This window comes from Microcoleus sp. BR0-C5, from assembly GCF_036705045.1.
Lineage (GTDB): Bacteria > Cyanobacteriota > Cyanobacteriia > Cyanobacteriales > Microcoleaceae > Microcoleus.
In genome coordinates this window covers 1-57,671 of sequence record NZ_JAUBTR010000040.1, presented here as the reverse complement: position 1 = coordinate 57,671, position 57,671 = coordinate 1, and the positions used below count along the sequence as shown (strand labels likewise).

Sequence of the window (57,671 nt, the reverse complement as noted above, 5' to 3'; positions counted from 1 at the left end):
CAGTCACGAGAGGAGGCATTTCTTGGTATTTCAAACTCGGATGATGAAATAATGCCCGAATAGCTTCCATATCGTCCCGGTGTGTTAGCACATATTTCCTGAGTTCAGGAACGCTCATTTCTTTAAAATTAGGTTTCATCTAAAAAACTCCAGTTGCCTGATGGGAAGACCATGATTTGCAATTCGTCGCTTACAAAAATGTAAACCTCGCGACTTTCTGGGTCAAAGCGGAATAGCTGAATATCCTTATAGTAGTTAGAGAACATCTGGCAAACGCGCAGACAGGCTTGGGCTTGTTCGTCAGTGGGATTAATCGTTCGTTCCTCAATTGTGGCACAAACTTTAGAATATAATGGAATTCTCCCATTTGTACTGCTAATTCCAAGCAACCTATCCTAACCAGCAATATGGAATAGTCGATTACGCAACCTCTTCTAATTCAGGAACATATTTAGCTAAACCTCTGTTTCTTCAGATTGTGTGCTGAATTCTTTAATAATTTGGCGAATCTCCCCTACTTCAATATCTTGCTGGTCAGACTTTGAGTAAATATCTAATAAAACAATCAATTCGGGCGATAAAATCCAGTAAATCAGGCGATAACCGCCACTTTTACCTTTTTGAATATTGCTATTCTTAAGCCGCACTTTCATAACGATAGAGCCAATACCAGGGATTTGATATCCAAGAAATGCTCCTAATTGCAACTGCTCAAGGATAGGATGAAGATCGGCTTGGACTTGGCGATATTTCTTTGCTAGGGTTCTCAGTTTGCGCTGAAACTCAGGGGTTAACCGAATTTCTACCAAAGGCGTGTCAGTCAACGTCGATGCCCTCCCAAAGTTCAGAAAGGGGTAGAGTTTGTCCGGTTACAGCTTGTCGCCAGGAGGTGCGAAAGCTTTCTCCTGAAAAATCTGTGTCTGCTTCGGGCGTGATTTGGTTTTCTAGAGAATGGGTTTGTTGAATGATTGTGGATAGTGTTTTTAGGAGTTCAAGCTGCTCTGTGAATGAAAGTGACCGAGCCAGATTGATAGTTTGTTGAAGTTGCGATGTCATGGTGTATCCTCCATCTTTAATTTTTCATTTTGCATTTTTAAGCGTGAGCAACCATTCCAACATACTGAAAATCTCAGAAGTGACTAAACGTTACTCTAAGTTTATCAAAATTCCGAAAAAAAGGGAGAAATTCTCACTCTCCCCTCCTCCTCTGCGCCTTTACGATTCCTTCTCTACCTCATCTCATATCCAAACAAATTTGGATCGACTTCTCCCAAATTCAAATCGGCCAAACCATACTCAGCCCAACGCCTTTCTACCATCGCCGCCACATCCGGATCGGACTCCAAAACTTCCCCCCATTCGTGATCGGTTTCCGGCGGCATCTTCGTAGTAGCATCAATCCCCATTCTGCCTCCCAAACCAATCTTTTCACTGGCAAAATCTAACGTATCAAAAGGCGTATTTGGCAGAATAAATACATCCCGAACTGGATCGACTTTAGAACTAATTGCCCACACCACTTGACGCGGGTCGCGAATGTTGATACTTTTATCGACAACAATCACAAACTTAGTGTAAGTAAACTGCGGTAATGCACTCCAAAATGCTAAAGCAGCCCTGCGCGCTTGACCGGGATATGCTTTATCAATGGAGATAATTGCGGCTTTATAACTAAGCGCTTCCATCGGTAAGAAGAAATCGACAATTTCCGATACTTGCTGCCGCAAAATAGGGGTATAAATACGGTTAAGCGCGATCGCCATCATTGCTTCTTCTTTCGGCGGCCGCCCGCTAAATGTGGTCAGATAAATCGGGTCTTTGCGGTGCGTCATGCAGTGGAACCGCACCAACGGCGAATCTTCCACGCCGCCGTAATAACCCATGTGATCGCCGAAGGGCCCGTCGGGCAGAACTTCACCGGGGGTAATCGTTCCTTCTAACACAATTTCCGAGTCCGCCGGTACTTCCAAATCTACCGTTTTGCACTTCGCCAATTGCACGCCGGAACCGCCGTAAAGTCCGGCAAATAACCATTCCGATAAATCTACAGGAATTGGGGTTGCTGCGGCGAGAATAATCAGGGGATCGACTCCAAGGGCGATCGCAACTTCCAACTTTTTACCAGCCTGCGCCGCTTTCCGCAAGTGCCGCGCCCCGCCCCGCACCGATAACCAGTGTACAGTCATCGTGTTTTTTGACTGCAGCTGCAACCGATAAACCCCCACATTCGGCGTACCCGTTTCGCAATCTTTGGTAATTACCAAACCCAGGGTGATAATTTTGCCCGCATCTCCCGGATAAGGGCGAATCATCGGGATTTTGTTCAAATCCAGCCCTTCTCCCTCAAGTACCACTTGCTGACAAGCTGGGAAAAAGTCGCGGCCGGGTTTGGCTTTCACTACGTCGAACAGCACTTTGCCGAATTCTATGGCTTGGGAAATCTTTTTCGGCGGTTTTGGCTGTTGCAGCATTCCCAGTTTTTTGCCGAGCTCTTCTAGTTCGATCGGCTTTTCCATGTTCATCGCCCAGCAAACGCGCTCTTCCGTGCCCAATAGGTTGATTGCGACGGGGAATTCGGCCCCTTTGACGTTTTCAAACAGCAGTCCAGGGCCGCCTTTTTGCAGCATTTGGTTGGAAATTTCGGCAATTTCGAGGTCGGAATCGACTAAAGCGCTAATCCGGCGCAGTTGTCCGCGTTCTTCGAGTAGTTTTAGGAATCCCCGCAAGTCTCTAGCCATTTTTTTTAAGAATTGTTAACGTTCTTTTGTTATTATGAGCCGATCGACTGCCACAAGTTACTCCTGAACCGCTTAAAGAATATCTATTTAACGAACCGCGAAGACGCAAAGGGCGCGTTCGGCGAAGCCGTTCCCGTTCCCCGCAGGGGTTCGGTGAAGGGTAGGGTAGGAAGAGGAAGAAGAAGATAGGTAATACCTTGTTGGGTTCGGGAGTAGGCTGCATAATGGGTTAATGAAATGTCCTCGATGCGAATCTGACCAAGTTCGTAAAAACGGCCGTCCCAACGGTCGCCAGCGGTATCTTTGCAAAGCTTGCCGCAAACAATTTTTTGATCCCGCCGGCCCGCAGTCTTTAAGTCGCCAATGCACGGAAACACGGTTAAGCGAAGCTATCCCGCATGAAATCGCCCCTGCAACCACCACAGAGTCAGGCGGGATTGCGATTTTGCTGTTAGATGCCGAAAATCTGAAACTTAAGCTTAATACAGAACAATTTTTAGCGGGTTTGTGCGACTATCCCCTGCAAGTTAAAATTGCTTTTGCTAACTGGAAAAATCCGAGTACGGGGAAGTTGGATGCTGAACTTTACGAGCGCGGTTATGAACTGATTCACGTTCCGGGCGGTGCTAATAGTGCTGATGGTAAAATGATTGCTTTTGGCGCTGCTATTTTATATCGATATCGGGATGTGCGACAAGTTTTTGTCTGTTCTTCGGATGGTCTGTTAAATCATCTTTGCAATCAATTGCAAAATCAGGGATTGACTGTGTTTCGGGTGCGTCGGCAAAATTCGGTTTTGTCTGTTGAAAATCCTCTGACTGGTGATACTCATCACTATTCTTGCGAAAGGGAAGAGGAAATCCCTAGTTTTGAGGAATTGGCTAATCAAGTTGCAGAGTTGTTGAAGGCTGAACACAAATCTATTGAGGAGCGAATCGCTCGTTTTTCTAGTGTTGCTGAGCTTTTTCAAGAGCGCCGGACTGTTGCTTTCAATTCTACAACTTCCCCAGCAGCACTGTCGCAGTCTGCCCAAAACGAAGTTACTCCGGTGTCTGAAGGATCTTTGGCTTCTGTTGCTGTCAATCAAAATTTGCAAGAAATAATTCCAGCTATCAATTCAAATCCTATTGAGTCGCTGGATGTTTTAAAAAATATACTTGTGGAAATAATTGAAACTGCAAAATTTGAGTTAAAAGAGGATTCTATTCCTGTGGCAATAATTAAGAAATATTTTTTTGCAAAATATCAGTTTCATGCTGATTTTATTGTCAAACAATTGTTGGGGAAGAGTTCCAGTCTAATCAAATTATTCCAGTCAGAATCGGCGGATTTTAAAATAAAATTAATCGGTAGCGAACATCAAGTGACAATCATGCCAAAGATTGAAAGTTCAGAAGAATAAGAATTATCAATTGGCGATCGCACAGTCAGCTCCCTGATGTATTTAAGAAATCACGTCTCCGAGTCTTCGGTATGAAAATTTAATCTATTATTAACCAAAATTTAAAACAAGCTTATTCTTTTATTATTTAATCTATTATTAACCAAAATTTAAAACAAGCTTATTCTTTTATATCCCTTTCCTTTGGGATTTCAGTCTATCCTATGGAGGAGATTGGCAAAGTCGGCTATTAAGGGAGAGGAGGAATATGATTTTTTTCACAGCACGTTGGCGACGTGCCTTTATACTTACGTTAGCGGTAGCAGCATTTTCGCTCTCGTTGATTACTTCTGCTGTAGCTGCGGTAACACTAAACGGTACGGGAGCAACTTTCCCTAAACCTCTTTACGATCGCTACTTCTCTCAGATGAGAAGTGCAAATCAAATTACTGTAAACTACCAAGGAACTGGTAGCGGTGCTGGCATCAAAGCATTAATTACAGGGACTGTTGATTTCGCAGGCAGCGACGCGCTGATGACTGCTGCACAAATCGCTGAGGTAAAGCGCGGCGTTATGGCGATTCCGACTGCTGGCGGTGCTGTTGCAGTTGTCTACAACTTGCCCGGAGTGACCAATCTGAGGCTAAATAAGGATGCCATGAACGGCATCTTTGAAGGCAAGATTACTCGCTGGAATGATGCGAAAATAGCCGGAATTTCTGGACAAGCTAAAAACTTGCCAAATACTCCCATTCGAGTAGCTGTACGCGCAGATAGCAGCGGTACAACCTTTATTTTTGCTAACCACTTGCAGGCAACTGGTAGCACCATCAAAGCTGCCGCTCAGCCGAGTTGGCCAGGAAGCCCTGTCAGTGGTCCAGGAAACCCCGGGGTAGCTGCTTTGGTGAAGAATACAGCGGGTGCGATCGGCTACGTTCAAGATACTTATGCTCGGCAAAATAATCTCCAAACAGCGTTTATTCAAAATAAAGCAGGTCGGTTTGTAGATCCTAGTTTGGCTGAAGCAGAGAAAGCTTTAGCAGGGGAAACATTCCCAGCAGACTTCCGCTTAGTAGAAGGCAATCCTAACGACGGTTATCCGATTGTTGGTTTGACTTGGCTGTTAATCTACAAACAGTATCCTGCTGCGAAAGCAGATGCTATTAAAAAGATGGTTAATTGGGTGATGACTACCGGTCAAGGTATCAACAAACAGCTAGAGTTTACTCAAATTCCTTCAGCTACCGCTCAAAAGGTGATTCAAACAGTTAATCAGAGTGTAGTTGCAAAAGGTTAATTGGGGCTTTTCAGAGTTAGGGATTTTGAGTTAAATGTATGGCTCAGAACTCATATTTTGTATAGCAATATTCCTGATGTATGAGTGCCAATAAATCTGCGTTTTTCGCGCAGTCCGGCAGGGATTTAAATCCCTGCCTCATAGCGAAAGTCCTCTGAAGAGGACTAGGAATAATGACTGAGGTAACAAGTTCGGCAGAGATTTAATCTCTACCTTATACCGAAAGTCCTCAAGTCCTCGCGAAGGAGAAGTGGTAATAATAGACTATCCATAAAGTGGGTTTTTACCCAGATTTATTTGGGAATTCCAACAGTCTTCTTGAAAGGACTTTCGCTTTGATGCGGGGGTTTAAACCCCCGCCCGACTAGGGGAATACGAGATGATCCTGCTGCCGGATAGCAGGATAAATGCGTACCCTACAAGCTTGTCTTTCGAGCCAATATTTCACTTTTTACGCAATAACTCGGCTATGACCAATTTTTCCAAAAAACCGAAAAGCTCAACTCGGAAACCGACAGAAATAAACACAGAAGTAGATTTGACAGATACTACTGGTGAAGGTCTATGGATGGAGTCAGGATTTACACTATTTGTATGGGGTTTTGCCCTAGCGACAGCGGGTACGCTGTTTTGGATGAGTGCGGTAATTTTTAAAGATGCTTGGCCAGCTATTAGCCATTTTGGACTCTCCTTCTTGTGGAATCCCAAGTGGGATATCGGCGAGTTGCAGTTTGGGGCTTTGCCATTTATTTACGGTACTGTAATTAGTTCTGCGATCGGCATAATCATCGCACTTCCTTTAGGGCTGTCAGTAGCTATAGTTACCAGCGAGAACTTCTTACCCGTTTGGGTGCGATCGCCCTTGGGATTCATGGTTGAATTAATCTCGGCTATTCCCAGCGTGATAGTTGGCCTGTGGGGAATCTTTGTTTTGATTCCCTTCTTGTTGCCATTACAGCAGTCATTGTTCGATAATTTCAGTTGGTTTCCCCTGTTCAGCAGCGAACCTTTAGGCCCCGGAATGCTGCCGGCCGGAATACTGTTATCAATTATGATTTTGCCCACAGTAGCCGCCATCAGCCGCGATGTCTTGCTGTCGGTTCCAGTAGATTTGCGAAGTGCTTCCATGTCCCTCGGCGCCACCCGCTGGGAAACAATATTTAAGCTGTTATTACCCGCAGCTAGTTCAGGAATTATCGGCGCCACCATATTAGCATTGGGACGCGCATTAGGCGAAACAATGGCCGTCACAATGGTAATTGGCAACTCGATTCAAATTAACCCATCCCTGCTCGCTCCCAGCTACTCAATTCCTGCTGTTTTGGCAAGTCAATTTCGCGAAGCTATCGAACCGCTGCACACCGGCGCTTTGATGTATTTAGCCTTAATTTTATTTGTCATCACTTTGTTGGTAAATGCGATCGCAGTATTGTTAGTTCAGCTAATTGGCGCCAACAAAGCTAAAACTTAACATCATCGAAAGCAATTTGGTCACAAGCCCCGCCGCCGGATTTATATCAAATCCGCCCTTCATCGGAATTATTCATTTCTCTGTTCTCTTCCTCTGCGTTCTCTGCGTACTCTGCGGTTTAATCATTCCAATGCAACCGGAATTAATATTCTCCGTTGGTTCCATCTAAAATTTCAAATCTAAAATCCGATGACTCAAGCCCAAAAATTAGACAGTATTCTGGATGCAGAAATCAACAACCCCCTGTCCCTAAGCCGAACTCTTTTCAGCCGGGGAATGACAGTTATCGCTTTCGCTTTGACAGCTCTGGCCCTGCTCCCTTTGTTTGCTATCTTATACAAAATTTTGGGGGAAGGACTCACACATTTGAGCTGGGAAGTGCTAGTATCTCTACCAGCACCCGTCGGAGTTGAAGACCAGCCCAACGGCTTTGCAAATGCGATTCTCGGCACAGCTTTAATGGTAGGAATTGCTACATTAATCAGCGTACCCATAGGCGTAATGACGGGAATATTTTTGTCTGAGTTTGGTAGAGAAAACAAAGCGATAACCAATAGTATTCGCTTTATTACCGTCATTCTCAGCAGCGTTCCCTCGATCGTAGTTGGCGTCTTTGCCTACGCCCTAATTGTTGTTACAACCAAAGCCTTTTCATCATTAGCAGGCGGTTTTGCCCTCGGCATTATCATGCTTCCAGTTGTTGCTCTGACAACAGAACAAGCATTAAAATTAGTGCCTACTTCTTACCGCCTCGCTTCTGCTGGTTTGGGAGGCGGACGCTTTCAAACGATGTTTCGCATTATCATACCCTCAGCACTGCCAACTATTACCACAGGTATTTTACTCGCTGCTTCCCGGGCCGCCGGCGAAACCGCCCCGTTGATTGTAACGGCTTTGTCGAGTCAATTTTGGCCTCCTTTCGTTGATAAGTTGGGCGAGATAATGCAGTCCCCCATAGGTGCAGAAACTATCTCAAAACTCAAAGAAATTCCCGAAACACTGCTGACTCCGACTCCTTCTATGTCGGTATTAATATATAGCTACGCCAGCTCTCCTTACAAGGAGCAGAACGAATTGGCGTGGACTGCTGCCTCTGTCCTTTTGGGCATGGTTTTGATTGCTAGCGTCGCATCCCGTACCGTAACTCGGAAACGATTACAAAATCGATAAATCAATAACTCAAGTTCATCTCTCAGTCAAATATTAACAATATAACCAGGCAAATAATGAAACCTAAAGCTAACTTGAAAGCCGAAAACTATACAGATGAATTCCTAGACGAGGCTACCCCGGAAATTGACCCCAATGCAATGCCAGCACTGCGGGTTCAGGACTTGAGTTTTTATTACGGAACTCACAAAGTCTTAGAAAATTTATCGATGAATATCCCTCACCCGCAAATTACGGCTATTATTGGCCCTTCAGGTTGTGGCAAATCTACCTTTCTCAAAGCTCTCAACCGGATTGGTGAATTGGAGGGAAAGGTTCAAATTAAAGGAAGAGTAGAGTTTTTTGGACAGGATATTTACAGCCCGAAAGTAAACATTAATAGTTTGCGTAGGCAAATTGGGATGGTGTTTCAAAGACCAAATCCTTTTCCGCTGAGCATTTACGATAATATTGCTTACGGCGTGAGAATTTTTGGTCGCAAAAGCAAAGCAGAATTAGATGAAATTGTGGAATCTGCACTTAAAAGTGCGGCGCTTTGGAATGAAGTCAAAGACGATTTGAAGAAATCGGCTCAGGGGATTTCGGGGGGACAGCAGCAGCGACTTTGTATTGCTCGCGCTTTGGCTGTGAAGCCAAAAATTTTGCTAATGGATGAACCTTGTTCTGCTCTAGATCCGATTTCAACGATGAAGATTGAGGAGTTGTTTCAGACTCTGCGCCAGCAGTTAACTGTTGTGATTGTGACGCACAATATGCAGCAGGCTGCTCGTGTTTCTGATTACACGGCCTTTTTTAATACTGATGAAAGTCGCATCGGCCGCATGGTTGAATTTGGCCCGACAAGTAAGATTTTTACTTCTGCGGGCAATGCGAGTACGAGAGATTACATTCAAGGCCGTTTCGGTTAATACTTACCAAAAAATTGGGTCTAAAGCCCCGTCCTTCTAGGACGACTTTTTATTCTGGGTCGTGATAATATTGTAATGTGTCTAGGGTATTCAACCACATTAAAAACCCAGTCGCCTGAAGGCAACGCACCTTGAAAACTGAAGTTATGGGCTTGGGCGCAGAAAAGCTTGCGCGGGTAAAAACTTCGAGCAACAAGTACCAGAGAAACCAGTATTTTGGGTTTTGAATTGTACCGTGGGGCACACGGGAACCAGACTATGCAATGAGTCGAAAGCTTGAGGACAGAACCATCTCTGGTAAGTACAGGAAGCTGTACTTATTAAGTGGACTGAATGATACAAGAATCTCTGCCCTTCTAGGGCGGAGAGTTGTCAAATCTTGAACCTCTTTCAGAACAGGCAAGATGCCTGTTCCACAACAGACAAATATTTTGTGGAGCAAGCATCTTGGCTGCTATAGTTATGTCTTCAGAACAGGCACGATGCCTGTTCCACAACTGATCAACATTTTTGTGAAGCTGGCATTTTGCCTGCTATATTTATGTCTTCACCACTTCTTAAGCGAGAGTTAGGTGTTTTCGGCGCAACTCTCATGGGCTTGGGCTCAATCCTCGGTACTGGAGTATTTGTGAGTATCGGCATTGCTGCGGAAGTTGCTGGGCCGGGAGTGATTTTGGCTGTCGGTATTGCGGCTTTAGTGGCTGTTTGCAATGGTCTTAACAGCGCTCAATTAGCGGCTAATCATCCTGTTAGCGGCGGTACTTATGAATATGGCTACAAATATCTCAATCCTTGGCTGGGTTTCACTGCCGGCTGGATGTTTCTGTTGGCGAAAACGGCTTCTGCTGCTACTGCTGCTTTAGGTTTTGCGGGGTATTTTTTAAATGCAGTTGGTGTAGCCGATCGCACTTACCTGATCCTAACAGCTTTAGGATCCCTCGCCGCCATCACTTTAATTGTATTGACGGGAATTAGGCGATCGAATATTGCCAATACTGCCATAGTCTCAGTTACACTTTTATCCTTAGCGGTGTTTGTTGCTGTCGGTTTGCCAGAGGTAAGGTGGGAAATTGCCACCGTACAGAATGATAGCTCGATCGGCTCCATCTTCCAGGCCACCGCCCTGATGTTTGTCGCTTATAGCGGTTACGCCCGCATTACCACAATGAGCGAGGAAGTGCGGGAACCGAGGGAAACCATTCCCAAAGCCATAATTTTCACTTTGGTGCTGACAATGCTGCTTTACGTTGGGGTAGCAGTAGTTGTCGCAGGTGCGGGGGGAGCCGATAAATTGTCTTTACAAATAGGCGGTACGGCCGCACCTTTGGAAGTCATCGCCCGCAGTTTCGGAATTCCGGGAGTTTCTCAACTGCTAGCCGTCGGCGCAATTACCGCTATGTTGGGAGTCTTGCTGAACTTAATTTTAGGGCTCTCGCGCATCTGGCTGGCGATGGGGCGGCGCTTGGATATGCCGAGAGTCTTGGCGCGGCTGAATCCTTCGGGGACAACTCCCTACGTTGCTGTGGTGGTTGTCGAAGTTACGATCGCACTTTTAATCCTCGTCGGCGATGTCAAAACCACTTGGTCATTTAGCGCTTTTAGCGTTTTGATCTACTACGCTATCACCAACCTCGCCGCGCTGCAACTTTCCCCCGCCGAAAGGCTTTATCCGCAGTGGTTGGCTTGGGTGGGTTTGGGGAATTGTCTGTTTCTGGCTTTTTGGGTGGAGAGGGAAATTTGGCTGACAGGATTGGCATTAATTGCCGCCGGTTTAATTTGGCGGGCGATCGTCCGACTCCCGGCGAGAAACTAGAAGTGTGATAAATTGAAACAGCATCCCGCATTGTAGAGGGCCATGCCCGATCGAACTCCCGAGCTTGCGACTCAAGAATCTCTCGCATTCAGCGCCATCAGTCGCTATATAGCTCAAACCCTAATTACCATTCAGGAACAGCATCCCGAATGGATAGCTGAAAAATACAGGAAAACCCCCTGGGCCAAACCTGATTTTCAGTCAGTTTTGATTGGAAAATTGACAAAAAGTTTCACAGTAGCCAGCGATACAGATTCCCTGCTGCTGACTGCGAAAAAATACCTACAAATTCTGCTGATTCCAGAATTCGTTAATTCACCTCAATTCAGCAAATTATCTGCCAAAATTCAGCAGCTAGCCCAATCGGAAACAGCACCCGCTAAATCACAAAACTCAGTTTCCTCAAAGCCTCCCACTCCCACCACCAATCAAACAAATTCGCTTCCTATCGGCATTGCTATCTTGCTGCTAGATGTCGAAAACTTGCAACTCACCATCGAAACCGAAAAATTCCTAGAGGGAATTTGCCACTATCCCATCCAAATCAAAGTTGCCTTTGCCAACTGGCGCAGCATGGGCAAGAAAGATGCCGAATTTCACCAGCGCGGCTATCAACTAATTCACGTCCCCCCCGGCAAAGACAGCGCCGACTTAAAAATGGCTACAGTCGGCGCATCGATTTTCGTACATTATCCCACAGCCAAAGAGATTTTTGTCTGTTCGTCCGATCGCGCCCTCACTCACCTCAGCAACACACTGCAAGCCCACGGACTAACCGTATTTCAAGTCCGCAAACAAATAGATAAAATCATAGTTTTAAACAGCAAAACCGGACAAGTGGAAACCCATTCTCTCGTAACTATACCGGAAATTACACCGCTCGAACAATTAGTTATTCAACTAAAAGAATTAATCAAAAAAGAGCAAAAACGCACCTCAACTCAGTGGATAAAACTTTCTACTGTTTCAGCTTTATTTAAGGAAAATTACGGTTTAGTCCTCAATCAAGTTGTTGCCCATCATTTGCTCGGCACTAAAACCAGGGATATCTTTCTCAAATATCCCACCAATTTTGTCCTCCACAAACCCTCAGAAACTTCTCAAACTTATGTCACTCTTTTTGAAGTCAAACTGTCGCCCCCACCCCCAATACTTAACCAAGAAATTCTGAATAACCACCAGCCAGCACCTGCAACTTTGACAGATATTAATTCTCTGGAAGACTTGGAAAGAGCTCTTGTCAAAATTGTTGGCGACTTAACCGACAACTCTCCTGAAAATTCTGTATTTCTCTCCAATGTAGGCAGCGAATTTCACCGACAATACGGCAAACAAATTACCCAAATAATTAAAGATTTTAATCTCGGTAGGAAATTTACTAAATTTTTGCAATCCTGCGCTTCTCTCCAGCTAAAAAAAGCCGAAAAAGGCTGGCAAGTTTCCCTCAATTAATTAAAAATTAAAATATATAGCCTTTCTCAGTAACATGAGGTGTTCTTGGGCATTGACCAAACAGGGCATTGGCCAAACAGGAAGAGTACCTTACTTTCCTGAGAACCCCTATGTAAACGTCCCATTACAACTCACATCTTGCACCATTCTCAGGAACAGGCTGTCCGGCCTGTTCCACAAAGAGTGAATTTTCTTCTGGAACAGGCCGAAAAGCCTGTTCATATCGTTTCCGGTTGCATCGGAATGATTTAACCGCAGAGGGCGCAGAGAACGCAGAGGGAGAGAATACAGAGATGAATAATTCCGATGCTACCGGATTTGATATCATACAAAGCTTATTGAGAATGGTGCAACATCTCTCATTACAAGCAACTTGAGTTATCATACAATCTGGACGTAAAGAAATGTAAAGGGATATGCACGACAAAGTTGTGGTTGTGGTGGGTGCGACTGGCGGCATCGGTTCAGCGGTGGCCCGGAAACTCGCTGATGCGGGTGCGAGGCTAGTGCTCGCTGCCAGAGACAGCAGTAAGTTAGACGCTTTAGCTAGCGAACTTTCAACAACAGAGGTACTGTGCGTGCCCACAGATATCACCGATTTGCCACAAGTCGAGACGCTGATGCAAAAAGCGGCGGGGCATTTCGGACAAATTGATGCCCTCATAAACGCCGCTGGTGCCGGAATTCTCAAGCAGTGGAACAAGTTAGAACCCGCTGATTTAGATGCAATGCTTGACTTGAACTTAAAAGGCAGTTTTTATACGTCTCAAGCAGCCGCGAATGTGATGAAAGAGCGCAAATCCGGCCACATTTGCAATGTCATCGGGATTTTGGGCAAGCATTCGATGGCGATGGGAACGGCTTATTGCGCTTCAAAGTTTGGGGTAGTTGGTTTCAGCAAGTGCATGGCAGATGAGCTGCGACGCTACGGCATTAAGTTTACGCTATTCTATTTTGGCGGGGTGGATTCTCCGTTTTGGGATAATGTGAGTTTGAAGGTAGACAGGTCAAAAATGCTGAGTACCGAAACTGCCGCAAATGCGATTATTTTTGCTCTTTCGGCTGACCCGCAAGCTGTGCCGATGGAGATTAATATTCAGCCGGAAAGTCATTTGTTCTTTTAGCGATTGAGGAGTGATTTGAAGGCATTCGGGATTCGGCAACAGAAGCTAAAAATCCGAAAAATCATGACATTTTTACGTTTGAGAACTTGCGGAGCACCTAATTATGTAAGGTGCGCCCATCAGCAGCTTACTGCTATAATGCGCGCGTCTATCGCAGACACCGAGTTTATTGTAAGTGCCGACGTATTTATGCCTTGAGAGGGAGTTAGGATATTCAATTTTGAGGTTATTATTAAGCCGACGCCTAAAAAAATATGAAAAATATTCTTTCCTTAATCCCACCCTTGCAGTTGTGCACTGATAACAACAGGATTTTCCATTTTTCAGTTTCCATTTTCAATTATTGATTATGGAGTTCGATCGCATTCACTTCTACGTTGAAAATGCTAAAATATCCTGCGACTGGTTTGTCAGCCAGTTAGGCTTTCAATCAATAGCAGGTTATGCCAACAGCCACACTCACACTGAAGTTGTCAGCAGCGGCAATGTATGTTTTGTTTTATCTTCGCCCCTGACACCCGCTAGTCCCGCTGCTAGTTGGTTGAAGTTTCATCCTCCAGGGATTGCCGATGTGGGTTTTAGGGTAAAAAATATCGAATTAGCGGTAGCTAGAGCGGCTGCGGCAGGCGCTAAAATCCTGGAACCGATTCAAGAAGACCTAAACCCAGGAGGGTATTTTAAGCGGGCAAAAATCGCGGGCTGGGGAGATTTAAGCCATACGCTCGTGGAGCGAATTGGCAGCCATTCACTGCTATCGGCTTCGGATAAGCTGCCGTTGTTTACCCGGATTGACCACGTAGTGTTAAATGTTGAATCAGGGGATTTATCAAGTGCTGTTAGTTGGTATCAAAAAATATTAGGTTTTCAACCGCAGCAAAATTTTGACATTCAGACGGAGAAATCGGCTTTGCGGAGCCAAGTTATGGTGCAGGCTGAAGGTGGGGTGCAATTCCCGATTAATGAACCGGCATCAGCTAATTCTCAAATTCAAGAGTTTTTGAGCGCAAATCGGGGGCCGGGAATTCAGCACATGGCTTTGCAAACTAATAATATTGTGGGGGTTGTTGCTGATTTGCGATCGTGCGGTTTGCCTTTTCTGCCGGTTCCTCCAACATACTACTCCGAATTGCAGCAGCGGCAAAACTATTTGCCCGCAGATTGGCAAGCAATTGCAGCTTGTCAAGTTTTGGCAGATTGGCAAGAAGATACTCCCGCAGCGATGCTGCTGCAAATATTTACCCAGCCAATTTTTGCAGAACCGACTTTCTTTTTCGAGATTATTGAGCGCCGAGTTAGTTTAGTTAACGGCAAACAGGTGCAAGCTGGAGGTTTTGGGGCGGGTAATTTTCGAGCTTTGTTTGAGGCCATTGAACGCGAACAAATGAAGAGGGGAAGTTTGATAGATGATTGATAAAGCTTCCACTTTTTTGGTCATATCCGCGTGTTAATCAGCACGGCGATATCTTTCCACCCGTAGGCAATTTCTTTGAGTGCAACTCCTGCTCTACTTGTTTGCTGTTCGTCTACTTTTTCACCTCCTAATAATTCATAAAACCTATAGGCTGAATTGTCTCCTAGTACCCAAACTAGCATCGAGTTCAAACTTAATTCTGCCAATTTTGTGGCAACTGTTCTCACGAGTTGCCGTCCGATTCCTTGACGCTGATATTCATCCAAAATATAGATGGCAAATAATTCTCCTTTATATATATATTTGCCGGTGCGCTCGCAACCACCGGCAGCAAAACCCACAATTTCTCCCAAGTCATTCTCAGCAACGCACACAAAATTTTTACTTTTTTCTGCGTTTACCAGGAGTTCTTGCCAATTTCTTTCTCGCTTTTCATAGGATAACTGTGCGAGGTAATCTGCTGGTACAATTTTTCGGTAAGCTGTCCGCCAAGTATCTAGATTAACTCGTGCGATTGCAGGTGCGTCAGCGATTTTAGCTTCTCTCACAATCATCAGAACATACTCCTTTCGGGCCCTGAAATTCTATTTTCAAGTCGAGGGCAACTATACGATCGCGCCCTTCTAGTTTAGCTCGATACAGGGCTCGATCGGCCTGTCCAATTAACTCCTCGATCGAGAAACCAGCAGCAGGTACAGTAGTAGCGATCCCCATACTGAGAGTTATCAACTCACTTACCTTGGAAGCAGCATGAAAAATTGCCGCAGCTTTCAAATCACTGCGAATTGATTCAGCTACCCGCATTGCTCCTTGCACATCAGTTCGCGACAAAATTACCGCAAATTCTTCGCCGCCGTAGCGGGCAGCTAAATCTCCTGCCCGCTGAGCGTTGCTAGCTAAAATCTCGGCTACTTGTTTTAAACATTCGTCGCCTCCTGGATGCCCGTAATGATCGTTGTAAAGTTTGAAAAAATCGATATCGCACAAAATTAAAGACAGCGACTCTTTTTCTCGCTCCATCAACTGCCATTCTAACTCCAATTTTTTGTCAAAACAGCGACGGTTGGGAATTTGAGTCAATCCATCCACCGAAGCGAGTCGCTGCAATTCCATGTTAGCTGCTTGTAATTCTAATTTGGCTTGTTCTAAAGCTAAATTTTGCCGAGCTAATTCTTCACTTTGCCGTTTTTCTTGTTCGTACAAAAATCGGATTGAAGCTTCAGCTTCGTGCAATTCTTGCTCCGCATATTTGCGCTTGACAAATTCTCCTAATTGAGAACTTACCACAGCTATGATCTGAAGTAAATCTTGATCCGGTGGCAGTTCTTCCCGGCAAAAAAAAGTCATTACTCCTACAACTTGGCTCCTGGCGTGAATGGGGAAACCGAATCCCGATCGCAGTCCCGCTTCCTCTGCCAAGCCCGATCGCACGAAAGTGGGATCGCCCACAAGATCAGTAATCCACTGCGTAGAACCGCTTCTGGAAACTGCTCCGGGCAAACCCTCACCCGCCGCCAAAGTAATCTGCTCGTCGTTTTCGGCAAACTCCCTAACTTCCTCCGCTGCCTGCCAAACTGCCACCCGTCGCAAACCAGCAGTTTCCTCGATCGGACAGCAAAGTGGCAGGCACCAAAGTGACTCTTTTTCAGATTTTATTTCCGCACCCAATCTAGTTTCTTCCTCCGCCTCTGCAGGCGTCCAAAGTTCGCCAAGATCCCACCCAAAACTTTGGCAAATAGCTTGCAAAATTCTCGGAGCTGCGCTATCTAGAGAACTTGATTCTGACAGGATATGAGTAACAGCATACTGTGCTTCTTGACATTTTTTTATGCGCTGTTGCTTGGTAACGTCTTTGCCGATATAAACAAAATCTTGTATAACCTCGCTATCTCCATCCTTGCTTCCTGTGCTTGTCTCAAAATTAGAGCATGAAAACGCAACAATCAGCTTTAAACCTATTTTCGTTTGGCAAGCTACTTTTACTTGAGGCCAATATTGGCTTTTAAGTGCAGGAGGTAGCTGGCTGACTTTGCGTAACAATTCCTCCTTAGCCGTAATCAGGGATATGGATTGGCCGATTAATTCCGATTCGGTATACCCAAATAATTGCTGTGCAGCTTGATTCACTTTTTTGATTTGGCCCGATGTTCCTGTTACGAACAAAACATCCCCTAGGGAATTAATAATTTTGTCAATATAATCGCCAGCCGCAGCTAACTTATCGCCTTTAATACTTGTTTTGTAGGCAGCCTGAACGATGGTTCGCTGAGATCCCATGCTATCTGTCACATCTTCGCATAAAATAATCAATCTGTCAGCATTGGCTTGTCCCTTATAACCAAAAATGTACAAATTTAGATACAAATAAGATCCGTCTTTGAGAACTCGGCTAATAGATTTTAACTGACAATCTTGCTGTCGTTCTTCAATAATATCTTCAAGGAGTCCTTCAATTCCGATCAGTTCGGGAAAACTATCGCGCACGTCTTTTCCTTCGCCTACTTCCTCATGAATGTAGGCAAAATCTTGCACTTTTAAAGATATTTCTTTAATCTTAAGTTCCCGATCGACTGTGAGGTATTCAATCCTGCGTAAGGATAACAGCTTATAAAGAAGAATATTCATACTTCGGGCGCTGCTCTCTACAGTTAATATTGGAAGTATTTCGTTATTGTAGAGCATCACTCTCCAAGGTTAGCAGGTAAAGTTAGTTGTTGTTTGGCTGCTATTTCTCATGGGAATTTTTATACTGGCGGATGTCACCAACTGTTACCGCTGGCTAATTTATGGAAACAGTACACTTGAGATTCTCCAAGCAGTTATTGTTTATTTTAATCAGATGGCAAAATATTAATTTAACCAACTTGTTTTTGAGAAAGCGCAGTCAAAATCAGCTTCGATTGAGGTTGAGATTTATGAACGATACCTAGCGGTTTAGACTATTTGTGCCGTAGATTTTCGTTGTAAATTCCCCATTGTAAATTCCCGATATGGGTTACAACCGCTAAAGTTGAGGATCGGCACAGTTTAATTCAAATGTTTCCTTTAATTAGCACCATTCCTATAGACCTTACCTCCCCTGGGTATTTGTGTCAATTTTTGTAAAGAAAGTGTTACCTTTAAATGATATAGTATCGAAGGATTTGTATAAAAGCTTAAAAATACTCTGCTAAATGCTGAGACTTATTACCGACTTTGACGGCCCGATCATGGACGTGTCTGATCGCTACTACCGAGTTTACCAGCAGTGTCTCGCCGAGACTCAACGTGAGGGGCAACCAGTGCGCGAACTCCCCAAGGCCGAGTTTTGGGATATGAAGCGCGCGCGGGTTCCCGAAACCGAAATCGCCATCCTCTCAGGATTAGACGCTGCCCAAGCCCCCGATTTTGCCCAGAAACGCCGTCAAACCGTCCACACCCTACCCTACATGATTTACGATCGACCAGTTCCCACCGCTGTCGAAACTCTCGAAAAGGTGCAGCGCGCTGGAGTAGACTTAGCCGTGATGACCATGCGCCGCGTTAGGGAACTAGATGAAGCCTTCAACCGCTGCAATTTAGGGCAATTTTTCCCCGAAAACCGCCGCTATTGCCTCCCCAACGATTACGTCAAAACCGGGGATGTCAAAGATAAGCCCCTGTTGATGGCAAAAGCTCTCGCCGAACTGCCGCCTGCTTCAGACATGTGGATGGTTGGGGATACGGAGGCAGATATTATAGCAGCAAAAACACACGGTGTCAAGGTAATTGGTGTTTTGTGCGGAATTCGCGATCGCACCCAACTAGAAATGCACCAACCGGATTTAATTGCTAACAATTTGAGCGAAGCAGTTGAGATTATTTTAGGTCACAAAAATTAGTCATTAGTCATTAGTCATTAGTTATTAATTTTTAGCTGATGTTATTTGTCGGAGGTTTTGATTTCACAGTTATTAGTGGTAGGCTGCTGACTAATAACTGCTGACTAATAACTGCTGACTAATGACTGCTGACTATCGCAGAAAACCGCTGACCAGCCACAGAATTAAAAACGTAAACAAAGCGATAAATTTCTCTGTTGTTATAAATGCCGGACTGACCAAAGAACCCAAAAAGCCTCCTAGCAACAAGCCTATAACCAAGCCAGCCACAGTCAGCAGCACAGCCCGACCAAATTTTTGTTCCTTGCGATTAACAAAATAAAGACAACAGCCGACCCCAAGAGCCAGAGTCAACTGTAGTAAACCATCATTAGCTGCCGGATAAATACTCAGTCCGCCTAAACCCACATACACCCCAGCCGGCCACAAAATGTCCGATCGACTAGGAGTATCGATTAACCGCTGCAACCAAGCTGGGCTGCCACTCGGAGGAGAGGGAGTAAAGCTTGGGGGTGGGGGAGTCAGCCGTTCGGGAAAGCGGATGCGTTCGGGTACTTTAATTTTCCCTTCCTGTCGCTGCCGCAGGCGATCCATGAGGATCGCATCGTAAGCGGCTTCGATCAATTCCAAACGTTTCTTGTCACCGCTGTACTGCTCGCCTAGGCGCGTGCGGGCCTCTTGCACTTCATCAAAGGAAGCATCTTCATCGACTTCAAGAAGTTGATAGGGAGTTGGCTCACTCATTGTAATAACCCGCTGAAGACTCTCGTTATAGAGTAATCTTAACAAGAGAGGAAAGCGGGGCGGGATCTCTGCCGCTTTCCCAAAAGTTTTGCTGCTAGTTTTTAGTGCTTTAAAACAGGAACCAGCAAACCTTACGAAGGTTGAAACTAGAAGGCATTTGGCATTCGTAAATAAAAAATAATGAATCCAAAGATTGTTATTTTTATCTTGGCCGTCTAAAATTTTACCTTCTGCCAAATGCCCTCAGAAGGGACTTGTCCCGCAGGCACTCACAATTCCCGACCACTGGACTTTTTTAAGTCGATCGCGACGGTAGGAAAAAAAGCGATCCGAGTCAGAATAAGTACAGAAAGGAGCGATCGCCACTTGAGAAAGATCGATTCCCAACTGCTGCAATTGCAGAGCATTGCAGAGGCGAACATCCAAGCGTACTTTTCCCGGTTCTGGATCGGCTAAGACAGGCGTTTCCGGCAGTTGATGCAAAAACTCGCAGATGCCGTCTGCTGTCGCACTAACGGCACTCTTAGGAGCAATGGTGGCTCCCAGTTCCGCTGCTACTTCCACAGATACCTGGTAAACCTCTCCAGTGATCGCCGGCCCCATAGCAATCTTCAGATTTTCTAGTTGACTGCCTTGTGCCACAAGTTGAGCGATCGCCTCTGGTAATATCTTAGCAGCAGTCCCGCGCCAACCCGCGTGAACTGCCGCAACGAGTCCCGTGCGATCGTCAGCAATCAGCACAGGCACACAGTCAGCCGAGCAAACCCACAGCGCCTCCAATTCTCGCTCGGCAACCAAGCCATCAGCCTCAGCATAGCTTGGGGCAGCGGTTTCCGGGCCCGCAGCCACAACCGGCGACAACTCACTCGTTTTGAGTACCGCATTGCCGTGTACCTGTTGGAGTCGGTAAACCTTAGCTCCAGGTTCGAGAACTTCCGTCAGATCGATCGGCCCCTGGGGCGAGAAATCGCGAGTAAAAAAGCCGTGAGACCAGCGAGAAAGCAAGCTGCAAGTCAGATACGGCAAGCCTTCAGAACTCTGCCACTCCCAACTGATACCGTCAGGCTGTCCGAAGCACTCAGAGTTTGGAAAATTTGTCAAGCGATCGCCAGCTACAGTCATGAAACCTATCCTTACCCAAGCGCATCATTTAGCTTGTATTCTAAACAATCAAAAATTTTGTCCGCGAAGTTTAAAGGCAGGGCTAGCTTTCAGGAAAAAATCGCCATGAGTCGGCGGTTTTAGGACAACTCACATCTTGCACCATTCTCGCTTAACAGGCTTTTCGGCCTGTTCCACAAAGAGTAGATTTTCTTGGGGGGTGGGCATCCTGCCGGCACTGAAAAGATTATTGAGAATGGTGCAATATCTCAGGACGACCGACTGCGCCGAAATTTTGCATAACCCGATAAATATAGGCAACTAATTAACATATACGAACACCAAAGCGCTATCATCATTGTGGCCGTCACAGACTTCTAGGCAAGTGCCATCGGGAGCAAAAAAACCGGATATCGATCACGAGTGAATGCGTAAGGCATTTGAGCTTGTTCTATGTGCAAAAAAAATTGCCTCAAGCCCGGTAAAATCAGTTAAGCCTGTATATAAAGACAAGGATTGCCATACATTCGATCCTGACTTCGAGATCCTTGTGCCCCCTGTTGAGTTGGGAAAAAAAATCGTGAAACCAGTTCCAGACAAGCAAATAACAGCCCCTTTGAAAACCAAACAGCAAAAAAAGAACCCTACAGGCGCCCGGACTCGATCGCGCCTTTTGTCCGATCGCTCACTGCTGGTGGGACTGGGTTGTCTTGCCAGTCTGGGACTGCTCAGCAAAGGCTTAGTTTGGGCCCAAGCCGAAATTCCGCCAGCAGAACAAGCCGTCCCCGGCGCAGCAGACCTCCAGCCATTATTTGAAGCTCCTCTCCCGCCCCCGGAACCCGAATATAGCCAAGGGTCGCCAGAACCATACCCTGAACCACAGGCAGAAGTTCCACCCTCCGAGCCTTTCGATGCCGCACCGCCGTCAGAGCCTGAGTACGCCAGCGAACCACCTCCCACCGAATATTATCTGCCGGAACCCGCGCTGATTCCCCTGCCAGAAGCGACGGCCCAGGAGCCGCCTTTTGAAGCGCCAGTTAACCCAGCCCACGCTGAAATCGACCAAACAGACTACAGCGTTGGCGCTACCAGCGAGTACGAAGCGCCAACAACCATAGAGTTTGCAGAACGATCAACTGGCTGCGAAGGAGAAGGCGGTTTGTGCGCGCCTCCTGCTGTTTCCGAGCCAGTGACGGCAGATGCCGGAGAACCCAACTACAGAGAGGAACCTCCGATCGCAGACGACGGCTATATTGCAGCCCCTCCTCCTCGAAATCTGCCAGAAAGCCTTCCGGGCGAAGTTCGGGAAACTGTAGCCGGAAATAGTAGCGGAAATCCTGTGAGTAAACTCGGTCAAGCCGTTCAACAAATAGGCAGCCAGGTTTGGGGGAGTTCAAACCCGCCGGAATCTGCTTACGCACCCCCGCGCTACTCGGCTAACGCAGGATACTCCGCAGACGCTGGATACTCGGCAGACACCGGCTACTCGGCTAACATCGGCTACTCCGCAGACACTGGATACTCCGCAGACGCTGGATATTATGCCGGATCTGCATCTTACGGCGGCGGCGCTCCAGCGCCCAGCATGGGACTCGGGCCGGTTCAAGTCGGTGCGGTTAGTGTCAGCAGCGGCAGCAATACCGGTTTTGCTTACTACAATCTCACGCCGCGTCCCGCAGGTATGCCCGGAAATGGCAACACCAGCTTGCTGTTTCCGCTATCTATTGCTTCGGCCATTACTTCGCCGTTTGGGTGGCGGACTCATCCGGTTATGGGCTACGGCAGGTTTCACACCGGAACTGACTTGGGGGCCCCGATGGGAACGCCCGTACTGGCGGCCTATGCGGGTCAAGTGGCGATCGCCGATTGGTTGGGTGGCTACGGTTTGACGGTGGTTCTCAACCACAACAAAAATTCTCAGGAAACTCTCTACGCCCACCTTTCGGAACTGTTTGTGAAACCGGGAGAGTGGGTGAAACAGGGAGAGACGATCGGCCGCGTCGGCAGTACAGGAATGTCTACAGGGCCTCACCTCCACTTCGAGGTTCGGCAAATGACTGACCAGGGTTGGGTGGCGATCGACCCAGGTTCTCAGCTAGAATTCGCTCTGGCAAAAATGATCGGCAGTTTGGAAACCGCCAAAGTACCGCAAATGCCGAAAATGGTGGAAATACAAACCGCTAGCGGACTCAAGGATTTGGAAAACGATCTGCCCCAGCTTCCACCTCTGCCGCTGGGAATGGACATCGAAGTTCACAACCTTCAGCCGCCATTCCCGGAACTGTTAAAAGCGGACACTTCTAAGCCCAAAGATCCTGAAGCAGTCAAACCCAAACCTCAGAAGCAAGCTAACAGGTAAAAATTGGGGATTGTCTAGATTAATTTTATTGTGGAACGGTCGAAAAGCCCACCCACAATGAAAATTTATGTTTTGTGCAACGAGCTCGCGTGTTCGTTACTTTTCCTCGTTACCAGGCTGTTTCAGGTAACGAGGAAAAACTGATAAAAAATGGTAACTTGCAGTTTATGCTAATAGCGCAGCATTTGTGGGAATTAATTTTATTTCTGATTATTCTAGTCGGCCCGATTCCCTTAAGCTTGTCTCTTGCCTTTGAGAATCAAAAAGAAAACAATAACTATTCATTTCCCCATTTTCTACTCGTACTCCTGACGGGATGGAGTATTGCACAAGTTTGTATCGGCTTAATTTTAGGAAGTGCGGAGCGACTAAATATTGCTGCGGTGATTATAGCAGAAATTCTGATTTGTGCGATCAGCTTCATCCTGATTTATGCCAAAAACCACAAAACTTTTACCTTTTCGCAGTGGCAGATTCCCCAACTCAAGCAACCTTTAGGCAAATCAGAATCCCTAATTATTGTTGCCACCGCTGTTGCAGGGGTTTTGCTGTTGGACACTCTCGCAAGCAAACCCACAACCAACTATGATTCATTGTGGTTTCACCTGCCTGCGATCGCCCGATGGTATCAAACCCATTCATTTACCTTATTAGATGCCGCCGGAAATTGGATTTTCGATCACGAGCAAGCTAAAGTATATCCCTACAATTGGCACGTTTTGTCTGCTTTGTGTTTGCTGCCCTTCCGAGAAGATTTTCTCACAGCTTTTCCCCTGCTAATTGCGTGGGTACTTGAGGGAATTGCCGTTTATCTGTTGAGCGTAAAATTTGGAGCCACCCGAATTCACGGTATGGCAGCAGCATCTTTAGTCTTGACAGTACCGATGGTGCTCAACCAAGTTAACACCATTCACCCAGACTTACCGCTAGCTGCAATATTTACAGTGGGTTTGTATCTAGGTTTATCCTATCATAGCAGCCGATCGCAATCCGAACTTTCCCTATTTTTGGCAGCCACAGGAATGCTAGCCGGAATAAAAATTACGGGGATAGTCTATGCAGCCTCACTTTTAGGAGGATTAGCAATATTAGAAATTAAAAGATTCGCGGTTAATAAAAATTCCACACCAGATAAATTTAGAATTAGCCACTTTCTCAAACCAGTGTTACTGTGCGGCATAGCTTGTTGCTTGCTTTTAGGATGTTTTTGGTATGCGAGAAACTTGCTGCACATCAATTATCCTGTCGCCGATGCCAGCGATATTAAAGTTCCCTTACAGCCTGTTCCCTTACCGTCTCCAGTACCTGCGCCCACACCTCCCATACAGCAGCCCACACCTATCCTACCTGCGCCGCCCGCTTCGCCGTCTTTCAATGCTTGGCAAAGCACTTTACTAGCTCAATTTAATCCCAGCAATTTTTCCCACTGGCAAACTGTCGGCTTACAAATTATCATTAGGTTGCAACTGCCCTTTCTGGCGATCGCACTTCAGGTATTGGCAGCACCTCTGGCTTTTATCCAGGGTAAAACCAGAATAATTAATCAAAATAATATTATTTTAATTATACTTCTCGCCAGCACAGGAATTCTGTATCTAATTACACCTTACACGTCCGGTACTGCCGGAGAGTCGATCGGTAAACTCAGCCCTATACTCGGTTTTAACCTCAGATACGGATTTCCCTTTTTAAGCGTACTCGCCGTCGCCGCAGCAGCTACAGCCACTCTCTTGAAAACTCCAAATCTAGTTGTTATGACAGTGGTTTTGGTTAGTGGTTTGTTGGGAATTACTAGCAACACAATTTTTGATTATATTAAAAATGCTTCTTTCACCGGAGATAGTATTGTTTGGGGAAGTTTGTTGATTGACAATTTGAAGTCTAACCCAAGACAAGCTATTAATACTATCGGAAAAATATTAGGCCCCAGTTGGCCATATATATTACCATCTCCGATATTTTATCTTGTGTCAGTGACGCTGGCTGCAATATGGTTGAAAATCAATCCGGGCTTTGGATGGCTGAATCATCTATTTCCCACCCGAAAAAAATCGATTTACCTAGTGATAATTGGTGTCTGTATAGGATTGATAGTAATTGGTCATTGGAGGGAAAAGCGAGATTTTGCACGCACCGAACTGTATCGTGGTATTTACGAATATATTGATAAAAATACAGTACCAGATGAAAGAATAGGCTTCTTTTTAAGTTCGCGCAGCTACCTGTTTTACGGGAGAAATTTGGACAGACAAGTTTTATATGTACCATTTAGAGCCGATCGACTTTCGGCATGGATTGACAACCTGCGGCAAAATAAAATTAGGACTGTGGGATTCGGGCCCCTGACTGAGACAGACTCAGCTAGCAGAAAAGCTTTATCTTGGCTGACAAGTGCCCAGGGCCCGCTGCAACCAGTTTTCGGTAAAGATGTTAATACTGAGTCGGTGCTATATCGCTTGAAAAATTAAAAGTTATTAGTTATCATGAACCAAGCTAAAACTCTATTTTCAATTATTGTTCCGACCTACAATCGCCCCGATAAATTAGCGGCCTGTATTCAGTCTTTTGTTGAAATTGAATATCCGCGCGATAAATTTCAAGTTATCGTCGTCAACGATAGCACCGAAATTTCTGTAGAAAATACAATTTCCCCTTTTAAAAATCAGCTAAATATCACACTTCTGACACAACCCAACTCCGGCCCTGCAACGGCGCGAAATACTGGATCTTTTGCCGCAGAAGGCAAATTTTTAGTGTTTACAGACGATGACTGTACTGTGGGAGTAGATTGGCTGCAAAATCTGGAAAAGCGATTTGTCGAAACACCAGATTGCTTAATCGGAGGTCGAACTGTAAACGCACTGCCGGATAACATTTATTCTACTGCCAGCCAGCAACTGATCGATTACCTTTACAGTTACTATAATGCTATTGGCGATCGCGCGCAATTTTTCACTTCTAACAATTTTGCCCTTCCCGCTGAGGCTTTCCAAAAAATCGGCGGCTTTGACACGACTTTTTCTCTAGCGGCTGGAGAAGACCGGGAATTTTGCGATCGGTGGTTGCATTCGGGCCATGCCGCCATTTACGCTCCCGAAGTTATAGTTTATCACTCCCATGCACTAACTCTTCGCAAATTTTGGAAACAGCAATTCAATTATGGTAGAGGTGCTTTTTTGTTTCAGCAAATGATCTCGAAACGCGGGGCTAATGGGAAATTACAACATCCGTCATTTTATTTGAATTTGCTAACTTATCCATTTTTCCACGCACCGGGCTTTCACAAGCTATTAATTGCTGCCTTGTTTTTGGTTTCTCAGGTGGGAATTGCGGCGGGATTGTTTTGGGAGAAAAACAATTTTGTTGAGGAATAGAGTGGGATTATTGAACCGCAGAGAACGCAGAGAACGCAGAGAGAGGAGTAAGAGTTAGTAGGGTGCGTCTGCTTTTAGTCGTCAATTATTGATAAAATAATTCGCGGATTACGCACCCTACAACTACAAGTTTATTCTTTAGTCCTCGGAGGCGGACTTCGTTTGTATAGTAGCGGTTTTAACCGCCGAGTTTGATCTACGATTAAATAAATCCGTGTTCTGCTAAGAATTCTGGTGTAATTGTTCCCAAACTGTTGATTGTGGGGGTTTCTTCCCACGGTTCGGGATGGGATTTTGAGCCGCTGCGGAGAAATTTGGCGACATATTTGCCCAGAATATCTGCTTCTAAGTTTACTAAACTTCCTGGTTGCAAATAGCTGAGGTTTGTCTCACCAAAACTGTGGGGAATGACAGCAACTTCAAACCAATTGCCGTCAGCATCGCAATCTGCCACGGTTAAGCTGATGCCGTTGACGGCGATACTGCCCTTGGAAACGATGTAAGGTGCGATTTGACGTTGCCATCCCGAATTGGCGGCTGGTGGGGCAGTAAACCGCATCTCCCAAGCGTTGGCGGTTTGGGTTGATGTTGCTAAAGTGCCGATCGCATCTACGTGCCCCGTCACAAAATGTCCCCCCAATTTGCTACCGGCGCGCAGGGAGGTTTCTAGGTTCACCAAAGCATCGGGGAATGATCCCAGAGTTGTGCGGCGGAGGGTTTCTGGGGAAGCGACGGCGACAAAACCTTGTGGCAGAACTTCCACTACCGTCAAACAGACTCCATCCACGGCTACGCTGTCCCCAATGGCTAAATCTTGTAAAATCTGATAGGAGTTGCTTGATGTGCAGGAAATTTGGAAGTAATCGTTGCCTAACGACTTCAGCTTTCCGAGAGATTGAATTAGTCCTGTAAACATAAGTATTTTTCCGTAGTCTATCGCTTATTTACATGAAACCATAGAGACAAACCAGAGACAGGAGGTTTTGCCGTCCCCTCTCCCCCCTAGTCAATCTAAAATCTAAAATCTAAAATCTAAAATCGATAGTCCCAGATCAGTTGCAGATTCAGGCGAAGATCAAGTCATACTGGATTTAGGTGATCTTTATGTCCAAGTTCTCTACTGCCTTACAGTTTCTTAATTCTATGAGGCCGATCGAATGATTGAAATGAAAGTCGCTGGAATTGCCTTAGATGCAGCCACGCGCAGTCCTATTGTCCTATTGAGAGACTCTACTGAGCGACGGGCTTTGCCTATTTATATCGGTCAGGAGCAAGCAAAGGCTATTATTAGCGCGATCGAAGGCCACAAGCCTCCTCGGCCCTTAACTCACGATCTGATGGTCAATTTTTTAGAGGCATGGAGTCTTACCTTGGAGCGCATAGTTATTCACTCGCTGCAAGATAACACATTCTATGCCGTCCTGATCGTCCGTCAGGGAGAAGTTAAAAAAGAGATCGATGCCCGACCTAGCGACGCGATCGCCCTAGCCCTGCGAACGAATAGCCCCATCTGGGTGATGGAAGAAGTCGTCGCCGATGCTTCGATACCGGTCGATCGAGATGCTGATGAGGCCGAACGCCGGGCCTTCCGGGAATTTATCTCAAACCTCCGTCCAGAGGATTTGATTAAGAGAAGCGGCTTGGGCCCCGGCGAAACTTCCTAACATTTATGCGCTATCGACGGTTTGGCAAAACGGAGTTGCACCTGTCGGTATTTTCCTTGGGAACCATGCGCTATTTGGCTTCTGAGGAAACTGCCTGTCAGACTGTACAACAGGCGGTGTCTCAGGGAATCAATCACCTGGAAACGGCTGCGGGTTACGGTTGCAGCGAGGAATATCTGGGCGCGGCCCTTTCGGCTGGTTTGTCTGTCGATCAATCGCGCCTCCACGTCACTACAAAAATTTCCCCAACCGAGGATGCAGCAGCAATGGAACGCTGCATCGACGCATCCCTCAAACGCCTGAATTTAGACTATATCGATTGTCTGGCAATTCACGGTTTGAATACTTGGGAACATTTGGCGATTGTGCGATCGCCCACAGGCTGCATGGAATCTGTACGCAAAGCCCTGGCTGATGGTCGCATTCGGCACGTCGGCTTTTCGACTCACGGGCCTCTGGATCTGATTTTGGCTGCAATCAACACAGATTTGTTTGAATTTGTCAATCTGCATTATTACTATTTTTTTCAGCGCAACGCCCCGGCAATTGAACTCGCCAAGCACAAAGATATGGGCGTTTTCATCATTTCCCCCGCAGACAAAGGAGGGCAACTCTACACGCCCCCGGAAACTCTGGCACAATTGTGCTCGCCTTTCTCGCCTTTGGAGTTGAACTATCGGTTTTTACTTAGCGATACTAGGATTGGCACTTTGAGTGTGGGGGCTGCAAATGCGACAGAATTAGAGCAACCCCTGCAATATTGCGATCGCGACTTTCCCCTCACCCAGGCCGAAATCGCTGCGTTCGATCGGCTAGAATCTGTTATTGCAGCCACTTTGAAAACCGACAAATGTAGCCAGTGCTATGCCTGTTTGCCTTGCCCGGAAAACATCAACATTCCCGAAGTATTGCGACTCCGCAATCTCGCCGTCGGGTGCGACATGACTGACTTTGGCAAATACCGCTACGCCATGTTTGAAAATGCCGGACACTGGTTTCCTGGCAGCAAAGGCAACCGCTGCACCGATTGCGGCGAATGTTTGCCCCGGTGTCCCGAAGAGTTAGACATCCCAACTTTGCTCAAAGATACTCACCAGCGACTCGGCGGCAAAGCAGGGAGGCGGTTGTGGGATTGAAAAAAAGGTGAAGCAGGGAAAAGGCGATCGCACCGGCCACCAAATACCGCACAGAAACTTGGTTTTTGGCTTCCCCTGCCTAAGTTTTTTCTTTAACTCCTGCAACAATTAGGTTAAACTCGTTTTTAAGTGAATTTACATACTGCAAGCAAAAATCCGGGTTTTTGAGCCAGGGTGAAAACCTAAAATTGAGCGAAAAAGTACCTCTGTTTTTGGGGATCAATACTGCCAACAGGCTTTCAAGAACATCCGACAGCATACTAATAACTAAATAACAAAATCTGACTCAGCAGAATTCAAACAGTAAAATTCTGATCGTTTATATGAATGGGCAGCCCGCATCTACTACCGATTTAGCATCTACTCCTATGGCTCAGACTCACTTAAACAACCTCCAGTCAGATTGTCCGCAGCCAACTACAGCAGTAAGTTCCGACAGATTTGCAGCAGTTGTCATGCCTTGCACTTACAATTTGTCTCTCACCCGCCAACAACTAATTGGACTCCTAGTTGTACCAATAATCTTGCCACTGGGACTTGCAGGAGCGGCGCTTTGGATGATATTGACAGCGGGACTGATCCAAGGGCAAAATCAAGCTAAATCAGAATTAGTTGTTAGTGAAATTAACTATAATCTCAAACTCGATCGCGCCGCCGACCGTTTGCAAAACTCCTCGGACAGCAAAACGATCGCCCAAACAGCCTTAGCTTACAACAGCGGCAAAAATATATCATATTTGCAAAAATCTGTCAATCAAATTCTCGAAAATCAAGTCAAAACAGGGGAAATAGACAGTGCGGCTTTAGTTGGAAAAAACAGGCAGATTGTGGTTAGCGTCAACTCTAACCAGAAGGGAAAAAGTTTTAACCTGCAACAAATAGTCGATCGAGTATTCGCTACAAAAGAGCCAATTACCGCCACCGAAATTATTCCTCAATCGGAATTTCAGGAACAATTGGGATCTTTGTCGGCCGGAAAGGGCGATCGACCTGTTCTCCTACACTACGCAGCAATTCCCATAAAATATCCCAAAAATCAGACAGTGATTGCTGCCTTAGTGTTAGGAAAAATTATCAGCAAAACTTCGGCAGTTGCTAGCACCAAAACCCTCAATTTACAGGGCGGCGGATATCAGGCTATCTACGCACCCCTGGCTGACGGCAAATTTGTCTTGGCAAGTTCGCCAGCAGTTACAAAAAACCAACAGTTACCAGACTTGCTGGCAGAGAAATCGCTGCTGACATCTGCACTCGCCGCTGCAGGCAAACCAGTCGCCGGAAACGTACAAACAAGCAGTCAAACTTATGCAGTAGCTGCCAAATCCCTTGGCAATTTAGGGGGAAAACCCGCAGCAATTTTAGTGCGATTTATCCCCAAAACCTCGATCGAAACTTGGTGGGCAAACAACTGGCTGCTGGCCATGTCTGCGACTGCCCTTGTCCCCTTCGCCTTGGGAGTTGCCGTCACTCGCCGGATTGCCAAACCCGCTAACTCAGATTTATCAACAGCAGAGGGGAATTGGGCATTTAACTCCAGCGCCGAACCGCCGCAGAGATCGCGGACATTTGATATAATTTATGACAATTTAAATTTCGGCGAATTCCCCGATTTATTCCCTAAAAAATCTAGTTTAGATGGTCAATTAGCAGTCGATTTTCGATATAAAAAAATTGCGGGCGCTCGGCCGATCGCAAATCCCCACATCCCGCTTGCTTTTCAACCCCTAGAATTGCCCGCCAACTCCGTCTCAAACGAGTCGCGGCAGGTAAATACAGAACTAGAAAAAAGCGCGATCGCCTTAAATCTAGTCCAGGAAGCTTGGCAAGACTTAAATCGCCTCAACTGGGAATTGCAGCCAGAAATAGTCGATCGCCAAAACACTCAAAAAGCCCTGCGAAAGAGTGAAGCACTGCTGCAAGCGATTTTAGACAACTCAACAGCAGTAATTTACATCAAAGATGTTGACGGAAAATACCTGCTCACCAACCGCCATTTTGACAATTTGTTCCAGATAGCAAAAGAGCAAATAACAGGCAAAACTGACTGGGATATTTTTCCCGAAGACAAAGCAGCAGCCTTGCGAGAAAACGACCTGAAAGTTCTCGAATCCTCCTCCCCCCTAACCATCGAAGAAATCATCCCTCAAGACGACGGCCCGCACACTTATATTTCTCTGAAATTTCCCCTCTGCAACTCCGAAGGTAAAGCTTATGCAGTCGGTACAATTTCTACAGATGTGAGCGATCGCAAACTTGCCGAACTCACCTTAGAAAAAGCCAAAGCAGAACTAGAAATAGAAGTCGAACAGCGCACCCTATTCCTCAAACAAGCCAACGAACTCTTGCAGTTTGAACTCGCCGCCAGAGTCCGCGGCGCCATTACAGTCAGACAAATGACCGCCCAGGTAGCCCGACACGCCAGAACAGTTGACGGCATTCTCGGCGCTTCCCTTGACCTAATTTTTCTAGTAGATCGATCGGGAAAATACACCTATGTCAGCCGCACCGCCGCTCAAGCTGCCGGCATGAACCCCAGAGAAATGATTGGCAAAACCTGGCAGGAATTAGGCTGGTCGCCAACAATTATGCAGCGGGTTCACCAAGAATGCCACGGCATATTTGCCACAGCCGAACCAGTGAAAGGCGAAGTAATTGTCCCCACCGCAAGCTGGGGAACCCGCGACTACGAGTACATTCTCAGCCCGCTTTGTGCCACAGACGGCAGCGTCGAAGCGGTGGTGGCGACACTGCGGGATATCACCGAACGCAAAGACGCTGAGGAAGCGTGGCAGTTGGCTAAAGAAGCCGCAGAACTCGCCAACCGCGCCAAGAGTGCTTTTCTGGCAAACATGAGCCACGAGTTACGCACTCCCCTGAACGCGATTATCGGCTACAGCGATATGCTAGCGGAAGATGCCGAAGAGTTAGGCAACTTACAGGTAGTCTCGGATTTAGACAAAATTCGCACTGCTGGTAAACACTTGCTGCACCTAATTGACGACATTCTCGACATTTCCAAAATTGAAGCTGACAAGATGGAGATTTACCTCGAAAGCTTCGATGTTGGAGGCTTAATCGAGGAGGTGGTAACAACTATCAAACCGCTAATGGATAAAAACGGGAATACTTTGCAAGTATTGAGTTCTGACAATATCGGCGCGATGCACGGCGATTTGATGAAAGTGCGGCAGGTAATGCTGAATTTGCTCAGCAATGCTGCTAAATTTTCTGCTAATGGGGCGATCGTGCTTACTGTCGAAAGAATTACCAGTGAAGAATTAAAAAATAAATATCAACCGAGAGTTGCTCAAATGTTAATTTTGGATGCAGATTTTTTAATTTTCCGAGTGACGGACACGGGTATCGGCATGACACAAGAACAACAAGAGCGACTGTTCCAGCCTTTTACTCAAGCCGACAATTCAACTACTCGCAAGTACGGCGGTACGGGTTTGGGACTGACTATCAGCCAGCGTTTTTGTCAGATGATGGGCGGCGATATTGAAGTTTCTAGCGAGTTAAATTGCGGTTCTACTTTTACTGCTTGTCTGCCTGCTTCATTGTTTAGGCGATCGGAATTTTAACATGACTCTAGGGGCGAGTTTTACCAACCTACGGGAAACATATAAGAAAGAACACAATAATGATGAAATACGATGTTGATACCCGCAGGCATGGCATTTTGACAAAAAGTTTATTTTTGTTCCCGATCGCCTGTTATGCGTGCCTCGGAGCCTTGCTGTGGGGACAATCTGCGGCCTTTTCCCAGCAGCCGGTCTGCCCGACTGGCAGCGCTGCTAATTTCCCGCCGCCCCCGCTTTCGCAAACCGAAAAAAGCGTGCCGAGTCTGTGGTTAGCTCAAAAACTCTTTGGCGGAAAATTGCTCGATCGCTGGTTTGTCGATCCCGGCAATACTTGGGTAATTATCATAGTCAATCGCCAACTTTGGAGTTTGCTCGATTATATGGAACGCTATCAGTTTGTTAACCGCTTTGGCACTGTCGCCAACGATTATGGTTACAATGTGCGATTTTGCAACCGTCAAGGCACTGCTTTGGCAGTTTATTCGTGCAAGGGCGATCGATCGAGCTGCAAAATCGATTTAGAATCTCTCTCAAATCCCGGTATCCGAGGCAAACTCAAAGGCTTTTAGTAGAATGCGTCAGCTAGAGAGATTTTTGGGATAATCGATAAATCAAAAGCTGACGCACCCACATTTTAGCGGATAAATGCCGTTTATAATTCGTATAAAAAAATGAAAACAAACCTTGAGCTTCCTGCTGAATTAGAACCTTTTCGCCAAGAAATTGAAAGTTCAGAAAAGCCTGTTATCAAAATCACTTACGAACGCAAGGCTACAGATTTGTGGTCAAGCAAATTTGGCGGAGTGCCTTACTTGCCGAAAGGTTACGATTTTCCCAAAGATAGTGATGGAAAATATATGCACCTTTTGGCACAACTCAATTTTGAGGAAATCTTTGCCCAAGTGCCATATTTAGCCCCTTTTCCCAAACAAGGAATTTTGCAATTTTATATTAGTAACAATCTAGGTTGGTATGGAATGTATCCAGAGAACTTGGACAATCAAAAAGATTTCAAAGTATTGTATTTTTTAGAAGTTGACAGAAATAATTGTCAAACAGATTTTGCTTTTTTGTTGGATATAAATGAGACATATTCAACTTTAAATAATCAAAAATTTAGTGGGTGGCAAGCTTTTGACGAAAATAATTGTCCGATTGATTATCCTCCTTCCGATTGTATTTATGAACATTATTATTCACCTTTACAGCACCAAGATGTGAATAATTCTCAAGAATGTTTGGCTTTACAGTTTAGTTTTGACAAGTCGTGGGTGAATCCAGCGGACTATCAATTTGATACTTTTTTGGGAGAACAAAAGCTTCAAAATTATTTGGATATAATTTGGGAAGATGATAACAGATTATTTGAGTGGTATTCTGGTAATATATACGAGAATCACCATAAAATAGGGGGATACGGCTACTTTACGCAAACTGATCCTCGTGAGGATAGTCCGCAATACAAAGACCATAAAGTTGTACTCTTACACATGATTAGTGATGATGAGATTCGTTGGGGTGATTGTGGAGTAGGTAACTTTTTGATTCGTGCTGAGGACTTAGAAAATTTAGATTTTTCTCAGGTGATTTATAATTACGATTGTTCTTAAAATTAAAATACTAACACTTTCCGCCCCTGCTGTTTTGTTTGTTATTTCACTGCCGTTTGTTGCTTTGCTACACACACAAGGCTGGTGACTGATGAATCCTACGGTTTAAGGTGCGTCAGTTTTGATGATTTTCTCGGCGCTTGTGGGCTGGTGACTGACGCACCCTACATTTTAACTTTGCACTACTTGCCGAATTTCTTGCCAGAGTGATCGATATTGCTGAATCCCCGCATCCCCAAAAGGCAGCAGAAAGTCGCTAGCAGCAAGAATCTTAGCATCCGGCAATAACACAGAATTAGTGCGAACAGCTTCCGGCAAATCTTCGGGTTTCATGCCGACAATTATCGGCGAACTAGCCTTAGCCAGCAAAGATAATTGAGGAGCAACCCGAGGCTGCAAGCAAAAATCAATCCATTTTTCCACTAAAGAAACTGGATTCCCTGATGCTGGTTGTACCCACAAATCTGTCCAAAGTGCAGTTCCCGAAACCGGAACTACTAAAGCAATATCCTTTTGAGTTTGGAGTAGCGGCAGCAAGTCCCCAGAGGAACCTACTGCCAACCAAGTATCGCCTAAAATTAATGGTTGCAGGTAAGCGTCAGAACTATAAAGTTTAACTTGTTGGTGCAGATTTGCAAGTTCTTTTTTAAGATTTGGGACTTGATCTAATTGCTGCGTATTGTAAGATTTTCCGATTTTTTTTAATGTTAAACCGATAACTTCTCTAGCACTGTCGGGCAGAGAAATTCGATCGCGCAATTCGACTCGCCACAAGTCTTTCCAATCTGTCGGAGTCCACCCCAAAGCCTTAAATTTGTCGGTTCGATAGGCAATTACCGTACTTCCCCAGCGGTAAGGTGCAGCCCACACTTTACCTTGAGGATCTAATTTACCCTCATCGTTGCGCCTGACGAGTTTTTGCCATCTTTCGGGCAATTGTGGCCAATTAGCAAACTTAGCAGGATCGATCGGCTTAATCAATTTTTGCCTAATTGCCAAACTCAGCCAGTAATCTCCCAACATCACCAAGTCAGCTTGATTTTTTGATTTGGGAACCTGTTTCCACTCCTGCAACAGGGCGAATAATTCTTTTAATTGTGGTTCTTGCCTTACCTGCAAAAGCGGAGACGGTTGTACATCGCGGCTAAATTTGCTTACCAGTTGGGCCGGAATACCGTTTTTGAGCGATCGAATTTTGAGAATCGGCTTCGAGTCGCACCCTGCCGCCAATTGACTTAAAGTTAGGGTGGCGGCCCCCAATAGCAAAGACCTTCGTTTCACCTGTGAATCCGCTTTTCTAAATATTGACCCATCGTTTTGTGTTCTACAGCCGGGGAAATAATTGTTTGTCGAGTCCGGTAGTTGGCGCCGATTTGTCTTATTTCTTTTTCAAACACAGAGCCATTGTACTCGGTTCTGCTGCGAAGAGAGTCTGTTTGGCTCTTGCCCTGATTTTACCTTCTACCTTGTCGATCGAGCTTTCCGATGCCGAAAACTCCCTCAACTTAACGCCTAATTTCTCTGCTGCAAGTTCCTTTGAGCCTGTTGTGCTCGCCAGCCGGGTCGAACGACTGCATCTGTGTTACATTTTTTAATATAACGAAACAACGAGAGCGCTGCCATCTGCCGTTAGATGACGCTTTTTACACAACCGAAGTGAAAAAGTATTTTTATATCGGCGACGGATTAATAACTAAAAAAACTAAAAATCAATTTATCTAAATCCTGAAAGCACTAGCGAGAGCGAAGTCAATCTAATAGGACGCTCTGCGATCCGACTCTCATAAACCCGACGTTTTAGCTCTGATTGAAGATTTGAACAAAGTATGGGGGTTAACCCACCCGGTTTCTGTGTCCAAGACTATCTAAAACCTAAAATCTAAAATCTACAATCGACTCACCAATGGCGATCGATTATCTTCAAGCTGGCTCCCTAAATCTACCGTCAGGATTAGAAACACAACAATTACGTCAAAAATTAAATAATTTAGTGATAAATCCCATTTATGTAAAGATTTCCCTAAGATGTAGATATATTAAGTTACGATCCCAAGGATGATTGTATGGAAGCGCTCCGCCAGCAAGTTACAGTATTGAGCCAACAAGTCGAGGCCCTCTACAAACTCATAGAAAACCTCAATGAAAAGCTCTTGGAGTCGGCCAAGGAGACGAAGCTGACTCAGCAACAGAGAAACGATCGCTCTGGAACGGTAGGAAATGACAAAACCTCGCCCTATCAAAGCTACAGCAGTCTCGACGGCCTCCTCGAACACAAAGACATACTGTTAGATGACAGCTACTTCGACAAGAATTCTCAAAGTCTGGAAAAAGAGCTGAGCGCAGAGATTCAAATCCAGCGCTTAACAGCTCAGCTAACAGCAGCTTACAATCGAATTGCCGCCTTGGAAGAACAGTTGCTTTCCAAAAGAATGCACTCGCAACATCTAGGCGGGCCTAATTAAATATTGCTACCGGGTATCGGGTATTAATTTCAGAAAAAATACAATTTGCGTCGATTTATGCTCGTCTACTTATAGAGTGATTGTAGGGAGTTTTTGGTCTCGCACAAGTAGGATGGGAATAGCATATTAAGGCGAGATTTGGTATAGAAATAGCAATCCTCTTTGTTTGGTGAACAAGATTTTTTTTGATGAACCGCAGAGGGCACAGAGGGCGCAGAGAGAGAGCAGAAAGAGAGAAGTTCGCAAATCCGGGATCGATTGCTATAACTACGTACTTAATTTTTAACTTCACACCGCGAGGCTAAAGCTTCAACAGCGTGGAGGAGTTGAGTTGGAGTCCAATTTGCAGTCAAGCCACTGGCGATCGCACACGCTCCCGCACCGACACCTTCCTTAACATAGCCGCGATCGTAAGCTTGCAGTTGCCCGTAACGAGATCCAGCAAAACTTAGCTGCGCCGCCAACAGAGGCACACCGCCGATATCCGACGCAAGTCCTACAGTGTCTCCTGTAGGGTCTTCGGTCACCCAGCGCGTAGTCCCCACCGCAACTTGTTCGGGACGCCATAGCAGAGCATATTCACGGGCTAAGGCTTGCATCAAAGCGTACACTGCCAGCATTTGCGTACCCCCAGCCAGAAGCACGCCGCAAGTCTGACTCGCGGCGATCGCCATTGCCGCCACCGCTATTTGCATCGGATCGCCCACCGCCGCCACCAATTCCAAGGGAGTGCTGTTTTGTCCGCCCATTTCCCACTCGGCATTATTGAGTCCCGCTGTCACTGCAGCCAATTTTTGAGCGTGATTGCAGCGAGGATGAGAACTATTAACTTTGCCCGCCGCTGCAATACCCAAACCCATTAACACGCCCAAAGCAGTAGTCGTTCCCCCAACTACGCACTCCCCTAAAATTAAATAGCTACCATTAGTTTGAGCAGCCAATTTAGCTCCCCAAATTAATCCTTGTTCGAGCAAATGTTTGACTGTTTCGAGTTCTAAAGCATTCCCAGAAATCAGACACTTTGCCGGAGTGCCGCCCAAGTCAATTGCAGGTACCGGAGGTGGGAGGGGCAAACCAGCATTAAATAGGTAAAGCGGAAGTTCCAAAGCTTCGACTACAGCGCGAGATATCAGTACCGGCGAGGCACCCGCTTCTAGGGGCGGCAAAGGATATTGGGGCGACGGTTGGGGGCCGTTATACAAAAATTCTGCATCGGCCAAACAAGTAAATTGTCGATCGTGCGGGGTTGCTCCTGCTGCTGAAATCCCCGGAATTAAGCCAGTAGCGGTAAATCCTAACACGCAGGCAAATATCGGTTTTTGTCCCCGATAGCGATCGAGCCATCGCTGCCCCTGTTCTATTTCTGTATAAATACCAATCATAAATTAGTCATTAGTCATTAGTTATTAGTTATTAGTCAACAGTCAACAGTCAACAGTCAACAGTCAACAGTCAACAACTCCCAATAACTACTCTTCATAATCGATCAAAACTTGCACCCAGCTTGGCGGCCGCGGAATTGGATTTCCCAAACGATCTAATAGCAGCAAAGCTACTAAATGTACTACAAATAAATAGACAATATTGTTAACCAAAATCATCCCGGCGGCGATCGCCCCAATTGTGTTCAAACTCGGTACATTAAGCCAGCCCAGCTTCACAAACACCCATTCCACCATCTCTGTTACCTGGGCCGTTACGTAAACCCAGAGGTCTTGACCCACCAAAGCTGACAGCAGCCAGAACCGAAAAAAGAAGCCGACAGTACCGATGAGAGCGCCCACACTAATAGAGAGTGACCAACTCGCTTTACGCCTCCAAAGTCCTCCCAGCGCAACTCCCATAATTCCAAAAGGCATCACGTATAAAATGCTCCGCGTCGGGCCCATCAGTACCGACAGCAGCAAACCCGATACCAAAGCAGCCATCCAAGCAGCTCGGTTGCCCCAGCGCAAGTAAACCAGGGCGATGGGTATCGGGAAAAAAACCCGCAGCAAAGGCCCCAGCGGAAAGTAATAATTTACCAGCCAAATTAAGCTAGCGGTACTTGCCAAAAAAGCCGTTTCTACCAGCCTTAAAGGCGCTTCCCCAGAGGGGCGCTTCCCCGGATCGGGATTTGGGCGATCGCCAGCCATTGCTGAAATATCGGCGGTTTGGGGTTCGTTATTTGTACTGGGTGAACTACCCGAATTAGACGCAGCATCTGCTGACAAAAAATCACTCATCCGATTTTAGATTTTAGATTTTAGATTTTAGATTTTACGGGACTTGCGCCCGATACGGCTGATTCCCGATTTTAGATTTTAGATTTTAGATTTTAGATTTTAGATTTTACGGGACTTGCGCCCGATACGGCTGATTCCCGGTTTCACTGTTTGGATGCCTCGCCGCCAAATTTAATATTGCTCGCAGAAACCGGGTTTCGGTAGGAACGCAAGTCTTATTTTAGATGGATGTTCTCAGCAAAAATTTTCAGCAGCATTATTTTTCGCTTTTGACTTCTTGGATTACCAAAACCGAACAAGATGCGTGGTGAACGACATAATTGCTGACGCTGCCGAGGAAAGCTTCTGCCAGCCCCGTGCGGCCACGCCTTCCCAAGACTATTAAATCTGCGCCCCAATTTTCGGCGGCTTCACAGATACAATGGCCCGGATCGCCGTCCTTTTTGCAGTCAAATTCTACCTGCAATCCTTTTTTTGCTGCAGCGTCGCAGTAATTTTTTAGCAAACCCGAAGCCTGTTTTACGTAGCTTTCCAGCCGCAAACGTTGAGCTTGATAAGCTTGATCCATTAACTCGACATTCATGCCCAAATCTACCGGAATTGGCACTGCTGTCTCCCCCAGCGTGCTGACAGTAACGCAGTTAAATAGCATCACCTGGGCCCGATCGTTCAGAGCTAATTCTAAAGCTTGGGTGAAGACACGGTGGCCCAGTTCAGAATCATCTAAGGCGGCGAAAATTTTCTTAAAACTCACAGCTTTACCTCCTGCGGGAAATCATTAATATCAGTTAGTTAACAGAGAGTGCTTTGGAAATAGATTCAATAAAAGCAATCTCTGATACTTCTAGACTAACAGACGCTCTAAGGCGTGCAGGTCGGGAATGCACAAAACGTCACGTTCGCGCTGAATAGTTCCTTTTTTTTCCAGCTTGCTCAGCACTCGCGTTACTGTTTCGCGAGCCAGCCCGCTGAGGCTGCTCAGTTCTCTGTGTGGCAGGTTCGGTATTTCAGTACCTCCTGTTTCCAGGATTTTTTTGCCTTGTCCCTCGGCCAAAAATAATAGAATATCTGCTACTCGCGAGGTACTGTCCGACTCTCGCAAACGCAGGCGGCGGTTGACTTGTCGCAGGCGACGCGCCATCAGTTGAGCTAGCCGAATGCCTGCTAGCGGCTCGGTATGAATGAGCTGCACAAAATCCTGAGATGGCATATTGCCGATCAGTGTCGGGGCTAGGGTGATCACATCTGTCGATCGCGGTGCTTCTTCGATCGCGGCCATTTCCCCGAATAATTCTCCTTTGCCTAAAATATTCAGTGTTACTTCTTTTCCGTCTAGGTTGTAGGTGCGAATTTTCACCCAACCATCCAATATAAAATACACTGATGTTCCCCAGTCATTTTCGAGTAAAATCACTTGATTTGACGGATGACTGCGGGTAACGATGTGGACAGTTGCTCTCTCGATTACAGGATCGGGTAATCCTGCAAAAAAAGGAGTAGAAACTATCAATTGATTTATATTAGAATTCGGGTCTCGGGTGTTAAAGCGGTCTTCCATGAGGCCATCATTTTAATTTATGCGCTTGAGCTGCGCTGGGCAGTTACAAATAGCTTGCAGCCGAGTCATTCGATTTGAGATTCAAGATTTGAGAAACAAGGATCTAAATCGGCAATTTTACCTCTAAAGTTTTGCGGTCAAAGGCTCAATATGGTAATTAATAGCCTCAAGCTCTGATTTGGAGCCAGAAACTAAAGAATATACCATAATTTTTTAGATATATACCACTGAGCACATTTTATTAACAAAATTTTAGCAATGTGGCAAACGACTGAGCCGATCGAATTACCTTTGAAAGCACTTCGCGAAGACAAGCTTAACACTGCTGAGAGATTTGTTGTCAGTCGGCCCTGCAGTCGAGAAGGCAGAATCCACGATCGCAAGGGGTGCAAGCACGGTAGACAGAGCCCAAATCCGAGCAACTGCCTAGAACCTGGCCAATGTCAGCACGATCGGCAAAATCCACAGCCATTGCAAGCCTAAATACTGGCGCTCTTGGCGAGCGAAACCCACCCACTTCCCAGCAAACTTTTCTGCTACCCCAAGATTATTGTACCATTAGTATCTAGCCATCAATACAGAGAAAAGGCTATGATCAAAGGTTACTCAAACCGAGTCAACGGGGAAAATCCCGAATCTCGGCATCCCAAATCGCAAATTGTTTGAGGTTTTTTCCAAGTCGGTGAAAGCTCAAGAGACTGTGGCGCGCCACCATGCTAACGAAACTCGCGGTGACAGTGTGCGGCCCGCCGTTTCAGCCGGTGAAGGCAAAAGTTCGTCGGGATCGCAGCTATTCCGAGCAGGAATCAGCCTCCCGGCAGGGAAACTCGCCCCTGAGTCGCAGAATTTGACAGCACTGGTAATTGATAGAAGCGGGCATTTGGTGCGGAAGTACCGGCTAACCTATCAAAGGCATATAGAAGTTATCCGAAGACAAAACGTTAATTAACAGTTGTCATAAAATATTAGTGGGTAATTGACAATCAAGCATCCAGGATACCCGCCACGTGATTCATTCCTTCGGAGACTCAGGACCCAGAAATAAAAAACCTGTATCCGATGAAACTTGCCGAACGTATTTATCCGTGGGGTCAATGCTTCAATTCTTTAATCTAAAATCTCAAATCTAAAATCGATTGACGGACTCCCATTCAGATTATTCTATCTATTGGCATCGCTGCCGCCTGACTTCAGTCTTTTTTCGGTAAAGTTTCTCCCAAGCCGCATTCCCAGAGGTTCCGCCCTTGAATTCTCAGAAGTACAAAATTCAAGCACTGATTGCTGAGATAGACGAGGTACTCAGCAAGCCCGCACCCCGCTTGCCTTGGACGGGTTCTCTTGATACTGTCCACCAGCGCCAACTTTTAGAGCGAGTTCGCGCTTATCTGGTTTCCTCAGACTCAAAGCTAACGGCCCCAAAGGCCCCCGCCCGCCAAAATGTCCGCCCCGAACCAGTTCCAGTACCCAAAGTGCCTCTGCCCCCCCCAGGCCCCTCAGCAGCAGAGCAAATCATGCTGGCCGTAACCGGAGAAATCAGCCACCTGCGTTCCAGCCTGACAGGGCCGCTCCAAGAAGACATAGAAGCTCTGCGGCAAGAGCAGCAAGCTCTAATTCAAGAAATCAAACAGCTAGAAGCAAAACGGCAGCAGCAACAATCCCTAGCTCAGCAACAAGCCAACCAACAGCAAATCATTGCTGAATTCTTGCAGGTACTGACTGCCCGCTTGGAAGAAACCTTGACTAGCGATTTCTCCCAAATTCTAAATTCCCTAGAAAATCAGTTATTACAAAGCATCTCAGCACCATACTCTTTGGGCAGTGCGCCTGATGAACCATCGGCTATTGACGTAACACTTAACCGACAAACCTCAGAAGAACACCCGCTGCTGACGCCGGCTCAGAGGTTGGAGCAAATGCAACTTTTCCAATCTCATGCTGACAGTCTGCTGATGAGCCTCGATTCGAGGATGGCTATCGTGTTCGAGGCTTTGCAAGCAAATCTGCAAAGCTATCAAGCTTCCTTGAGACAAGAACTTGAAAATATGTACGGTTTGAGCCAGCAGAGCGAGGCGATGTTCGCGGCTTTGGTCAACCACTTGGCCTCACAGTTGGGGCGAGAAGCGTCTTCCTACGTTCAACAGCCGATCGATTTAGCAAATAATCTCGAAACCGTTACCCCAACCGCCGCCGATCGATCTTCTGTCGCTCCCGCCCTTTCAAATACTCCGATAGAGCACTCAGCCCCAGAGACTCAGACTGGAGACTCGGTGCAGGAAATTCGCACCGGCGAATTCGGAGAACAAGACAGATTTCCCTACGCCGGTACAGAAATTTCTCCGCAATACGGACTGTTGAGGCGCGAACGCGACCGGATTCAAGCCCCAATTTTGCTCCCGGAGTTGGAAGATAATTTGTTCGGTTCTGCACCCGAAATATCTCAAAATGCAACTCTGTTTCCTGGCGGTGAAGTGGAGAATAGCTTAACAGAAACAAGCGAAGATATTGAGGATTTGTATGCAAGTTTGTTCGCGGGAGAAGCGGTTCCTGAAGTAGAATTACAAAGCGAAATTTTTCCGGTAGAAAATACTGTAAAGGAGACCCAAAGTGAAGGTGTACAATATCAAGAAGCGGCGACGGATAGGGAAACTGCCACAGCGCTAAAAATGACCGAAGATTTGTTTGTAAATCTGCTGGATGAAGGGGAAACTCTGGAAGAGATTTTAGTAGATGAAGATTCAGACTTTGTAATGGGTAATTCTGTAGAGTCTCTAACTTTAGATACGGCAGATTTATTTGAACCGCAAGTGGCAACAGTACCTCAAGTTTCAGCCGCACCACCCTCAACTGCTGAGGTGCAAATTGACGGGGACGATCGAGAAAATCTAGAAACGGGTCAAAACCAAGGCGAGCAGTTCGACGCTGCGATGCCTGAATCGCCACCTTTGCCGTTGAGAACGCCTGCCGAAATTAGCCCAAACCTCCCCAGTGCCGAGTCTCATGTGCCAAGTATCGGTGAGGTTCAAACTGGCGAGTCCGGCACTTCGTCGCAGCGACTCGATGAGGAGTACATCCAAGCTTCGCCGGACGAGGAGTTGCTGCCGGTCGAGGAATTAGAAGATGACCTCGATCGAGCTCTAAATTTGGACAACAATACTCTGGAACTTTTGGAGGCAGACCTCTACAATCTGGAGGGATTGGAAAATACTAACTCGCGGCGATCGAATTTCTCAGCCGCTAACAGCTTGGATTTAGCGGCGAGTTCCCCCGAAGGCATTGCAAAAAATCCCTTTGCGGAGGTGGCAGAGGAAGAACTCGGCACGCTGGAGGATTTGTTCTCCGATGTTTTGGAACTCTCCTCGGATGATGAACCCTTTGTTTTGGAAGACGAACTTGAGGATGATTTGTTGGCTGAGGAAGACGACTCGAATTTGACGCTAGACGAGATTTTGGCTAGTTTGACCGAGACCGATCAACCTTTGACTGATTCTCCCCCTCCAGAAACTGCCGAAACTAACGAACTGCGATCGAGTCCTCCAGAAAGTCAAAAAAAAAACCTAATTTCGACAGAGAGTAAAGCAGGAGTTGTTGAGGGGAAAACCGATTTTAGCGAGTTTGCCGAAACACAGCAGCAAGACTCGGCTGGGCATTCTGCCGCAGGTGCGATCGCCCCATCCCGACAACGCCGGAATTCTAGCTGGTATTTGGGCATTGATTTTGGTTCCACCGGCCTGTCTGCGGCTTTACTCGATCGCACCAGCGGCCAGTTGCACCCGATTTACTGGGAAGCATCGCAGGCTGAGGCTTGGGCAGCAGACGCCAGTTGTCGGATTCCCTCGGCTGCGGTGCTGGTCCAAACAGCCCCAGGAAGCCCAGGGTCAGAGGTGACAGTCAAGTCGGTGGGATTCCGACCCCAGGCTTTGCCTGCAGGAGAATTTTTACTGGAAAATTTTAAATTGCCTTTAAAGGTGGGCATTCCTTATCAGCGGGAGGCTGCTGGGATGTACGAACCGCTGTTGCAGTGGTCGCCCTTGCAGGCTTTTTCGATCGCCTTGCCACTGCAATGTGTGCGGGCGCTGCTGGCTACTTTGAATCCGAGTTTGCGGGGACAAAAATTTGCCGAATCGGGGGAAATTTTGGATTCTGCACCAAGGGCGAATTTTGCAGGATTGCCAGTTTCTAATTTAATTTGTAGGGCTTCGGGACTGACGCCAGAAACTCTCGATGCGGCGCTTTTAGACTTGCAGGGTGTAATTTTGGGGACTCCGGCCGGCTGGTCGGATGTTTATATGTTTAATCTGCGGGAGGCGGTTTTGGGTGCGTCTCTGGTGGCTTCTAGTTCGCAAATTTTTGTGGTGGAAGATGCGATCGCCACTTTGCTTGCTGCTGTAACTCCTGTGAAAAATGGCATGGAAGTCGAGTCGTCAGCCGTGGATTCTGCTAAGGGCGGTGAAGAAGCTGCACCGCTGAGTGTGAATGCTTCCTCTTTTAGCGGGGGAACTTTGATTTTGAATGCGGGGGCGGCGACGGTGGAATTCGCTTTAGTTGAGTTGCCGTCCAATCTTCAAGATTTAACTCGTGCTGATTTTACTTGCCACAGTTTTGATGCGGCTGGCGATGCTTTCGATCAGGATATTATCTGTCAGTTGTTGGCTAAAAATGAAACCTGGGGAATGTCGATCGATTTGCCACGTCCTGGCCATCCAGATTTGCCGAGTCGTTATCAATTGCAGCAGCGGTTACAAGGTTCTGCTTTTGGCCTGCAATTGTTAGAGGCGGCAAGGCAAATAAAAGTTATTTTGCAACATCAAAAAAGTTTTGCTTTGGATATTGGTCAGCAGCATTGGGATGTGAAACGCAAAGATTTGGAAAGTCTGGTTTTAGTGCCTTTTGTGCAGCAGTTGAACCGTGAATTGAATGCTTTGCTCAGCCGCGCGGGAATGTCGCCGGCGGGGATTAATCAGGCGATTTGTGCGGGGGGTATGGGTGCTTGGCCTGCGATTGCCCGCTGGTTGCGGCAGAAGCTGCCGAATGCGATCGTGGTTCAAGACCAGGAATTGCAGGGCGATCGAGATATTTTTGAGATTGACAATTCTGCATTTTCTGTATCTCAAAGTACAAATTTTCCCCAAAAAATTGGTCGAGTTGCCTGCGGGTTAGCGAGTTTGGCTCTCTATCCTCAAATTTTGGATGTGTCGCAGCAGCAGTACAGCGACTTTTTTCTGCTGTGGGAATTAATGCAGGTTTTGGGCCAGGAAACTCTGAGCTTTCAGGAAATTTTGCAGTTGTTGGAACGCCAGGGCGTGAATACCCGCACCTGCCAACCCCGGATTTTGCGGATTTTGGAAGGAAATTTGCCGGCGGGACTTGTGCCTGCGGAGGAAGATTTCATGCTGCTCGCCGAGGAGTCGAGGCAAAATCCTGATTGGGAAGCAATTTTTGCTGAGCCCCTTTTCTTTGAAGATGTCTCACGGGGTTATCGGTTGAATCTCGAACACGCCTCTGTTGTCCGCGAATATTTAGGCAAACTCGCCTCTAGCAGCCAGCAAAAATTGTTAGAGCCGCTAACACTTGCTTGGGATGTTCGCACCGATATTTATCGCTAAACGGCAAAAAACCCGGTTTCTCAGTAGAATCCTCCCTGTCTTTCGGGAAGAGTCCTAGTCGAAACCAGGTTTTTGTGCGTCCAGGACTAACTTTTTTCTGTAAATTTACGTAACTTTACATAAACTTTATACGTTTTTATAGAAAACACATAGAAACTTTATAAAAGTGTGAGTGCTTTTTAAAGATTGTGCAAAGCTGAGCATTTGAGGTTCTGCAGATTTGGGATGGCTAATAAGATGGACGTAAGAGATCGTTAAAGTTGAGACAAATCATATGAAATTTCCGATGGGTGCCTCGTCGAAATCCTCATTATCAGAAATGCTGTCCTTATTTTTTCAAGAATTTACTTACAGAGTCTGTGTATCAAAACAACAACATCACCGATCCGTAACGAGCAAGGTAAAACGGTCGATCGATATTTTGGGCTCGCTGCTGGGACTGGCAATTGCTGCTGTGGTGGCGGTGCCGGTGGCTGTGGCGATGCTGTTGGACAATCCGGGCCCCCTGCTTTACAGTCAAGTCCGCTGCAGCTTCAAAGGGCGACCTTTCAGAATATGGAAATTTCGATCGATGGTTGTCGGTGCAGAAAATCTCAAACATTTAGTGAGCAACCAAGCCAAGGGTCACATTTTTAAGAATGAAAATGACCCGCGAATTACCCGCGTCGGCCGCTTCTTGCGGAGCACGAGTTTGGACGAGTTGCCTCAATTCTGGAACGTGTTAGTCGGCGACATGAGTTTAGTGGGAACTCGGCCGCCAACTCCTGATGAGGTTGCTGCCTATGACGAGTTCCACTGGCAACGTTTAAATGTCAAACCCGGTCTGACTGGGGAGTGGCAAGTCAACGGACGCTCTGGAGTTAAAGACTTTGACGAGATTGTGCAGATGGATCTCGACTATCAGGGTAAGTGGTCTGTTGTCTACGACATCACTCTGATTTGCAAAACAATTTTGGTTGTCTTGAGTAAAAACGGTGCGTGTTAGATAGGTAAGTTGTTTTGGGTTGTTTTTTTTATTATTTTAGGAAAAAACTGGGGATGAAATAGTTGGGAACTGATTAAATATATGTTAATAGAATTAGCGATTGGTGACGCTTACGGTGCGGGTTTTGAGTTTGTTGACCACCAGACGATCAAATTGTACAACAATCTCAACGGTTACATCAAGCATCCCCGTCACGATATTCAGCCTGGATGTTACACCGACGATACGCAGATGAGTTTAGCCATCGCAGAAGCTATCGTCAGCCGAGAACCTTGGACGCCGGAACTTTTAGCCAGCAAATTTGTTGCAGCTTTTCACCGCGATCGGCGATTTGGTTATGCTGGAAAATTTTACAATTTTTTGCTACAAGTTCAAGACGGAAAAGAATTCTTAGAAAAAATTCACTCTGCTAGCGATAAAAGCGGATCTGCGATGCGAGCAGGCCCCATTGGCATTTTTCCTACTATTGAAAAAGTCATCGAAAATGCTACCATTCAAGCTGCAATTACCCACAATAGTCCCGATGGCATTAATGCAGCTATAGCGGCCGCTTTGATGTCCCATTACTTTATTTATCAGCTAGGTTTAAAGAAGAATTTGGGAAATTTTATAGAAAAGCACGTCCCTGGTGAGTGGTCGATACCTTGGCAAGGAGAAGTCAGCGTTAAAGGTTTGGACTGTGTTAGAGCAGCTATTACTGCTGTCATGCTCCATGATAGTATGAGCAAACTGCTCCAAGCTTGCATTGCCTTTTCGGGAGATGTCGATACAGTAGCAACTATTGCTTTAGCTGCTGGTTCCTGTAGCAGTGAAATTGCCCAAGACCTGCCAGAAAATCTGGTACAAGGATTAGAAAATCTATCTTACGGCAGAGATTATATCATAGAACTCGATCGACAGTTAATGAATTGCAGGAGCGACTTCTGACCGAAAGCATCCAGGATATAAGCCCCCGGATTCATTCCGAAAGCAGACTCAGGACCCAGAAATAAAAAACCTGTATCCGATGAAACTTGCCCCCCGAATAAATTCGTGGGGTCAATGCTTCAATTCTAAAATCTAAAATCTAAAATCTAAAATCTAAAATCGATTGACTTCTTCCTGATATCTGTTACATCCGTTAAATCCCCATTCACTGCGCGTTGCCGAACTTCTTTCTATTATGAATTTGCCTAATTTGATTACTTTTTCTCGCTTGCTGGGAGTGCCTTTTATGCAGTAGTTTAACTGTGAATTGAATACTTTGGTCAGCCGTGCGGGAATGTCGCCGGTGGGGATTAATCACGCGATTTGTGCGGGGGTTATGGGTGCTTGGTCTGCGCCGCTGGTTGCGGCAGAAGCTGCCGAGTGCGATCGTGGTTCAAGACCAGGAATTGCAGGTCGATCGAGATATTTTTTAAACCCACAATTCTCCATTAAATTATGTATCTCAAATTACAAAATTATCATAAAAAAAAATAGTCTAGTTCTCTGCGGGTTGGCGAGTTTTGCTCTCTATCCTCTAGCAGCAGCAATGCCAAAAATTGTTAGAGCCACTCACAATTACTTGGGATGTTCGCACCGATAGTTATCGGTAAGTATATAGAACCCATTTGAGATCTTTAGGGCGATCGAGTATGATAGCCAGAAGTAATGGAATGAAACTAAGTCAGGGCTAAAATGGGGTATTCAAGCGATGTGACAGATCGAGAGTGGAAAATTATCGAGCCGTTGTTACCACAAAAAAAGAAAACCAGACCACCAGTGTGGACAAAGCGACAAATTCTGAACGGGATATTTTATCAACTCAAAAATGGTTGCAATTGGGGGGACTTACCTAGAGACCTGCCACCATATTCTACTGTATTCTGGCATTATAAGCAGTGGTGTGAAGATGGCATCTGGAAAAATATCATGACGGAGTTACACGGAAGAATGCGCGAAAAAGTCAAAAAAAACCACAGTGGACGACCTTGATCATGATCGATTCGCAAGCAGTGAAGAACACTTGTAATGAAGGGTGTTGAATCTAAAGGTTTTTGTTTTTACAAAACGACAAATGGGATTAAAAGACATCTAGCGGTAGATATATTAGGCTTTCCTTTCTTCACTCACTGCACTCCTGCCAATGTATCTGATGACCTGCGTATTGATTGAGATGCTCTCCCAAAATATTGATTACTTCAAATCTAAACCGCTGGAACTTCCAAAAATTACCATCTTGCTAGATAATGGTTATCATCCTGACAAGCTGACCCAAGCATTGGAACTGATTTACCCTGAAATCATGACCAAGATCCAATTTCAACTCTCACCTAAACCGTCGAAAGCAGAAAAGGAAGCCTTCATGCAAATCAGGATTTGTGCCAGTTAAGGCTAGGTGGGTGATTGAGAGATCTAATGCTTGGGTAGAGCGATGCAAAAGCTGGCGTCAAAAACTTTGACCGGACACTTGAACGGGCAAATGCCAAGCTCCAGCTTTGTTTTGTCCGCTTGATGCTCATACGATTAGCTGTAAGTTAGAAAGATCTCAAATGGGTTCTATATGGTGAGGATGGTAACGACTTCCTCTACGGTGGGCTGGAGAAGGACAACCTGTATGGTGGAATCGGAGCCGATCGACTTTTTGGCGATTCAGGCGAAGACTCATTGTATGGCGAGGATGGCAATGACACCCTGTACGGAGGCTCAAATGCCGACGATGGCAACGATGGTAAAGATTTCCTCGATGGTGGGGCTGGAAAAGACCAACTCTTTGTAGGTTTCGAGGACACAGGATTGGGCGGTGTTGGCGATGACACCGTGATTGGCGGCTTTACCGATGACGTGATCTACGGCGATGATGAAAAAGGCGAAATTTTTGGGGGAGCGGATTCCCTGGTTGGCGGCGACGGTAACGACACTCTCTACGGAGAAGGCGACAGCTTAGCGGGCGGCGGCAACGATACCCTCGATGGCGGCACAGGTAATGATACTCTGCTCGGCTATGCCGGAGATGACCTCCTCAATGGTGGCGATGGCATTGACTTCCTCGATGGTGGGGATGGCAATGACATCCTTGATGGTGGCGCTGGCTCTAGCACCCTGTTAGGTGGCACTGGCTTAGAAACCATCAGGGGTGGCGCTGAAGGCGACTTCATTGATGGTGGCGAGGGCAATGACAACCTCAATGGTCTGGGTGGCAATGACACTATCTATGGCGACTACGGAGTTGCTGAAACACTGGCGGGCAATGATGTCCTCAATGGTGGCGCAGGCGATGACTTCCTGGATGCTGGTGCAGGTGTCGATCGCATCATCGGTGGTGCTGGCATTGACCTGCTTTTTGGTGGCGAAGATGCGGAAACTCAAACCGCCCGCGACACGCTAACCGGCGGGGCTGACACCGACTACTTCCAGTTGCTGTTCACCGATTTTGTGCCCGAACCAATCGATCCCGGTGAGCCAGTTATTACTCCTCCTGCTGGTGACTACATCGTGGACTTCGTGAAAGGGACTGACTACTTCTTACTGGAGGGGATTACCTTTGAGGACCTATCGTTCCAGAACATCTCGCTGACAGTTAACGGGGTTGCTACTCCGAGTACCCGGATCTACGTCACGCCTGAAGCCGGAATTCCGATTTCTCAAGCGGAAACGCTAGCTGTGGTTCAAGGAGTGCGTCAATTTAACGCCTCGCATTTCGTTGAGGAACCACTCATTTAATTAACCTGAGATGTTGCACCATTCTCAATAAGCTTTTTAGGAACAGGCAAGATGCCTGTTCCACAAGAAAATTCACTCTTTGTGGAACAGGCATCTTGCCTGTTCTTGAGAATGGTGCAATATTTAAACAAATTTTAAGCCCAAACCAAGCGCAAGCTGGCTTTATACGCGGTAAATAAGTTCATGTTTTCTTGCCACCACCGCACAAATCTATATTCTGTCCCTTGACAGTTTTTATCTCCTGCTGTCTCTTTAAAGGCAGCAGGAGTTTAGTCTTTGGCCAGGAATCCGCAGATCCTTTTTCTTCCTGCCAATTTCCCTGCCCAGTTTCGCCATGAGGTAGTCGCGATCGCCCAAGATTACCCTGAGCTAATGAAGTCGGTTTCAGAATTTTTCTTGCCAGTTACGATCGCCAATCGGAAGTAAAAATCGAATTCGATCGCGCGAGGCGACACAACAAATTGATCCGATAAATTATCCAATCTTGTGACAAGTATAATCAGAATGTTGTTTAATTAAGTAAATCCACCTGATTATAAGTCGTGTAAATGTTAAATTAAGGAAAGCCTTGGTAGATTAGCCCTTAATTTTTGATTTATGAATTTGCCTAATTTGATTACTTTTTCTCGCTTACTGGGAGTGCCTTTTCTACTCTACGGTTTGTACGACCCAAGCGCGCAAAGCCGCTGGATTTGCACCGCAATTTTTGTGATTGCTGCGGCTACTGATTGGCTGGACGGCTATTTGGCTAGGAAACTGAATCAAATTACCGATTTGGGTAAGTTTCTTGATCCTTTGGTGGATAAATTGTTGGTGCTCGCGCCGCTTTTGGTATTGATTGAGTTGGGGAAAGTGCCGGCCTGGGCAGTGTTTTTAATTTTGGGCAGGGAGTTGACAATTGCGGGGTGGCGTGTTAATAAAACTACGATTTCGGGAGCTAATATTTGGGGGAAGTTGAAGACGGTAAGTCAGATTGTGGCGATCGCACTTTTAATTGCTCCTTTGTCTGAAGCGTGGAATTTTCCGGCATTAATTGCTTTTTGGGTTTCTGTGGCTTTAACTTTGATTTCTGGCGCTATTTATCTATGGCCGGAAAAGGAAATAAAAGAAAAGTAAGGGAGTTTTATATCATTAAACACGCGCTTTCCCCCAGTCCGGCAGGGGTTGAAACCCCTGCCTCAAAGCGAAAGTCCTCTAAAGAGGACTGTTAAAATCATCAGTCCTCTTTAGAGGACTTTTGCTATTAGCCGGGGGTTTAAACCCCCGGCGGACTGGGGGAAAAGCGAGGATTTATCAAGATTACTTCCCCTTAATAATGACTCCCAGATTTCCGGTAGTGCACCGCTGTCACCCCATCATTTTTCAGCAAATGACCGTTTTCAACCGCCGCATAAACTACCCAGTGATCGCCGCATTCCATCCGACTTATCACTTCGCATTCCAAATAAGCTAGAGCCTCAGTCAAAACCGGACAGCCGTTGCTAGCTTCCATTGTTTCGACTCCGGCAAATCTGTCTTCTCCGGGAGCAAAGTTTTTCATGAAATACTTCCGCAACTGTCGCCCTTCGGCTAAGATATTCAGCACAAATTTATCTCCGGCGTACATCAAACCTTCGATCGATCGATCCTTGGCAACCGCAATCGTCACGCCAGGGGGATTAAACGTTGCTTGCGACACCCACGAAGCCAGCATCGCACTGGTGACATCCCCGCGCCGCGCCGAGAGTACGCACAGGGACCCAACGAGTCTTCCTACGGCTTGTTCAGTGCGATCGCTCCCTGCTGCTAACTGCGGTTTCGGTGCCCGCAATTTTTGCGATTTAATCAAAGCTTGAGCAAAATCGGTTCCCGCTTCTTTGCACTCGTGAATTGTCGCCGCCGTCGGCTTAAATTTTGCTCGAATCGGCTCAAATCCAATTCGATAGCCAGCATCTTTCAGCTTGTTTTCCACTAGGTCGATCGCCTCTCCACTCCAGCCAAAAGAACCGAAAACCCCCGCTAATTTGCTCTTAGTTGCGGTAGATAAAACTATTCCCAAAGCCGTTTGAATTTGCGTCGGAGCGTGTCCTGCTAGCGTGGGAGTTCCGATGATAAAGCCCGCGCATTTTTCGATCGCCTCTTGAATTTCTCCCGGTTCGGCAAATTCGCAGTTGATACTTTCCACCGCAACTCCGGCTTTCGTAATTCCTTTGGCGATCGCCTGCGCTAAAGTCGCCGTATTTCCGTAAGCAGAAGCATAAATCAAAGCAACTGTCAAGTCTTTTGAATTTTGTTGCTGGCTCCATTCCCGATACAAATTGCTCAGTTCATTAAGGCCGTAACGGACGATCGGGCCGTGACCGGGAGCATAAAATGCTGCTGGTAAATCGGCGAATTTATCCATTGCGGTCAGCACTTGTTTTGCCTGAGATGCGTGCAGGGAATCGTAATAATAGCGCCGATCTTCGCTGTAAACGCTCCAGCCTTCATCGAATACTTGGTCGCCACAAACGTGAGCTCCAAACAGTTTGTCAGTGAACACGATTCGAGTGTGCGGATCGTAGGTGCAAAGTTGATCAGGCCAACGGGGAGTTGGAGTCGCGATGAATTTTAAGGCGTGACCTTTTCCTAAGTTGAGAGTTTCTTCTCCCCGAACGATCAAAATGTTTAATTCTTGGTCTGGAAAAGCGGCGCGCAAACTAATTGCGGCGGGATTCGTGCAAACCAAAGCTACTTCAGGAGCTAATTCTAACAGAGCTTTAATTGTTACTGACCTGTTAGCATTGAAATGCCCCAAAATTATGTAATCCAGCTTGGTCAAGTCCACCCGTTGCTGTAAAAAATCGATGTAATTTTGAGTAAAAGATTCCCCTGGCGGGTCGAACAAAGCAGTTTTGTCAGCTTGAATAATATAGCTATTGGCTGTCGTACCCTTTTGCAGCGAATACTCGACTTCAAATTTGAGTCTGTCCCAAGTGCGCGATCGCACAATAAAAGTATCGAGTGCGATCGGGATAAACTGCACGTCGCGGGGTTTGGCATCCGATGCGAGTCTAGGAGTCAAAGTGTTAGTCATTAATTGCACCTATGAGAAACTGAACTACAGAACTTCTTTTGATTTCGTGCCAAAATTTAGTATCTACAATGTCAAACCTTGCACCTCGACCCTGTAAATTGGTATCCAGGTCAGTCAGAAATTTCCTGGTTTTCAAATCGTCCCCAATTTGGATAAAGCTCACTCCAATTTCTTCATCTTTCTCTATTTTATTTGCCGCACTTACAATAATTTCGGCGACAGCAGCGACTTGTTCTGGTTTTTCATCGAGAACTGCAACAATTATTGCTCCTTTCTTCCCTTTGCCATCTGTTTTGTTGGCGAAATAATCGCTAAAACTTGCTTTAAGAGCTTCTTCCAAATTAATTGCAGTCGGGCTTGCTGACTCCGGTTGCGTATTTTGTCGCTGCAAAATTTCAGCTAACCGGGCAACATTTGAATTTTTATACTCCCACATAGGAGTAGAAGCTTCGTAAACGGTGATGCCGTCGCTGTCAAGTTCCTGACATTTTTTTGCGAGGTCGATCAGAGATGCCTGTGCTTCTACCCACTCCTCGTACCAAGGATGTTGGGGGTCTCTGCTGGCATCGCTTCTGGCAATAATAATTGTGTAATCTCGGTCTTCTAAAAGATTGTTAGGCATTGGTAATTCCCCTAGTTAAAAAGGAGTCAAAATGACAACAGTTTGCCCGGTGTACTTTTATCGCCTGGTAAGGTGTTGCACACCCTAACGCAGAGTAAGTAAGAAAGGAAGAGAGAAAGAAATAAATAAAGAAAAGCAACTGTTGGCGGCGTCGGGTGCACAGTGCATGGATCTCACCAGCCTAAAACCGTTGAAATATGTCGCTTTTATCCGAAGCTATATCCCCCTAAATCCCCCTTAAAAAGGGGGACTTCGATCTGTTTCCAGTTCCCCCCTTAAGAAGGGGGGTTAGGGGGGATCGGGCCTGGGATGTAAACGACATTTATCAGGGGTTAAACGCGCTTGTTGAAACATCCTTCATCCTTCTTTTGACGCGCTGCGCTCGCGCCGAAGCGCCTTCTTCCTTCTGACAACAGTCAACTGTCAACCGTCAACTGACCTCCTAATAGTGATTTCCCACTTTGCGGTGGTGAACTGCCGGCAGTGCATCGGGATTGGATACGCGGCCGCTATCGACGATCGCATATACGATATGATGATCCGAAAGTTCCATCCGGCTAACTACTTCGCATTCCATGTAAGCCAAGGAATCTGTCAAAATCGGAGAACCGTTGGTTGCTGGTTGAGTTTTAACTCCGGCAAATCGATCGGCACCAGGAGCAAAACGCTTTAAAAAGTGCCTCATCAAAGTTTGATAATTGCCTTCTTCGAGCACGTTGAGAACAAATTTATCTCCCGCGTGCATCATCGATTCAATCGCCCGATCCTTCGCAACTGCTATTGTTAAACCCAGCGGTTTAAAACTTGCTTGCGTTACCCAAGAAGCCAGCATCGCACTGCTAACATCGCCTTTTTGGGCGGTGATGATGTACAGTCCGCCGCTGATCCGTCCCAAAGCTTTATCGAGGTCGCTGTCGAGGGATTTCATCTGTTTGACTGCTTTGTCCCGCGTCAGCCACTGTCCCAAGTCGGTGCCGGCTTCGTCGCAAAGTTGATAACTCGCTTCAGTCGGTGATTCTTTAATTAAAATGTTGGGAAATGCTTCTTTTAAACCCAACTCTTTGAACTTGTTTCGCAGCGGGTAAATCGATGCGTCATCGCCACCACCGGATTCGCACAAACCAAAAGATTGTTTGTTGTTAGCTGCAACTAAAATTGTGTTGATGGCGGCTTCGGCATTCACAGCAGCAGTACCGCCACTCGGTGGCGAACAAATTACGATACCGGCAGCGGTACCGACAAGTTCCGCAACTTCTTGCAAGTCGGCGATTCTCAAATCCATCATTTCCACAGCGACACCGGTTTTGGTGATACCGTGGGCGATCGCTTGGCTGAGTCGATCGCTAAATCCGTAGTCGGAGGTGTAAAATACCGCTACAGTGGTTTCTGCCTTAGCTTGCGCTTGGCTCCACTTTTTGTAGCGTCCGGTAAGTTCGACTACGTTGTGTCGCAGCAGCGGCCCGTGACCGGTCGCAACTGTACCAATTTCTCCCAACTCTGCCATCCGCTTCATCGCAGCGAGTACCGATCGAGCATTGGGAGCCATCAAACACTCATAATAAAAGTGGTAATCTTCCTCAACTGCTGCTAAATCGTCATCGAAGGTGCTGTCGGAACAGTAGTGCATCCCGAAAGCATCGCAGGTAAACAGCACTTGAGTTTTGCTGTCGTAGCTGAAAATAGTATCGGGCCAGTGCAAGTTCGGCGCCGATACGAATTCGATAATGTGGCCGTTTCCTAAATCTAGTTTGTCCCCGTTTTTGACTACCAATCGCTCAAATGGTTGGTGTACAAGGTTTTCTAAAAATTGAATAGCTACTTTCGCCCCCACGACAATCGCTTGGGGTGCCAGCGCCAGCACGTCTTTGACTAAACCGCTGTGGTCTGGTTCGGTGTGGCTGATAATTAGATAGTCAATCTCTTTGGGGTCAATTTCCCCCGTCAGAGTTTCCATGTATTGCTGGCGAAACTTCTCGTGCGAGGTATCGACGAGGGCTGTTTTTTCACCGCGAATGATGAATGAGTTGTAAGTTGTACCGTTTTTGAGTCCGAATTCGATGTCAAAGCGGTCTCTATCCCAGTCCAGGCATCGAATTGCCGTTGTATCAGAGGCAATTTCGACTTTTTCCACCGTCAATCTGCGTTGGACTCGTTCAGTCAGCGCTACCATCAGTGCCTCCTTGTCTGTTACCCATTACCTTATTGTTTCCATTCTGACACGTTTCTTTTGTAAATCTTTATCAAATTTCCTATCACTCAGTTAAGCATCCCAAAAGTGATATCTATCTATTGACAAAAAGCTAATATGTGTGGTATAGAAACCAAGTTCGATCGGTTTGGCGATCGAGGGACTGAGTTTTGCATGGAAATTCCTATCCAGCAGTCAATTAGTTATAGCCTTTCTCAGTAACATGAGGCGAGCAATTGGCATAGGGAATAGGGAATAGGGAATAGGGCATAGGGCATAGGGCATAGGGCTTGCTCCCATACCTCACCACGCTTGAGAACCGCTATAGTAGCAACTTAACAGTTGTACAAAATATGCAGTAAAATGAGCGAATAAAAAAATCCCAAATCCACAGGGCAAAATCGATTAACTGAAGTAAAGCTATGTCCGAAAGTTCCTTTGATAAAACTAATTTGGGGTGACAATTAGGATAGTCCCAACAACGATTGCAGGAGTGGTGGGAACTAAAAACTGCCCAAAATATACCGAATGTCAAATTGCCATCTTGGTTTGATTCCCCGATCTTGGGGGCGATCGCTAAAGCCACCTTTTGGTTAATCTTAGCATTGCTTGCAGTCTGGGCGAGTTGGCAGATTTGGCAACTGTTACATTCTTATATTCATAATTTTAAAAATAGGAATCAAACAACTGATGGAAGTGCGGAAAAAACAATTAAAGATTTGTCTGTAGCAGAGTGGTTGTTGCGATCGCAAAAATTGCAGCAACAAGGGAAATACCGCCAAGCTTGCCGCTGTCTTTACATGGCGATGTTGCAGACGTTAAATGATGCGGGCACCGTGGTTGACCAACCAAGCGGCACTGATGACGAATATTTGCAATTAATCCAGCAATTACCCCAGCCAGTGCCTTACGAAACTTTGATAAAAATACATGAGCAACTATATTTTGGGAATAGGGAAGCTTCCGCATCAACCTTTGAAAAGTGTCAGCAAGCTTATCAACAGATTAATGATTAAGGAATGAAAATTTAATAACTTTAGCGTCTGCTAAATAGTCGGAACTGCACGATAATTCCATTTGGGTAGGTACTCA

At 46.2% G+C, this 57,671-nt stretch carries 48 protein-coding genes and 1 pseudogene (1 of these 49 running past the window's edge); 30 read left to right on the top strand and 19 right to left on the bottom strand.

The features are described from left to right. From QUB08_RS19380 to QUB08_RS19360, 5 genes are all read right to left on the bottom strand, one after another. Nucleotides 1–139: the beginning of a DUF6887 family protein gene (locus tag QUB08_RS19380; RefSeq protein ID WP_333226226.1), read on the bottom strand. The gene continues 359 nt to the left of window position 1, outside the view; 139 of the gene's 498 nt are visible here — the first part of the coding sequence; its start codon is at nucleotides 137–139; its stop codon lies off the left edge, out of view. After that, complete coding sequence (locus tag QUB08_RS19375) at nucleotides 129–389, bottom strand: DUF6888 family protein (protein ID WP_333226225.1); 261 nt, start codon at nucleotides 387–389, stop codon at nucleotides 129–131. Before QUB08_RS19375 ends, QUB08_RS19380 begins: the two co-directional genes overlap by 11 nt. A 66-nt stretch (nucleotides 390–455) precedes the next feature. Further along, nucleotides 456–824, bottom strand: a complete 369-nt coding sequence (locus QUB08_RS19370; protein WP_333226224.1) for a type II toxin-antitoxin system RelE/ParE family toxin — start codon at nucleotides 822–824, stop codon at nucleotides 456–458. Next, nucleotides 817–1,056, bottom strand: coding sequence for a hypothetical protein (locus tag QUB08_RS19365; RefSeq protein ID WP_333026686.1), 240 nt, complete (start codon nucleotides 1,054–1,056; stop codon nucleotides 817–819). Before QUB08_RS19365 ends, QUB08_RS19370 begins: the two co-directional genes overlap by 8 nt. A 173-nt stretch (nucleotides 1,057–1,229) precedes the next feature. Then, nucleotides 1,230–2,738, bottom strand: a complete 1,509-nt coding sequence (locus QUB08_RS19360; RefSeq protein WP_333226223.1) for a UbiD family decarboxylase — start codon at nucleotides 2,736–2,738, stop codon at nucleotides 1,230–1,232. 232 nt (nucleotides 2,739–2,970) lie between these two features. On the opposite strand from QUB08_RS19360, the gene QUB08_RS19355 reads away from it, so the two are divergent. The 9 genes from QUB08_RS19355 to hppD all read left to right on the top strand — a co-directional run bounded on the left by QUB08_RS19355 (nucleotide 2,971) and on the right by hppD (nucleotide 14,765). After that, nucleotides 2,971–4,140: an IS1/IS1595 family N-terminal zinc-binding domain-containing protein gene (locus QUB08_RS19355; protein WP_333226222.1), complete on the top strand. Its 1,170-nt coding sequence runs from the start codon at nucleotides 2,971–2,973 to the stop codon at nucleotides 4,138–4,140. Between the two features lie 247 nt (nucleotides 4,141–4,387). After that, entirely contained in the window at nucleotides 4,388–5,416 is a 1,029-nt protein-coding gene (gene pstS, locus QUB08_RS19350; RefSeq protein WP_333226221.1) for a phosphate ABC transporter substrate-binding protein PstS, read from the top strand. Nucleotides 5,417–5,885: 469 nt separating this feature from the next. Beyond that, a complete protein-coding gene (gene pstC, locus QUB08_RS19345) occupies nucleotides 5,886–6,887 on the top strand; it encodes a phosphate ABC transporter permease subunit PstC (protein ID WP_333226220.1) in 1,002 nt (333 codons plus the stop codon). A gap of 189 nt (nucleotides 6,888–7,076) precedes the next feature. Continuing rightward, nucleotides 7,077–8,057 (top strand): phosphate ABC transporter permease PstA, encoded by a 981-nt coding sequence (gene pstA / locus QUB08_RS19340; protein ID WP_333226219.1) that lies wholly within the window; start codon nucleotides 7,077–7,079, stop codon nucleotides 8,055–8,057. 56 nt (nucleotides 8,058–8,113) lie between these two features. After that, nucleotides 8,114–8,965, top strand: a complete 852-nt coding sequence (gene pstB / locus QUB08_RS19335) for a phosphate ABC transporter ATP-binding protein PstB (RefSeq protein WP_333226218.1) — start codon at nucleotides 8,114–8,116, stop codon at nucleotides 8,963–8,965. A 541-nt stretch (nucleotides 8,966–9,506) separates the two neighbouring features. Beyond that, nucleotides 9,507–10,778 carry an APC family permease gene (locus QUB08_RS19330; RefSeq protein WP_333226217.1) on the top strand — a complete coding sequence of 424 codons (1,272 nt, stop codon included), beginning with the start codon at nucleotides 9,507–9,509 and terminating at the stop codon, nucleotides 10,776–10,778. Nucleotides 10,779–10,820: 42 nt separating this feature from the next. After that, nucleotides 10,821–12,230 carry an NYN domain-containing protein gene (locus QUB08_RS19325; protein WP_333226216.1) on the top strand — a complete coding sequence of 470 codons (1,410 nt, stop codon included), beginning with the start codon at nucleotides 10,821–10,823 and terminating at the stop codon, nucleotides 12,228–12,230. Between the two features lie 416 nt (nucleotides 12,231–12,646). Further along, nucleotides 12,647–13,354, top strand: coding sequence for an SDR family oxidoreductase (locus QUB08_RS19320; RefSeq protein ID WP_333226215.1), 708 nt, complete (start codon nucleotides 12,647–12,649; stop codon nucleotides 13,352–13,354). Nucleotides 13,355–13,703: 349 nt separating this feature from the next. Then, nucleotides 13,704–14,765 (top strand): 4-hydroxyphenylpyruvate dioxygenase, encoded by a 1,062-nt coding sequence (hppD, locus tag QUB08_RS19315; protein WP_333226214.1) that lies wholly within the window; start codon nucleotides 13,704–13,706, stop codon nucleotides 14,763–14,765. A gap of 20 nt (nucleotides 14,766–14,785) precedes the next feature. Here the strand turns inward: hppD and QUB08_RS19310 are convergent, their stop codons facing one another. Further along, a complete protein-coding gene (locus QUB08_RS19310) occupies nucleotides 14,786–15,319 on the bottom strand; it encodes a GNAT family N-acetyltransferase (RefSeq protein WP_333226213.1) in 534 nt (177 codons plus the stop codon). Next, the gene (locus QUB08_RS19305) at nucleotides 15,300–17,390 is read right to left on the bottom strand and encodes a diguanylate cyclase domain-containing protein (protein WP_333226212.1); all 2,091 of its coding nucleotides are present in this window, start codon (nucleotides 17,388–17,390) and stop codon (nucleotides 15,300–15,302) included. Before QUB08_RS19305 ends, QUB08_RS19310 begins: the two co-directional genes overlap by 20 nt. Nucleotides 17,391–17,938: 548 nt before the next feature. Between QUB08_RS19305 and QUB08_RS19300 the strand changes: the two genes are divergently transcribed. Beyond that, entirely contained in the window at nucleotides 17,939–18,625 is a 687-nt protein-coding gene (locus QUB08_RS19300) for an HAD family hydrolase (RefSeq protein ID WP_333226211.1), read from the top strand. Nucleotides 18,626–18,757: 132 nt separating this feature from the next. Here the strand turns inward: QUB08_RS19300 and QUB08_RS19295 are convergent, their stop codons facing one another. Both QUB08_RS19295 and pgeF read right to left on the bottom strand, forming a co-directional pair. After that, nucleotides 18,758–19,369: a CPP1-like family protein gene (locus tag QUB08_RS19295; RefSeq protein WP_333156985.1), complete on the bottom strand. Its 612-nt coding sequence runs from the start codon at nucleotides 19,367–19,369 to the stop codon at nucleotides 18,758–18,760. Between the two features lie 243 nt (nucleotides 19,370–19,612). Next, complete coding sequence (pgeF, locus tag QUB08_RS19290; protein ID WP_333226210.1) at nucleotides 19,613–20,491, bottom strand: peptidoglycan editing factor PgeF; 879 nt, start codon at nucleotides 20,489–20,491, stop codon at nucleotides 19,613–19,615. A 559-nt stretch (nucleotides 20,492–21,050) separates the two neighbouring features. Between pgeF and QUB08_RS19285 the strand changes: the two genes are divergently transcribed. From QUB08_RS19285 to QUB08_RS19275, 3 genes are all read left to right on the top strand, one after another. Beyond that, nucleotides 21,051–22,829, top strand: coding sequence for a peptidoglycan DD-metalloendopeptidase family protein (locus tag QUB08_RS19285; protein ID WP_333226209.1), 1,779 nt, complete (start codon nucleotides 21,051–21,053; stop codon nucleotides 22,827–22,829). 74 nt (nucleotides 22,830–22,903) lie between these two features. Then, the gene (locus QUB08_RS19280) at nucleotides 22,904–25,297 is read left to right on the top strand and encodes a hypothetical protein (RefSeq protein ID WP_333226208.1); all 2,394 of its coding nucleotides are present in this window, start codon (nucleotides 22,904–22,906) and stop codon (nucleotides 25,295–25,297) included. A 15-nt stretch (nucleotides 25,298–25,312) separates the two neighbouring features. Then, nucleotides 25,313–26,203 (top strand): glycosyltransferase, encoded by an 891-nt coding sequence (locus QUB08_RS19275; protein ID WP_333226207.1) that lies wholly within the window; start codon nucleotides 25,313–25,315, stop codon nucleotides 26,201–26,203. Between the two features lie 202 nt (nucleotides 26,204–26,405). Here the strand turns inward: QUB08_RS19275 and ribE are convergent, their stop codons facing one another. Continuing rightward, on the bottom strand, nucleotides 26,406–27,119 hold the full coding sequence (ribE, locus tag QUB08_RS19270) for a riboflavin synthase (RefSeq protein ID WP_333226206.1): 714 nt from the start codon (nucleotides 27,117–27,119) through the stop codon (nucleotides 26,406–26,408). Between the two features lie 241 nt (nucleotides 27,120–27,360). On the opposite strand from ribE, the gene QUB08_RS19265 reads away from it, so the two are divergent. The 5 genes from QUB08_RS19265 to QUB08_RS19245 all read left to right on the top strand — a co-directional run bounded on the left by QUB08_RS19265 (nucleotide 27,361) and on the right by QUB08_RS19245 (nucleotide 34,197). Beyond that, on the top strand, nucleotides 27,361–27,867 hold the full coding sequence (locus tag QUB08_RS19265; protein ID WP_333226205.1) for a bifunctional nuclease family protein: 507 nt from the start codon (nucleotides 27,361–27,363) through the stop codon (nucleotides 27,865–27,867). 5 nt (nucleotides 27,868–27,872) lie between these two features. After that, on the top strand, nucleotides 27,873–29,003 hold the full coding sequence (locus tag QUB08_RS19260; RefSeq protein WP_333226204.1) for an aldo/keto reductase: 1,131 nt from the start codon (nucleotides 27,873–27,875) through the stop codon (nucleotides 29,001–29,003). Nucleotides 29,004–29,326: 323 nt separating this feature from the next. Next, nucleotides 29,327–32,587 carry a PAS domain-containing protein gene (locus QUB08_RS19255; RefSeq protein ID WP_333226203.1) on the top strand — a complete coding sequence of 1,087 codons (3,261 nt, stop codon included), beginning with the start codon at nucleotides 29,327–29,329 and terminating at the stop codon, nucleotides 32,585–32,587. A 59-nt stretch (nucleotides 32,588–32,646) separates the two neighbouring features. Beyond that, entirely contained in the window at nucleotides 32,647–33,156 is a 510-nt protein-coding gene (locus QUB08_RS19250) for a hypothetical protein (protein ID WP_333226202.1), read from the top strand. Nucleotides 33,157–33,258: 102 nt separating this feature from the next. Further along, nucleotides 33,259–34,197, top strand: a complete 939-nt coding sequence (locus tag QUB08_RS19245) for a DUF1963 domain-containing protein (RefSeq protein WP_333226201.1) — start codon at nucleotides 33,259–33,261, stop codon at nucleotides 34,195–34,197. A gap of 171 nt (nucleotides 34,198–34,368) precedes the next feature. Here QUB08_RS19245 and QUB08_RS19240 read toward each other — a convergent pair whose 3' ends face one another. Together QUB08_RS19240 and QUB08_RS19235 are read right to left on the bottom strand one after the other, a co-directional pair. Next, nucleotides 34,369–35,478 carry an extracellular solute-binding protein gene (locus tag QUB08_RS19240; protein WP_333226200.1) on the bottom strand — a complete coding sequence of 370 codons (1,110 nt, stop codon included), beginning with the start codon at nucleotides 35,476–35,478 and terminating at the stop codon, nucleotides 34,369–34,371. Further along, a complete protein-coding gene (locus tag QUB08_RS19235) occupies nucleotides 35,475–35,594 on the bottom strand; it encodes a hypothetical protein (protein WP_333226199.1) in 120 nt (39 codons plus the stop codon). The genes QUB08_RS19240 and QUB08_RS19235 overlap by 4 nt, the downstream gene beginning before the upstream one ends. On the opposite strand from QUB08_RS19235, the gene QUB08_RS19230 reads away from it, so the two are divergent. Both QUB08_RS19230 and QUB08_RS19225 read left to right on the top strand, forming a co-directional pair. Further along, a complete protein-coding gene (locus QUB08_RS19230) occupies nucleotides 35,544–35,792 on the top strand; it encodes a hypothetical protein (protein ID WP_333226231.1) in 249 nt (82 codons plus the stop codon). The genes QUB08_RS19235 and QUB08_RS19230 overlap by 51 nt on opposite strands. A gap of 468 nt (nucleotides 35,793–36,260) precedes the next feature. Further along, a complete protein-coding gene (locus tag QUB08_RS19225; RefSeq protein ID WP_333042890.1) occupies nucleotides 36,261–36,659 on the top strand; it encodes a hypothetical protein in 399 nt (132 codons plus the stop codon). A gap of 275 nt (nucleotides 36,660–36,934) precedes the next feature. Here the strand turns inward: QUB08_RS19225 and cobT are convergent, their stop codons facing one another. The 4 genes from cobT to QUB08_RS19205 all read right to left on the bottom strand — a co-directional run bounded on the left by cobT (nucleotide 36,935) and on the right by QUB08_RS19205 (nucleotide 40,442). Further along, entirely contained in the window at nucleotides 36,935–38,041 is a 1,107-nt protein-coding gene (gene cobT / locus QUB08_RS19220; RefSeq protein WP_333226198.1) for a nicotinate mononucleotide-dependent phosphoribosyltransferase CobT, read from the bottom strand. An 87-nt stretch (nucleotides 38,042–38,128) separates the two neighbouring features. Continuing rightward, nucleotides 38,129–38,884 (bottom strand): DUF2232 domain-containing protein, encoded by a 756-nt coding sequence (locus tag QUB08_RS19215; RefSeq protein WP_333226197.1) that lies wholly within the window; start codon nucleotides 38,882–38,884, stop codon nucleotides 38,129–38,131. Nucleotides 38,885–39,140: 256 nt separating this feature from the next. Then, nucleotides 39,141–39,638, bottom strand: a complete 498-nt coding sequence (locus QUB08_RS19210) for a universal stress protein (protein ID WP_333226196.1) — start codon at nucleotides 39,636–39,638, stop codon at nucleotides 39,141–39,143. Between the two features lie 90 nt (nucleotides 39,639–39,728). Further along, nucleotides 39,729–40,442, bottom strand: a complete 714-nt coding sequence (locus tag QUB08_RS19205) for a Crp/Fnr family transcriptional regulator (protein WP_190663937.1) — start codon at nucleotides 40,440–40,442, stop codon at nucleotides 39,729–39,731. Between the two features lie 658 nt (nucleotides 40,443–41,100). Here QUB08_RS19205 and QUB08_RS19200 point away from each other — a divergent pair. The 9 genes and pseudogenes from QUB08_RS19200 (at nucleotide 41,101) to pgsA (ending at nucleotide 51,830) form a co-directional block, all read left to right on the top strand. Beyond that, a complete protein-coding gene (locus tag QUB08_RS19200; protein ID WP_333226195.1) occupies nucleotides 41,101–41,391 on the top strand; it encodes a hypothetical protein in 291 nt (96 codons plus the stop codon). Between the two features lie 295 nt (nucleotides 41,392–41,686). After that, nucleotides 41,687–46,045, top strand: a complete 4,359-nt coding sequence (locus QUB08_RS19195) for a hypothetical protein (RefSeq protein ID WP_333226194.1) — start codon at nucleotides 41,687–41,689, stop codon at nucleotides 46,043–46,045. Nucleotides 46,046–46,364: 319 nt separating this feature from the next. Next, a complete protein-coding gene (locus tag QUB08_RS19190; RefSeq protein ID WP_333226193.1) occupies nucleotides 46,365–47,030 on the top strand; it encodes a sugar transferase in 666 nt (221 codons plus the stop codon). A gap of 81 nt (nucleotides 47,031–47,111) precedes the next feature. Then, a complete protein-coding gene (locus QUB08_RS19185) occupies nucleotides 47,112–47,957 on the top strand; it encodes an ADP-ribosylglycohydrolase family protein (RefSeq protein ID WP_333226192.1) in 846 nt (281 codons plus the stop codon). Nucleotides 47,958–48,689: 732 nt separating this feature from the next. After that, nucleotides 48,690–48,986: a transposase gene (locus QUB08_RS32185; protein WP_445300936.1), complete on the top strand. Its 297-nt coding sequence runs from the start codon at nucleotides 48,690–48,692 to the stop codon at nucleotides 48,984–48,986. Between the two features lie 160 nt (nucleotides 48,987–49,146). After that, nucleotides 49,147–49,383 (top strand): hypothetical protein, encoded by a 237-nt coding sequence (locus QUB08_RS19180; protein WP_333226191.1) that lies wholly within the window; start codon nucleotides 49,147–49,149, stop codon nucleotides 49,381–49,383. A 164-nt stretch (nucleotides 49,384–49,547) separates the two neighbouring features. Then, nucleotides 49,548–49,697, top strand: a pseudogene (locus tag QUB08_RS19175) (calcium-binding protein); the annotation flags it as partial. Between the two features lie 114 nt (nucleotides 49,698–49,811). Continuing rightward, nucleotides 49,812–50,714, top strand: a complete 903-nt coding sequence (locus QUB08_RS19170) for a calcium-binding protein (RefSeq protein WP_333226230.1) — start codon at nucleotides 49,812–49,814, stop codon at nucleotides 50,712–50,714. A gap of 597 nt (nucleotides 50,715–51,311) precedes the next feature. Beyond that, nucleotides 51,312–51,830 (top strand): CDP-diacylglycerol--glycerol-3-phosphate 3-phosphatidyltransferase, encoded by a 519-nt coding sequence (gene pgsA, locus QUB08_RS19165; RefSeq protein WP_333226190.1) that lies wholly within the window; start codon nucleotides 51,312–51,314, stop codon nucleotides 51,828–51,830. Nucleotides 51,831–52,023: 193 nt separating this feature from the next. On the opposite strand, the gene QUB08_RS19160 is transcribed toward pgsA, so the two are convergent. The 3 genes from QUB08_RS19160 to QUB08_RS19150 form a co-directional block, all read right to left on the bottom strand. Further along, nucleotides 52,024–53,769 (bottom strand): diflavin flavoprotein, encoded by a 1,746-nt coding sequence (locus QUB08_RS19160; protein WP_333226189.1) that lies wholly within the window; start codon nucleotides 53,767–53,769, stop codon nucleotides 52,024–52,026. Further along, complete coding sequence (locus QUB08_RS19155; protein WP_333226188.1) at nucleotides 53,762–54,391, bottom strand: hypothetical protein; 630 nt, start codon at nucleotides 54,389–54,391, stop codon at nucleotides 53,762–53,764. Before QUB08_RS19155 ends, QUB08_RS19160 begins: the two co-directional genes overlap by 8 nt. 442 nt (nucleotides 54,392–54,833) lie before the next feature. Further along, nucleotides 54,834–56,561 (bottom strand): diflavin flavoprotein, encoded by a 1,728-nt coding sequence (locus tag QUB08_RS19150; RefSeq protein ID WP_333226187.1) that lies wholly within the window; start codon nucleotides 56,559–56,561, stop codon nucleotides 54,834–54,836. Between the two features lie 503 nt (nucleotides 56,562–57,064). On the opposite strand from QUB08_RS19150, the gene QUB08_RS19145 reads away from it, so the two are divergent. Continuing rightward, entirely contained in the window at nucleotides 57,065–57,595 is a 531-nt protein-coding gene (locus tag QUB08_RS19145) for a DUF4129 domain-containing protein (protein ID WP_333226186.1), read from the top strand. Nucleotides 57,596–57,671: the final 76 nt, after the last annotated feature.

Coding starts and splice junctions, on each gene's coding strand:
- QUB08_RS19365 (WP_333026686.1), bottom strand. CDS start 1,056: ATGACATCGCAACTTCAACAAACTATCAATCTGGCTCGGTCACTTTCA.
- QUB08_RS19360 (WP_333226223.1), bottom strand. CDS start 2,738: ATGGCTAGAGACTTGCGGGGATTCCTAAAACTACTCGAAGAACGCGGA.
- QUB08_RS19355 (WP_333226222.1), top strand. CDS start 2,971: ATGAAATGTCCTCGATGCGAATCTGACCAAGTTCGTAAAAACGGCCGT.
- pstS (WP_333226221.1), top strand. CDS start 4,388: ATGATTTTTTTCACAGCACGTTGGCGACGTGCCTTTATACTTACGTTA.
- pstC (WP_333226220.1), top strand. CDS start 5,886: ATGACCAATTTTTCCAAAAAACCGAAAAGCTCAACTCGGAAACCGACA.
- pstA (WP_333226219.1), top strand. CDS start 7,077: ATGACTCAAGCCCAAAAATTAGACAGTATTCTGGATGCAGAAATCAAC.
- pstB (WP_333226218.1), top strand. CDS start 8,114: ATGAAACCTAAAGCTAACTTGAAAGCCGAAAACTATACAGATGAATTC.
- QUB08_RS19330 (WP_333226217.1), top strand. CDS start 9,507: ATGTCTTCACCACTTCTTAAGCGAGAGTTAGGTGTTTTCGGCGCAACT.
- QUB08_RS19325 (WP_333226216.1), top strand. CDS start 10,821: ATGCCCGATCGAACTCCCGAGCTTGCGACTCAAGAATCTCTCGCATTC.
- QUB08_RS19320 (WP_333226215.1), top strand. CDS start 12,647: ATGCACGACAAAGTTGTGGTTGTGGTGGGTGCGACTGGCGGCATCGGT.
- hppD (WP_333226214.1), top strand. CDS start 13,704: ATGGAGTTCGATCGCATTCACTTCTACGTTGAAAATGCTAAAATATCC.
- QUB08_RS19310 (WP_333226213.1), bottom strand. CDS start 15,319: ATGATTGTGAGAGAAGCTAAAATCGCTGACGCACCTGCAATCGCACGA.
- QUB08_RS19305 (WP_333226212.1), bottom strand. CDS start 17,390: ATGAATATTCTTCTTTATAAGCTGTTATCCTTACGCAGGATTGAATAC.
- QUB08_RS19300 (WP_333226211.1), top strand. CDS start 17,939: ATGCTGAGACTTATTACCGACTTTGACGGCCCGATCATGGACGTGTCT.
- QUB08_RS19295 (WP_333156985.1), bottom strand. CDS start 19,369: ATGAGTGAGCCAACTCCCTATCAACTTCTTGAAGTCGATGAAGATGCT.
- pgeF (WP_333226210.1), bottom strand. CDS start 20,491: ATGACTGTAGCTGGCGATCGCTTGACAAATTTTCCAAACTCTGAGTGC.
- QUB08_RS19275 (WP_333226207.1), top strand. CDS start 25,313: ATGAACCAAGCTAAAACTCTATTTTCAATTATTGTTCCGACCTACAAT.
- ribE (WP_333226206.1), bottom strand. CDS start 27,119: ATGTTTACAGGACTAATTCAATCTCTCGGAAAGCTGAAGTCGTTAGGC.
- QUB08_RS19265 (WP_333226205.1), top strand. CDS start 27,361: ATGATTGAAATGAAAGTCGCTGGAATTGCCTTAGATGCAGCCACGCGC.
- QUB08_RS19260 (WP_333226204.1), top strand. CDS start 27,873: ATGCGCTATCGACGGTTTGGCAAAACGGAGTTGCACCTGTCGGTATTT.
- QUB08_RS19255 (WP_333226203.1), top strand. CDS start 29,327: ATGAATGGGCAGCCCGCATCTACTACCGATTTAGCATCTACTCCTATG.
- QUB08_RS19250 (WP_333226202.1), top strand. CDS start 32,647: ATGATGAAATACGATGTTGATACCCGCAGGCATGGCATTTTGACAAAA.
- QUB08_RS19245 (WP_333226201.1), top strand. CDS start 33,259: ATGAAAACAAACCTTGAGCTTCCTGCTGAATTAGAACCTTTTCGCCAA.
- QUB08_RS19225 (WP_333042890.1), top strand. CDS start 36,261: ATGGAAGCGCTCCGCCAGCAAGTTACAGTATTGAGCCAACAAGTCGAG.
- cobT (WP_333226198.1), bottom strand. CDS start 38,041: ATGATTGGTATTTATACAGAAATAGAACAGGGGCAGCGATGGCTCGAT.
- QUB08_RS19215 (WP_333226197.1), bottom strand. CDS start 38,884: ATGAGTGATTTTTTGTCAGCAGATGCTGCGTCTAATTCGGGTAGTTCA.
- QUB08_RS19205 (WP_190663937.1), bottom strand. CDS start 40,442: ATGGAAGACCGCTTTAACACCCGAGACCCGAATTCTAATATAAATCAA.
- QUB08_RS19190 (WP_333226193.1), top strand. CDS start 46,365: ATGCTGTCCTTATTTTTTCAAGAATTTACTTACAGAGTCTGTGTATCA.
- QUB08_RS19185 (WP_333226192.1), top strand. CDS start 47,112: ATGTTAATAGAATTAGCGATTGGTGACGCTTACGGTGCGGGTTTTGAG.
- QUB08_RS32185 (WP_445300936.1), top strand. CDS start 48,690: ATGGGGTATTCAAGCGATGTGACAGATCGAGAGTGGAAAATTATCGAG.
- QUB08_RS19180 (WP_333226191.1), top strand. CDS start 49,147: ATGACCTGCGTATTGATTGAGATGCTCTCCCAAAATATTGATTACTTC.
- pgsA (WP_333226190.1), top strand. CDS start 51,312: ATGAATTTGCCTAATTTGATTACTTTTTCTCGCTTACTGGGAGTGCCT.
- QUB08_RS19160 (WP_333226189.1), bottom strand. CDS start 53,769: ATGACTAACACTTTGACTCCTAGACTCGCATCGGATGCCAAACCCCGC.
- QUB08_RS19155 (WP_333226188.1), bottom strand. CDS start 54,391: ATGCCTAACAATCTTTTAGAAGACCGAGATTACACAATTATTATTGCC.
- QUB08_RS19150 (WP_333226187.1), bottom strand. CDS start 56,561: ATGGTAGCGCTGACTGAACGAGTCCAACGCAGATTGACGGTGGAAAAA.